Genomic DNA, 57,671 nt, shown 5'->3' with positions numbered 1-57,671 from the left:
TTCAGCGATAATTTCGATAACAAAATAATCAAGACGAACAAAATGAGTATTCCAATTCCAATCGTAAGCCACTTCATCGTACCATCCTTTCATTCCGTATCCATTATCGACACAATATGAAAAGATTAAACGAAATTGAAAATATAGATTTTTCTAAAAATAGGAGGATTTTTGATACTTTTTATCGAAATATAGTATTCAAACATATTATTTACTGCATGGAGGGATACAAAATGGCAGATCGTCGCAATTTATTTTTCTTTTACGGTGATGATAAAGCAACACTTGTCGAAAAAATGAAACCAGTATACGACATTTTAGAAGAAAATGGATTTACAATATTAGACCAACCAAAACACGCAAATGCTATCGTTAGTGTTGGCGACGACAGTACATTCTTGCAGGCTGTCAGAAAAACAGGATTTCGTGAAGATTGTTTATACGCAGGGGTTTCGACAACAGATGATATTTCCTTTTACTGTGACTTCCACATTGACCATGTCGATAGCGCCCTTCAAGAAATCACAAAAAATGAAATTGAAGTAAGAAGATATCCAACAATTCAAGTAACAGTTGATCATGATACATCTTTTTATTGTTTAAATGAATTTTCACTGCGCTCTAGCGTTATTAAAACATTTGTACTAGATGTATACGTTGATGACTTATACTTTGAAACATTCAGGGGCGATGGATTAGTCGTTTCTACTCCAACAGGAAGCACAGCATATAATAAATCACTACACGGAGCTGTTGTGGATCCATTAATTCCATGTTTCCAAGTGAGTGAAATCGCTTCTTTAAATAACAATACGTACCGTACACTTGGTTCTCCGTTTATCTTAAACAATGATCGTACATTAACACTAAAATTAGCTCCAAGTGGCAACGACTATCCTGTCATGGGCATGGATAACGAAGCATTAAGTATTAAACAAGTCGAAAAAGCAGTTGTTCGTTTAAGCGATAAGCAAATTAAAACAGTGAAACTAAAAAATAATTCGTTCTGGGAAAAAGTACAAAGAACGTTTTTATAAGAAATAAAGGCGGCCTAGGCCGCCTTTATTTCTTATATACAATTTCACCATCGACAACCGTCATCATAACGTCTATCTCTTTTATTTCCTCTTCCTGAATTTCAAATATATCTCTGTCTAGCACAGTAAAATCTGCTTCATACCCTGCAGCAATTTTCCCGCGGCTTTCTTCTTTTCCAATCGCATATGCGCTTCCTGTTGTGAATAGCGAAGCAGCTTCGAATACTGTTAACCTTTCCTCTGGTATGTAACATTTTCCATCCACAAAGCTATTCCTTGTTACAGCGCTGTATATCCCTAGAAGCGGGTTCACTTGCTCAATCGGCGCATCAGAACCACCCGCGCAGTGTAAGCCAGCATGAAGCAGCGTTTTCCATGCATATGCGTAGCGAAGGCGATGCTCCCCTAGTTTTTCAATAACAGATGGAAAGTCGGAAGAAACGAAGACAGGTTGAAGATCTAAAATTGCAGGGAGCTTCTTCATTCTCTCAATTAACTCTTTACTTACAAGCTGACAGTGAATAATGCGATCACGCTGCCCTTCTTTTGGCGGATACATTTCGAGCGCATCTATCACATATTCAAGTGATAAATCACCAATTGTATGAATCGCAACAGGCATATGGTACTCTCTCGCTTGTTTTACAAGTAGCGCAAGTTCATCACGTGAAAAGATGGCAACTCCATTCGTTTCCTTTGCGTCTTCATATGGTTCACTAAGCAGCGCTGTTCGTCCGCCAAAGGAACCATCTGAAAAGATTTTCATTGCTCCAAACTCAATATAATGTGTACTCTCATAGCGCTCCCGTTCATGTGCCACCTCATGATGAACTAGAAGGTGTGCTTTAAACGGCATATCTCGAATCACTTCTGCAAAGGCCTTATATGTTTTTTGAAAACCACCGTAATAGTTTAAGTCTTCTGTATGTCCACCAACTAATCCGTATTTCCAACAATCTTGAATGGCTGTTTTCAATGCGTTGGTTAAATACGCTGCATCAATTTCTGGTTGAATATGAGTAATTAAATCCTGTGCTTGTTCGTACAATAAACCGGTGAATTCACCAGTTTTATCACGCCCAATTTTCCCGCCTTTCGGATCTTCTACCCCTTGCAAAATCTCTGCTTTCTCAAGAACATAGGAATTTACCCAAGTCACATGACGACAGACGCGTTTCAATAAAATAGGATGATGAAGTGACAAAATATCTAAATCACGTTTATGTATGTCTTTTCGATCTGTAAAATTATTTTCATTCCAGCCCTCTCCAATAATCCATTCTCCTTGTTTAGCTGTTTTTATTCGCTCAGCAACAAGATGTAACACTTCTTGATAGGATGTACATGTCGATAAATCTAAGCGAAGCAATCGTTCTCCATGTCCAATAAGATGCATATGACTATCGACAAGACCAGGGAGCATTGTTTTTCCTTCTACATTAAATAACTGCTTCGGATGATAACGAGCTTCTAACTCTTCTCTTGTTCCAACGGCAATAATCTTACCATTTTCTACATAAACAGCTTCTACAGTTATCCCTTCTTCTTCCATCGTATAAATCTTCCCGCCATACCAAAGTTCTCCCATTTTTTCTCCCCCTTTGCTTCTTACTTTTTAGTGTACGAAATTGTAAGCAAGAAAAAAAGCAGACAGATTTCTCTGCCTACAATTCTTTCGTACTTACAATTCTTCTTTACTCCGCTATTAGCGGGCAGTAAGACCCCACCTTAAGATTCGGAAAAAACTGTGGAAGATAGGTAAGGGGGAACTGCCCGTAAAAGGCCGAGCGGGCAGGCTTTCCATCAGTAGACCCACTGATGGAAGTTTCGCCTTACTTCGAAGCTAATTCCATTTCACGTTTTCGCAATTCTACGCGGCGAATTTTACCGGAAATTGTTTTTGGAAGTTCTTTCACAAATTCAATCTTTCTCGGATATTTGTAAGGTGCTGTTAATTCTTTCACATGCTCTTGAAGAAGCGGAATTAACATGTCATCTTGTTTTTCTACCCCCTCTTGTAAAACAATGAAGGCTTTTACGACATTCCCTCTTATTTCATCTGGACTTGCCACAACAGCACACTCTCTTACGTATGGATGCTTCACAAGTGCATCTTCCACTTCAAACGGTCCAATTGTATAACCAGAACTAATAATAATATCGTCGCCTCGCCCTTCAAACCAGAAGTAGCCATCTTCATCCTTTTTCGCCTGATCACCTGTAATATAATAATCACCGCGAAATTGCATAGTTGTACGTTCTGGATCTTTATAATACTGCCTAAATAATGCGGGTGTTTTAATGTGTACCGCAATATCTCCTACTTCTCCCGGAAGAACTGGTTTACCATCTTCATCAACAATATCAACATGATTACCTGGCGTTGGTTTTCCCATCGAACCAGGCTTTGTCTCCATTCCTTTTAATACACCAACAAGTAATGTATTTTCTGTTTGACCATAACCATCGCGAACCGTTACATGAAAGTAATTTCGGAATGTATCAATAACCTCTCTGTTCAATGGCTCTCCTGCTGAAACAGCACTATGCAAGGAAGACAAGTCATATTGCTGCAAGTTTTCTATTTTTGCCATTAAACGATATTCAGTCGGCGTACAGCACAATACATTTACTTTATTATCGCTTAATAATTGTAAATATGTTGCCGGGTCAAATTTCCCGTGATACACAAATCCCGTTGCGCCTGAACCAAGCGTTGCAAGAAAAGGACTCCAAACCCACTTTTGCCATCCTGGACTTGCTGTTGCCCATACAACATCATTTTCTTCAATTGCTAACCAATTTGCAGCGCTCGTACGAAGGTGAGCATACGCCCAAGCATGTGTATGTACAACACCTTTTGGATTGCCTGTCGTGCCAGATGTATAGGATAAAAAGACCATATCATCACAGTTTGTCTTTGCCACTTCTAGTATGTCACTCTCTGTTTCAAGCGCTTCCTTTATATTGTTCCAACCGTCTAGCGGTTCTTCACTTAATACAAATTTACAAAGTGAATTCATCGCTTCGATTCCGTCGAATTGTTTAACATACGGCTCATAACTCACAATCGCTTTTACTTCTCCATGGGCAATGCGGTATTCAATATCTTTTTTACGCAGCATTTCTGAACTTGGAATGACAACAAATCCCGCTTTAATTGCGGCAATATACGTCATATATGCTTCAATAAGACGAGGCATCATAATTAGAAGCTTGTCCCCTTTTTGCAAACCACTGTTTATAAAAGCGTTTCCAATTTTATTCGCCCCTTGTAACAATTCCCCATATGTCACTTTCTTTTTATTGCCTTGATCATCTTGCCAAATAAGCGCAAGCTTATTTGGTTGCTTTGCATGACGCTCCATCTCTTCTACTAAGTTATACGTCGGCGGTGCTAATAATTCTTCGCGGCTCACACGTCTCATACGCTTCCCCCTTTACAATATACGACTTCCTTTTAATAATAAAGAATTTTCTGTCAATAATAAAGAGTTTTCTGTCGATAGTAAAGAATTTTCTGTTAATTTAAATCTATCTTCTTTTGAAAAATCGGTTTATATTTTGACTAGTTGGCTACAATAGTAGATGTTTTCTCTAATTTTTTGACAGAAAACAACAAAAAGAAAGAGCGGGGAATCCCGCTCTCTCTAAGCCATTATATATGGTTGTTATCGTTGAAAACCGCCTAATTGTTGTTCAGCCATTGCAACTAAACGTTTTGTAATTTCGCCACCAACAGATCCGTTAGCACGAGATGTTGAATCTGGCCCAAGTTGTACACCAAACTCTTGAGCGATTTCGTATTTCATTTGATCTAAAGCAGTTTCTGCACCAGGAACTGCTAATTTATTTGTGTTTGCCATATGGTATCACCTCCTTGTGAGTATAGAGTGTGATAAACCATATGACTTCATACATATCTTTTAATGGTAATTTATGGTTTTAAAATAAATCTTCAAATTGTTCTTCTTCGGCTACTACTTCCACTGTTTGTAATACCATTTTTTCTGTATTTGCAACTGCCTCTTCAATAAGCGGCGTAAAATCATAGTATGATTCAAATTTATTTGCTTTTTCACGCTTCGGTTTTGTTGTTGGACTAGCTGGAGTAAATACTGTACAACAATCTTCATATGGACGAATCGAAATGTCATACGTGCCGATTTCATTTGCAATTTTAATAATTTCTAGCTTATCCATTGCAATAAGAGGACGGATAATTGGATAATTCGTCACTTCGTTAATCGTATGCATACTATCCAATGTTTGACTCGCCACTTGTCCAAGGCTTTCCCCTGTCGTAAGAGCAAGTGCGTTACGCTCTTCTGCAATACGTTCTGCAATGCGCATCATCATACGGCGCATAATTGTCATTGAATAGCTAGATGGAATTTCTTTATTAATTGTTTTTTGCACTTCTGTAAACGGTACAAGATGAAGTGTCACACGTTTACAATACTTCGTTAACTGCTGTGCTAAGTCGATAACTTTCTGCTTTGCACGTTCGCTTGTAAATGGCGGACTATGAAAATGAACAGCTTCCACTGATACGCCGCGCTTCATTGTTAAGTAGGCTGCAACTGGGCTATCAATACCACCAGAGAGAAGAAGCATGACTTTTCCGCCAACACCAACGGGAAGACCGCCAGCTCCCATGCGCTCATCACACATAATATAGCTATAACCGCTTCGAATTTCAATACGGATATTTACATCTGGATTATGAACATCTACTGTAATATCCTCTGTATTTTGTAAAACATACCCACCGATTTCTGGAAGCAATTCCATCGTTTGCATCGGGAAATGCTTATAAGAACGATGAACTGTAATTTTAAATGTTTTTACATCACGCTTTACTTGCAGAAAAGCAGCAAGTGCACCTTTTTTAATTTCTTCTAAATCTGTTGGTACTTTCATTGCTAAATTAAATTTATGAATACCAAACACATCTTTTAATTTCTCCGCAACCGCTTCATGATCTTCACCATTTAACTGAATATACATGCGGTCATGCGTCGCATCAATTTTTAAGTTTGTAAATTTCTTTAATTTATGTTTCACATTATCTTTTAATGTGCTCACAAACTTAGAACGGTTCTTTCCTTTTGTTGTCATTTCGCCGTAACGAACTAAAATATATTCGTATGTCATCATCTTTCCTTACCTCATCACTTCATATAATTTTGGCAATGTTTCTTTTATAATTCCTTCGAATTGTTTTACTTCTTCCATCGTATTTTCCGCAGCTAAACTTATACGAATCGCACTTGCTGCTACTGCATGCGGCAAGCCCATCGCCAGTAAAACATGGCTGACTTCGTTTGCTTTTGAAGAACAAGCAGACTTTGTTGATACATACACATCACGTTCTTCTAAGGCATGTACAACAACTTCTGGCTTAAGTCCTACAAATGATACGTTTAAAATATGTGGTGCCGTATGTTCATTTGGCGTATTAATTGTGACATCTTTCATATCTTTAAAAACATGAATGAGTTCTTCTTTTAATGTTTGAAGATGCATGATATTCTCTGACTGCTTTTCTAATGTCATTCGCAAAGCTTTTATCATTGCAACAATTCCCGGCAAGTTTTCTGTACCAGAACGGTAACGCAACTCTTGTCCACCACCTGATAAAACCGGATCAAGCCTTACACCATCACGAACATATAAAAGTCCTGTCCCTTTTACACTATGGAACTTATGTCCCGAAATCGTGCAAAGATCAATATGATTTTCATACAAATCAAGCGGTACTTTTCCAATTCCTTGCACGTGATCTACATGGAATCGTACTTTCGGATAGTCCGCTAACAACTTCCCAATTTCACCAACAGGCTGAATCGCTCCTGTTTCATTATTAACATGAATCATAGAAACAAGAATTGTATCCTCTCGAAGAGCACGTTTTACATCTTCTACCGATACAACACCGTTTTCATTTACAGGTAAATATGTAACGTCAAAACCAAGATTTTCTAGCTGTTTATATGCTTCAGACACAGAAGCGTGTTCAATATTTGTTGTAATCATATGCTTGCCGCGGGAGCGATTTCTCATCGCAATCCCCTTAATTGCAAGGTTATTCCCTTCTGTTCCTCCAGACGTAAAGATAATTTCTGAAGGTTTTACGCGAAGAAGCTGCGCTGCAATCGCACGTGATTGCGTTAATAAGCGCTCTGATTCTCCTCCAAGGGAATGGATAGAAGAAGGATTCCCAAAATATTTTCCTGCAACTGTTACATAAGATTGCAAGGCTTCCGGGTATGGTTTTGTCGTCGCACTATTATCAAAATAGATCATCGTTCTTCCCCTTTCAGCGATATCGCATCACACAATCATATCATAAGTTCATGCGTTTACGCTAAGCACGAGTATAGTTTCCATCATTAGAGCAGAAGTATGCTTTTCTACTATAGCTAAAAAAACGATCCATATTCCGCTATTTATTATAGCAATATTACATCCTCATGCATACAAAAGTTGTGCAAACAAAAAACAAACTCCTTAATATGTATTAAGGAGTTTGTTCTAAATCAACAAATTCAGCAATCTTTTGAACAACACCTGGCTCAATTTGTTCTAATACCGAAGCTGCTTGTTCTAGGGCTGCATCATATTCATACTCACGGAATAACCGCTCAGCATTATCTAAACTTTGTGCCAACATATCATCATGACTGCGATAACGGTTACCATACTGAATTAACTTCTCTACTAAATGTGCTTGTTCAATTAATTCTTGCGTTGCTTCATATACACCATTTACAATCGCTACCGCTTCTTCTAACGTATTATTTACCGCGCTCATATTCAGCGGTTTTAGTTCTAGCTGCTCATACACACTTTGCATCGCTTGTTGACCATTTTGCAAATCAACCATGATGCTATCTGGTAAACCTGGTAAATTTGATTTTTGCATCATACGTTTTGCTTCTATCATTGTATGGCGCATTTCCCGTAATGCTTCACGTGCTTCAAATTCATCTTTACGCATTGTTTGCAACATATCTTTGTACTCATCATGAAGTACCTTTAATGTTTCACATTGCTCGTAAATCTCCTCTAACTCTTCTCGAATCACAGAGAATGCAATATCTTGCTCCGCAATACGAAGTTGTAATACTTCAAAACGCTTCATCAAAATATGCATTTGTTTTTCAACCACTTTTTGTGATTCAATATCTTTATCTTGCAGCTGATAACTTTGCTTTACAAATTGTGTTTCCGCTTTTGTTTCCAGTGCTTGCTCTCGAATTGTTTCTAGATCTTCATATACAGTTTCTGTATGCTGTTCAACATAGTATTTCGCTCTCACTTCTAATTCCAATTGTTCGTATAACGTATCGAGCTGTGCTTTTAAAACATCGATTTTTTCCTTTGCTTCCAACACATGTAGATATTCTAAGTCCGCAAGACATGTTTGCAGTTGTTTGTTCATCTCTCTTACTTCTTTTGGGATTTCTAAATGATTTAATACATAACCTTGCTTTTTCATATCGTCATGACCTTGCGTTAGATCTTCTAATTGTACCGGTAAGGTCGCTTGACATTCTACCAATAGATCAGGCACTTCATGCACAATCAGTTCTAAATTTGAAAGTCCTTCTTCTAAACTCACAACAATCTCACGCGCTTTTAAATAATCTCCATTTTGAGTAGCTTCTTCAAACGTTTGAAATTTCTTCGACTCTACATCAAGTAACTCTTCTATTTTATTTTCTGCCGAGCCAAACATATGTCGATGAGCAAGTACGCTCTTTTTCATATTCCGATATGTATCACGTAACTGTTCAATTTCTGAGTTGTTTTTCTCATAGCTTTCCAACAACTCTTGCAATTCATTTAAAATATCAGTAATCTGATGATCTGCTTCATCTAAACCGCTAATGGATTCATTCATTATATGCTTTGCTTTTCGGAAGGAAAATTGCCCAGCAAGTTTTTGAGCGCTCGCTAATTCTTTTTCCGCTTTCGGAAGAATATTAGCAACAATTTCATCCCATTCATTTCGCCATTTCCCAAACAGTTCTTCTGTTTGCCCGGTCATATTTAACTCTTTTACTCTCTTCAATTCATCTGCAACAGGCTTATCCTTAATTTCTTGTAGCCATTGCTTTAATGCCTCGATATCTTTATATAAACGATTTCTCATCACAAGCTCTACTATGAGAAAGAGCAAAATAGCGCTTACTATGATGATAACGATCGTTAAAATTGAATCCATTCAAAAGCCTCCTATTTATCTTGTTTTTTGTCCGTTCCGTTTTTGAAATGGAAGGCGTTATGTAAGAAAAGGAAAATCCCCTATATTTAACAACTGGCAATGTACTAATCATACCATGTAATTATATGTTTTTGGCCTAGTTTTTAGAAAAATTTCATGAAAGAATTTACTACTTCTAACTCCATTATAGATACACCTCTAACTAAAGTTTATCATTGCTAAAAACAATATTTCTTTTCTACTATAAAGTGAGATGTCTTACCGCCCGTTAATGCGGGATAAAGTAAGTACTATTTTCTCTTTATTGATATACTACTATATAGGAATACAAAAAAGAAGATACTATTTCATTAGGAAATATAGTGAAACTTCCATTATTCCGTATTTTCTTTATCCTTCACTGATGGTTAGCTGAGCCAATCCAAGGCTTACTGCCCGCTAATGCGGGATAAATAAAAAACAGCTCGTTCCCATATATACTGGTAACAAGCTGTTTTTATGTTTTTCGATTTTCTTTATACATAAGCCGCTCTCGGCAGGGGAAAATGTGAACGCTCTATACAAAGAGTTTGCTCCATCCACTGCTCTACTTCCTTCATATACATTTCAATAAAAAATACTTCTGACGGAAATGAATGCAGCACTTCTGATATATATTGCGGATATAAATACGGCATACTAATCATTCCCTTCAGCTGTGTCATAAACATCGTGAAGGATATTTTTTGAAACTCTTTATTTTCCTGACCTTGTCTAATAAGTTGTTCCACATAATATCTCTCTTTTGAAAAGTAAATCGTCATTACTTCTCGAATTAATGTGCTATCTAATGAAAGTTCTCTGTAAAAGAAACGAGTAAGCTCTCTTCGCTCAAATTGATATTGTAAAATATTGCGTACTATCTGAAATAATACTTCTTTTGAAGATAAAAAATTCCGCCGTTCAAATGTTATTTCAATTACACGTAAGTACCCCTCTAAAAAATCTGACACCAACTGTTCCAACAATCCTTGTTTTCCAGCAAAATAATATGAAATATTCGCTGCATTGACATTTGCTTGTTTTGCTATATCACGCACCGATGTACCATCATATCCTTTCGCATAAAATAGCGAAATTGCCGCATCGATAATCTTCTGTCTCACCTGTGTCACGCACTCACTCCCTTTCATCGAACAGCTTTTATCCTTTAACAAGCAGTAAGAGCCCGGTTAGTTCAACTAACCATCAACCAAGGATGCCCCCTCTGCTGATGGAAGTTTCACTGTTTATGTAAATTTCTTGACTTTTGAGACAAATTCCTTTAATTTTCTATCGACAAAGTCGTGCGAATTATAGCTTATTTTGCCACGATTTTACATTTTTTTAGGGAAAGGGCGGCGTTTTTATGTTTACATCAGAAGGATATACAGGTACACGCGAGGAGCAATACGAAACAGTAATCAAACAGCTCGATGCATTATTAACAGGTGAGTCAAATGTAGTAGCTAACTTAGCAAATGCATCTGCTTTACTCAACGTGTTTTTACAAGATATTAACTGGGTGGGCTTTTATGTAACAGAAGGGAATCAGCTTGTACTTGGACCATTTCAAGGATTACCAGCTTGCGTTCGTATCCCATTTGGCCGTGGTGTATGCGGCGTAGCAGCAGAAACAAAAACGACGCAACTTGTCGCTGATGTTCATCAGTTCCCCGGGCATATCGCCTGTGATGCAGCTTCTAATTCAGAAATTGTTGTACCACTTATTAAAAACGATGAAGTCATCGGCGTACTAGACATCGATAGCCCAAATAAGAGTCGTTTTGATGAAATTGATCAAACATATTTAGAGAAATTTGTAGAAACTTTGTTAAAACATATATAAAAAAAACGGCTCTTAAGATAGAGCCGTTTTTTCTTTTTGCAGCGCCTCTGCTAAGTCCACTACAATATCTTCCCACGCCTCAAGTCCTGCGGATAAGCGTAGTAAATTATCATAAATGCCCATCTGCTCACGAATATGCTTTGGAATAACCGCATGTGTCATCGTTGCTGGATGCTGAATTAACGTTTCTGTATCACCAAGGCTCACAGCAATCGCAATTAATTTTAAGTTATCCATTAAAGCCTGTGCCTCTTCTTTTCCACCTTTTACTGTAAACGACAGCACACCGCCCCCGCGCTTCATTTGTCTATTTGCAAGCATTCCTTCTGGATACCAAACATCTTCTATTAATTCATGATTTCGAAGAAAAGCAACAATCTTTTCTGCATTTTCAGAGTGACGATCCATTCGCACTGCTAATGTTTTTAGCCCTCGCAAAAGCAGCCATGCATCAAATGGTGACATAATTCCTCCAACATCTTTACGAATCGGACGAATTTTTTCAGCAAGTTCTTTCGTTTTACAAATCGTAACACCCGCGACAACATCACCATGACCGCCAATATATTTTGTCGCACTATGCAAAACAACATCGCAACCTATTGTAAGCGGTCTTTGTAAATACGGTGAACAAAACGTATTATCAACAATAACAAGCAGCCCATGCTTCTTTGCTACTTTTACAACAAGTTCTAAATCAATGAGTTTCATCGTTGGATTAATCGGTGTTTCTACGAAAATAATCTTCGTATTCGGTTGAATACTATTTGTAATCTCTGTTTCTGTATCCATCTCACATAACGTATGCGTAATTGCAAACTTCTCCTCTAGCACTTCTAAAAATCCATACGTACAACCGTATAATCCGTTAGAACAAACAATATGATCTCCCGCTTTTAAAAAGGCTAAAAGAGTCCCTGAAATAGCTGCCATTCCGGAGCCAAACGCAAGCGCAGCTGCCCCGCCTTCTAGCGCTGCCATTCTTTCTTCAAATAATTCGACTGTTGGATTGCCAAGTCTAGAATAAATGTGAGCTGAATCATATCCAGCAAAGCTTGCTTCCCCTTGCTCAGCTGTTTCAAATGTATACGTAGATGTTTGAAATAACGGCGGTGTTAAACTCCCTTTATGCTGCTTAGCATCATACCCGTGATGAACTAACGTCGTTTCGATATGTTTCTTTTTCATACAAACATCCCCCTTATACTCCATGTTATGTAAGCGTTTTCTATCTGTTGCTATCCTTTCCATGAGCATGCACAAAATTCCTTCTTGCACTTTTCCAAAATTTAAATGTATAAAATGAAATTTGATGTTCTTGACGCCCTCCTAATAAACAGATATAATAGCCTTTGTGTAAAATAAAAAGGCAGCCTTGTAATGTGAGTTTATTGTTTGTATTTTGTTCCTCATGAAGAGGTGTATCGTGTAACTCCCTGCTGCTGGAGCGAGGATACATGAAAATGAAATGCGCATAAATGTCAATTACGTCTGTTTTTATTTTACAAAAATAAAAACATTTAAAGGAGGAGTCATTCATGGCTCGTTATACAGGTCCATCTTGGAAACTTTCTCGTCGTCTTGGAATCTCTCTAAGCGGCACAGGTAAAGAATTAGAAAAACGCCCTTACGCACCAGGTCCACACGGTCCTAACCAACGTAAGAAACTTTCAGAATACGGTTTACAATTACAAGAGAAACAAAAACTTCGTCACATGTACGGCATGACTGAGCGTCAATTCCGTCGCACATTTGACCAAGCTGGTAAAATGAAAGGTAAACACGGTGAAAACTTCATGATCCTTCTTGAAGCTCGCCTTGATAACCTAGTTTACCGCATGGGCTTAACTCGCACTCGTCGCGCTGCTCGTCAATTAGTAAACCACGGCCACATCATGGTAGATGGCGCTCGTGTTGATATCCCATCTTACCGCGTTAAACCAGGCCAAACAATCAGCCTTCGCGAAAAGTCTCAAAACCTAGCTGTTGTTAAAGAAGCAGTTGAAGTTAACAACTTCGTACCTGAGTACTTAACTTTCGATGCTGACAAATTAGTAGCTACTTTCACTCGCTTACCAGAGCGCGCTGAGCTAGCTGCTGAAATCAACGAAGCGTTAATCGTAGAGTTCTACTCTCGTTAATGATGAAAAGCCAATCCTTTTGGATTGGCTTTTTTCGTTTTATAAAAATTCTTATTTAAGCTTTATATTCATGGTTTCATTACGTTCCGGTTTCTCTACATAAACATGTTGTTCACTTTGAGTCTTTTGTAAGTGAGTTTTTTCATTCTCTGCTAATTGTCCTGCGTTCAGCAACGAGAAGATAATTAATGCTTCTAGTGACATATAGTTAAGCTCCTTTTTTCTATCACTTATGATATATATGTATCATACACATTTGTTATGAACTTGAAGTGAACATACTGAAAATTTTCGAACAAAAAAAGACTCCGGTATCACATACCGAAGTCTTATATATATTCTCTTACGCTATCTCTTTACGCTTTTCCCCTAAAGAGTAGTTCGCAACTTTTGTAATTGAGCTGTTTGCAATGAAGTAAATCTCTCCGTTTTCTGCAATTAGCTGCGTCGTACGAAGCCCTACTTCTTCAATGATACCATCGATATCATTAATTTTCACTTTATCGCCAACTGAAAATTGATCTTCAAAAATAATGAAGAATCCTGTTACAACGTCTTTTACTAAGTTTTGTGCACCAAAACCAATTGCTAAACCAGCAACACTCACCCCAGCAAGGAGTGCTTTAATATCGATTCCTACTGTATCTAAAATCGTCATAGCTACCATAAAATACACAACATAATGAACAATATTTTGACAAAGCTTCGTTAATGTCGCCTCACGTCTTTCATTCGTACGCACAGGCGCTTTGCTGCTCATCTTAAAAATTTGTTCAATTCCTACACAAGCTACGCGAATAATCACTTTTGCTACAATAAAAATAATAATTATTCTTAGGATAGTTCCCCCAAAGCTCATTAATTTTTCTGGGTTTAAAACATAATCTTCTAAAATTTTCTGAATATCCATAAGATTAACTCCTCTCCTTCAAAATGCAAAAAGCGTAAGAATTCTTACGCTTTTTCGCACATTAGTAACGAATTAAGAAATATTTTTTCTTACCGCGGCGAATAATTGTAAACTTATCTTCAATGCGGTCTTTTTCTGTTACAGTGTAGTCTAACTCTTGTGTACGTTCACCATTCACATAAACCGCGCCATTTGTAATGTCTTCACGCGCTTGACGTTTTGATGGTGAAATTTTACTTTCTACCAGTACATCCACTAGTAATGCATCTTCTGTGTTACGCTCCACAGATGGTACATCCTTAAAGCCTTGTTCGATTTCCGCTGCTGTTAATTCTGCAACAGAACCGCTAAATAGCGCTGCTGAAATTTTAATTGCTTGCTCTAATGCTGCTTCACCGTGAACAAGTTTTGTCATTTCAGAAGCTAATGCTTTTTGTGCTTCACGTTTTTCTGGTGCTTCTGCTACTTGTTTTTCTAACTCAAGAATCTCTTCATGAGATAAGAATGTAAAGTATTTTAAGTATTTAACAACATCGCGGTCATCTGTATTAATCCAGAATTGGTAGAACTCGTAAGGTGTCGTTTTTTCTGGGTCTAACCAAACTGCTCCGCCTTCTGTTTTACCAAACTTCGTACCGTCAGATTTCGTTACAAGTGGTACTGTTAATCCAAATGCCTTCGCATCTTCTTCTGATTTACGGATTAATTCCAGACCAGCTGTAATGTTACCCCATTGGTCACTACCACCGATTTGTAATTTACAATTGTACGTTTGGTATAAATTCAAGAAATCGTATGATTGTAAAATCATGTAGCTAAACTCTGTAAACGAGATACCTGTTTCTAAGCGAGATGCAACTGTATCTTTCGCTAACATGTAGTTTAAGCCAAAGTTTTTACCGATATCACGTAAGAACGTGATTAAGTCTAAAGAACCGATCCAATCGTAGTTGTTTGCGATAATCGCTGGATTTCCTGCTTTTTCAAAGTCTAAGAAGCTAGAAAGCTGCTCTTTAATGCGCTCACTGAAAAAGGCAACTGTTTCTTTTTCATTTAATGTACGCTCTGCTTTTTTACCACTCGGGTCACCGATTAAACCTGTACCTCCGCCAACAAGTGCGATTGGTTGATGTCCCGCTTGTTGGAAGCGGCGTAGTATTAAAATTGGAAGCATATGACCAATATGTAAACTGTCAGCTGTTGGGTCAAAACCACAGTATAATTTCACACTTTCTTTCTCTAACAACTCTTGTAAACCTTCTGCATCCGTTTGTTGGTTAATTAGACCACGGAACTCAAGATCTTGTAAAATGTTCATCAAATTCACTCCTTTAGAAATAGTTTCTGCGCGGAATTTAAAACCATAAAAAAATCGCCCCCTTCAATAAGGGACGATTTTACTCATCGCGTTACCACCCTAGTTACAGGAAAAAACCTGCCACTTCATTCACATAACGGCTCATCACCGTCTTTCCCCTTTCGGATGAAATCCAATCGAAGAAAGATGCTCCAGAGGTGTAATTCGCGATCATTTATGTGCTGATTTTCACCGACCATCAGCTCTCTAAAACAGGGAAATGATCACTACTGTTCCCTTTCCACGCTCAATTATTTATATACTTTTCTTTATACCATCATTTATATAGACATGTCAAATAGAGCTGGAAGTTTCTCTGCGTTCAATCACCTTACAAACTCGCAATGAATATCGTAATCAAAGAAAGAATCTGAAGACCCGCTAATAATGATACATGAAGCACAATTGAGAGGGCTTTCCCTCAATAGGGGATGAAGCTCCCCACTGAGGGAAGTTTTACTTTATTTCTTTAATTACTCTTGCAGGGTTGCCTCCTACTACCACATTATCTCGTATATCCTTCGTTACAACTGCACCAGATGCAATCACTACATTATCTCCAATTGTGACACCCGGATTAATGACAGCTCTTCCACCAATCCATACGTTATTGCCAATTGTAACAGGTTTACCAAATTCTACGCCGCTTGCTCGTTCAATTGGATTAAGAGGATGCGTCGCTGTGTAAATATGGACACCTGGAGCCATTAAGCAATTATCCCCTATTACTACTGGGCACACATCTAAAATCACACAATCAAAATTTGCATAAAAATTTTCTCCAACATGAATGTTATAGCCATAATCACATTTAAAGGAAGACTCAATATGAATGCTATCACCAGTTGAGCCAAATAACTCTTTTACGATTGCTCGCCGCTCCTCATGTTTTGTTTCTGGTATTTCATTCAACTTTCTTGTTAATGTTCGGGCACACTCTCGCTCTTGTGCTAGTACTGGATCAGCGGCTGCATACATTTCACCACATATCATCTTTTCTTTTTCCGTTCTCACAATCTCCCTCCTTAAACACATATATATAAGTTCTTTCATTTTTATATTAACATACCAAAAATAAGAAAGGTCTGAACCACAATTGGTTCAGACCTTTCTTATTTAATCCTCCATCGTAGACAAGTCGCCTGTTGGCAAGTTTAACTCCCAAGCCTCTAAGTTCCACAGTTTCACTTTATCCCACACTAACGTACAGCAGGGGTTTGATTAGCTTGGCTAACCATAAGTGAGAAATGAGCTTTACTTGTGAAAATGACTACGGTCTTTTTTCCAGCGCTAATTTAATACCAAATGCCAAAAGTACAAAACCGCTTATCCCTTGAATAGCCCGCTCTGTAGACGGCTTTTTCATCCATGTCCGAATTGCATTGATTAAATAAATATAGAGTATAAACCATAGAAAAGTTAAAACCGTATATGTCATTCCCATAATAAAAAGTTGAAAAAACATATTTCCATCATGTTGTATAAATTGTGGTAAAAATGTTAAAAAGAAAATAGCTACTTTTGGATTTAACAAATTAGTAAGAAAACCTTGCCGGAAGCAAGGAGCGCCCTGATACTTATTTTTAACTGTAATATCCTCCGTTTGTTTTCCTTTCTTCCGTATAGACCATAGTGATACGCATCCTAAATAAATAAGATAAATAGCACCAATATACTTAAAAATAGAAAATAAAAATGCCGATTTAACAAGAATTGCAGAAATCCCAAGTACAGCCGCTAACGTATGAATACTTAAACCACATAGAATACCAAAAACAGTTTTCATTCCGCCTTGTTTTCCCTGCAGTATTGTATTCTGAGTTACTAATCCCGTATCAGGTCCTGGCAAAATAATAAGAAAAATTGACATAGCAACAAAAAGATAATATTGCGTCACTAACATCCCTCCACAGGTTACATCTTTTCTTTATCCCACTACTTACGGGCAGTAAGACTCCCACCTCAAAATTCTGAGAGAACAAAGAAGATAGGTAGGATGAAGCCCCCACTGATGGAAGTTTCACTTTATACCATTGTATCAACCTTCTTACATCCTCTGTTGCATTTTACATATTACAATAAGTTATATGTAACGCTAAACAATTTGAACACAATTTCACTATACTCTAAACAAGAAAGGTCTGAACCAAGTGTAGTTCAGACCTTTCTTACTTAATCTTCCATCGTAGACAAGTCTCCTGTTGGTAAGTTTAACTCCCACGCCTTTAATACACGGCGCATAATTTTACCGCTTCTCGTTTTCGGTAATTTATCACGGAACTCAATTTGACGTGGTGCCGCATGAGCAGCTAATCCTTTTTTCACAAATTGACGAATATCTTCTTTTAATTCATCGGACGCTTCATATCCTGCGCGCAGTGCGATAAACGCTTTAATAATTTCTCCGCGTACTGGATCCGGAATACCAATTACACCAGCTTCAGCTACAGCAGCGTGCTCGATTAATTTACTTTCTACTTCAAATGGACCAACGCGCTCACCTGACGTCATAATAACATCATCAATACGCCCTTGGAACCAGAAGTAACCATCTTCATCCATGTACGCAGAGTCACCTGATACATACCAGTCTCCTGGCATAAAATAAGACTCATATTTTTGCGGGTTATTCCAAACCGCACGCATCATCGATGGCCAACCTTTCGCAATCGCTAAGTTCCCCATTGTATATGGCGGCACTTCATTTCCTTCATTATCAACGATTGCTGCCTTCACGCCTGGAATTGGTTTTCCCATTGACCCCGGGCGAATTTCCATACAAGGATAGTTACAAATAACTTGTCCTCCTGTTTCAGTCATCCACCATGTATCATGAATGCGAAGACCAAATACGTTCATTCCCCAACGAATTACTTCTGGATTTAACGGCTCACCAACACTTAACACATGGCGTAGCTGTGATAAGTCATACTTTTTAAGCGTATCGTTACCAGCACCCATTAGCATGCGGAATGCTGTCGGAGCACTATACCAAACCGTTACACCATAATCTTGCAACGCTTCATACCATGCCTCTGGACTAAAGCGTCCTCCTACAATAACGTTTGACGCCCCGACTAACCACGGTGCAAATATACCGTAGGCAGTTCCCGTTACCCAGCCTGGATCAGCTGTGCACCAGTATACGTCGTCTTCTTTTAAATCTAACACCCATTTTGCTGTTTGATAATGCTGAACCATTGCATTTTGAACGTGCAACACGCCTTTTGGTTTCCCTGTAGAACCAGACGTATAATGTAAAATAAGTCCATCTTCTCTTCCAAGCCATTCAATATTCAATTTATTAGAAGCTTTTTCAAAAAGTGGGTTAAACGCTGTAATTTTACCGCCTTCTTCTACATTTTCACCAACGACAAATACCGTTTTTAATGCTGGTAAATCATTAAGAGGTATGCGCTCTAACAATTCTGGTGTTGTCACAAGCACTTTTGCTTCACTATCCACTAAGCGGTCGCAAACAGCCGCTTCCATGAAAGCTTCAAATAATGGTCCGACGATTGCTCCTAGCTTTACAGCACCAAGTAAAGTAAAATACAATTCCGGTGAACGAGGCATAAAAATAAAGACGCGATCGCCTTTTTCGACGTCCCCAAAATTCTTTAAGACATTCCCTGCTTTATTCGAAAACTCCATCATTTCTTTAAATGTATATTTCTCTTTTCTCTCGCCATCTTGATAATACAATGCTACTTTATTTTTTCGGTGGGATTTAGCATGTCGATCAATTGCCTCGTAAGCCATATTTACTCGCCCAGTTTCATGCCAAGAAAAGTTTTGATTTACTTCTTCCCAATTAAAATTTTGATATGCTTCATCATAATTTAACAAATTATTTTCACCTTTAATTACTGGAAGCGTTTCTACTTTCATTCTTTACATCCCCCTTCTATGTACTCTATGTATTTATTATAAATATATTTTTTATAATTTTCAGTATTTTTTACAAATTTCGCACAAATTTTTACTGACAAATTTCGATTCACATCGCATACTGAGTACAGTAGTATGAAAATAGATAGTAGATTCACAAAGCTCTGAAGGTGGTGAGCCTAAAATTGATTCATAGTAAAGTATACAACGCAAGAAACTTGAAAACGCCAAAAGGAACTTTAGTTATTGAAGGCCCTGTCAAAACACATAATTTAGAAATGTATGAGTTTCATCCTGATCTAGTTGCCTTTCGACCTGCCGATCAGCAATATAAAGCAATTGTCGAAATTTCCAAGTTACCCGAAGCTCGCATCATTATCGCTCGTCATGAACAAATAATTATTGGCTATGTAACCTATTTATATCCTGATCCGCTTGAGAGATGGTCTGAAGGGAAAATGGACGATTTAATCGAACTTGGTGCCATTGAAGTCGCATCAGATTTTCGCGGATGTGCTGTTGGAAAGAACTTATTAGAAGTTTCTATGATGGATGATCATATGGAAGATTATATTATTTTAACAACTGAGTATTATTGGCACTGGGATTTAAAACAAACCGGCTTAAATGTTTGGGAATATCGAAAAGTAATGGAAAAAATGATGAATGCTGGCGGGCTTGAATGGATGGCAACAGATGATCCTGAAATTTGTTCGCATCCAGCAAACTGCTTAATGGTTCGCATCGGAAAACGCGTTGACACGCAATCCATTCAAAAGTTTGACCGCTTACGCTTCCAGAATCGCTTCATGTACTAAAAGGGAGGATTACATCATGATTGTTGAAGAAATTATGAATCAAAATGTAACAGCGCTGCGCCCAACTGACACGATTGAAACAGCCTTACGAACATTAGCAGCAAAAAGTATCCGTCACATTCCAGTTATAAATGAAAAATACGAAGTCGTTGGAATTATTTCCGACCGTGACGTTCGAGATGCAAGTCCATCTATTCTTGATGAACACGTTTCAAAGGATGCTCTTAAAGAACCGATTGAACGTATTATGAAGCATCCCGTTATGACATGTCACCCTCTTGACTTCGTTGAAGAAATCGCCACGTTATTTTTTGAAAATAAAATTGGCTGTCTTCCTGTTACAAAAAGCGGTAAGCTTGTCGGTATTATTTCAGAATCGACTGTACTCCATACGCTCGTCAAATTAACAGGTGCTCATCAACCAAGTTCACAAATTGAAATTCAAATAAAAAATGAACCTGGTATTCTCGGAAAAGTTGTTGCTGTTTTTAGTGAACTGAAAATTAACATTGTGAGTGTTCTCGTCTATCCAGCAAAAGAAGAGAGCGACAAAGTTCTTGTTTTCCGCATTCAAACAATGAATCCTCTTAAAGCAATTGAAGAACTAGAACAAAAAGGCTACCGTGTGTTATGGCCGAATATCGCGGGGATGGGAACATGAAAAATGTATTCATTTACTCAGAAGATTATCAGGGCTATTCCTTTAGTCCTGATCATCCTTTTAATCAGCTTCGTGTAAAGCTGACATATGATTTGCTCCAAAAAGGAGGATTCATACACCCTTCACAAGTTATTCCACCTCGAATCGCAACAGATGAAGAAATTGCTTTAATTCATACAGAGGAATACATAAATGCGGTAAAACGTGCTGGAGAAGGAACGCTAGAAAAATCAATCGCAATGTCTTATGGTCTTGGAACAGAGGATACGCCAATGTTTACTAATATGCATGAAGCAAGCGCCCTTCTTGTTGGGGGGACATTAACTGCGGTCGATGCAATCCTCGAAGGAAAAGCAGAACATGCTCTAAATTTAGGAGGCGGCCTACATCACGGCTTTCGCGGCAAAGCATCTGGCTTTTGTATTTATAATGACAGCTCCATTGCCATTAAGTATATGCAAAAAAAATATGGTCTTCGTGTTTTATACATTGATACAGATGCTCATCACGGTGATGGTGTGCAGTGGTCTTTTTATGATGATCCTAACGTATGCACAATTTCCTTACATGAAACAGGGCGTTACTTATTTCCAGGAACAGGTGCTGTAAACGAACGTGGTCAAGGGAATGGATATAGCTATTCTTTTAACGTTCCTCTTGATGCTTTTACAGAAGATGAATCATTTATACATGCATATCGCACTGTTATTCGTGAAGTCGCTGATTATTTCAAACCAGATATTATCTTAACGCAAAACGGAGCTGACGCTCATTATTATGACCCTCTAACACATCTTTGTTCAACGATACAAATTTACCGTGAAATCCCGAAACTTGCTCATGAAATTGCTCATGAATATTGCAATGGTCGCTGGATTGCAGTCGGTGGTGGCGGTTACGATATGTGGCGCGTCGTCCCAAGAGCGTGGGCACTCATTTGGCTCGAAATGAACAACATCCAAAACATCTCAGGTTATCTCCCTCCAGAATGGATCGAAGCTTGGAAAGGACAAGCTCAAACAACTCTCCCACTTACCTGGGAAGACCCAGACAACATGTATAAACCGATTCCACGCAAACAAGAAATCGAAGAAAAAAATGAATTAACTGTAGCGAAATCCCTTGAAATTATTCGGAATAATACGAAAAAGGCATTATATTAAATAAAAGAATAGGAGATTTGCTCCTATTCTTTTTTATGAAAGGTGATCTTTTCATGTGGAAACGACAACTTATATATACAGAGCGAGGATCATTTGAACTATTTACAAAAGGAAACGGAGAACCTCTCTGTGTGACACACCTATATTCACAGTTTAACGAAACAGGAGACTACTTTGCCGATAGCTTTACATCATCACATCAAGTTATGGTAATTAACTTAAAAGATGCAGGTAATTCCGTAACTGCTTGTAAAGAAGAAGAGTTAAGTATGGAAGAAACCCTTGAAGATTTAGAAGCAATTCGAGAAGCCCTCCACATTTCATCATGGCATTTTGCAGGGCACTCTACTGGTGGCATGCTTGGACTGATGTACGCTATAAACTATCCGCAGTCATTACAATCTTTAGTAGTAGTTGGCGCTGCTGCCAGTGATTACACAAAAACAAAAGACTGCATTTATCATCCGGATCATCCGCAGTTTGTATATATGCAACAGCTCATTGAAGATCTGAAACTGCCGCATCTTACGAAAGAAGAAAGAAATGTCTTATCAACTAAACGCACAAAGTTATCTTTATATCATCCAGAGCAATATGAAACATACTTTTCAAAACCGATTCATAAGACAATGGCTACAAGCCGTATGAACTACTTTTCAAAAGAATTTCGTAGTTTTGATTTAAAAGAACAACTTCCTAGCATAACAACAAAAACGTTAATACTTTGTGGACGACATGATGTTCAATGTCCAATTGCATATTCATTACAAATACATGAAGAGATACAAAATTCCTCCTTCGTCTCTTTTGAACATAGCAATCATTATCCATTTTTAGAAGAGGAAGAGAAGTTTTCATCTGCTATTACAGACTTCTATCATTCTTTGAAGAAAGGAAGTAAACAAATATAACGCTCCCTCCCTTTTTCTTGTCGGAAAGCATGATCGTAATACAGGAATTGAAATGACGAAAGAGCTTGCTGTTCATATAAATAATGCTACTTTCACACTCTTTGAACATAGCGTCCATTTTCCAGACATTGAAGAAACAAAAACTTATGCGATGACCGTTAAGCAGTTTCTTCTGTAGATTTATGAAAAGGTTTGATCAAAAATACGGCCTATCCTATCGATTTTCTAAATATAAAGAGCCTGCTTTTAAAAAATTAATCCCAAAAGGCTCTTCAAATATTTCACTATGTCGCTTTTTATAAAGTAAAACTAATCATCAGGCTTTTACTGACAGTTGTCCCCCTACCTATCTGCTTCGCTTTTCTCTGAATCTTGAGGGGGGCTTACTATCCGTTAATGCAGGATAAAATAAAACTTCCGTAATTCACGCCACTATTTTTTCTACTAAATATGTATCCTCTTAATATTCCATATAAGCGAATCAATTCCTTTTGAAAAATGAGAAATCGGTTTTTCTTTAGAAAGCCCACTATGAAAAGGAGAAAAAAGTGTATTCATCCCGATTTCTGTCTCTATTTTTTGTAACGGCCAAGGACTGTGGTGAATTTCCCCGCAATAAATGTTACCTCTTTTATCAGCACTATATAAGCAATATCGCTCTGTGAGCCAATGATCTATCGTTCCTGTATTGGCAAAATTCACTTCTGGTGAAGGTATGAACGATCCATTAAATGCTATTTGAGTATTTATTTTACCTTTTCTGATACTTTGACAATGAATAGTTTTATCTTCATTTTGAAAAGAAATCTGTGCGGGATAATATGGCAAACGATACCATCTCTTCGCAATTGTGTAAGAAGCCCAGTTTTGGACGTCTAGAGACAAGAAATAGACACCCGGTTTACCATCATATTGAACGTATGTTCTTACATTGACTTCTGAAAATCTAGGGGTTATTGAAATAAATGGAAAATTACGAGGATAAATTCCCCCCATAACAAATGCAACAATTCCTAACCAAGCATAATGATCAAAGGTGTCCATTTGTAAGGGAGCAGGTATATGTGGACGGAGTGCTTCAGGTCGAATAGGCCAATGAAGAAAAAATACATTTCGCCATGTTTGTCGCATAATCCACTTTTTCGAAGATATTGGAAAGGGACGGTGAATGATATCATTTAATAAGTTCATGAAAATGACCTCCTTCTTACTAGCTGGTAGCACCTAAAGCCGTAGAAAATATATACCAAATAAAGTAGACGGATCTACGTTAAAAAATCAATATTGGCTATTGTACAATTTTGAAGATCTTTTTGTAGTCTTTCCGTTAAAGAAAACTTCAATCCGACTCCTCTTGTATTTCTTTTTCTTAATGTAGCTAAGGGTAATTTCATATCAAATGATAATTATTTCTTATTAGGTAATAATGGTAATAATGACTGTTTAATTTATACAATAGTGGAGAAGTGAATATGTCGAACATTCTTATTTATGTAGCGTTTGCAATGTTATCCATTGTATTTTTTCTATTATTATTCATACTTATTGGTTGGCGTTGGATTATAAAACTAATCGTCAAGAAGTTTGGAAAAATCATCTTAACCGATAGTTATCAAGAAAATATTATAGAATTGATGCCCGGTCTAAGACATATGGGTATCCAAAATATGCTAGAAAATAGTTTACGTGCAGAAACAGGTAGCGTCCTTCAGCGACCACTTGCTGGGTCTTCAAAAAAGTGGCCGCATTTGGATCCAATAACTTTTATTCCTGCTCAAACGACACCATTTCCAATTGATGGTGAAGAAGAAGTCGATGTAAAAATAACGATTGGGCCAAAAGCAAAAAAACCAATGGAAATTCAAATTCCCCTATTGATTAGCGGGATGGGCTATGGGGTAGGACTTAGTGAACAAGCAAGGCTTTCACTAGCAGAAGCAGCTAAAAATGCAGGAACAGCGATTAATTCTGGTGAAGGAGGAATCTTACCTGAAGAGTTAAGCGCAGCCGGGAAGTATATTTTACAGTTTTCGAGAACAGCATGGGCAAAGGAAAAAGAATTAATTAAGCGTGCTGACATGATTGAAATTAAACTCGGCCAAGGTGCATTAGCCGGGATGGGGCAGAAAATCCCACCTAAAGATTTAACAGGTCGCGCTCGCGAAGTGATGGGGCTTAAGGAAAATGAGGATGCCGTGATTTTTGAACATTTTTTTGAAAATCAAACATTAAAGGACATAAAAGAACTGGTTGGGGAACTAAGAAATTTATCTGGCGGTGTCCCCATTGGTGTGAAAATAGGAGCTGGTGGCAAGATTGAAGAAGATATTGATCATTTAATTGACCAAGGTGTTGATTTTATCGCAATTGACGGAGGACAAGCAGCGATGAAAGAGGCTCCACCTATTTTATGCGATGATTTTGGTATTCCAACATTACATGCGGTCGTTCGTGCTGTGAATCATTTAGAAAAAAGAAATAAGAAAGGAGAAATAAGTTTAATTGTTTCCGGAGGACTTTTAGTTCCTGGACACTTTTTAAAGGTGCTCGCACTCGGCGCTGATGCCGTATATCTTGGCTCTGCAATGTTATTTTCTCTCTCTCATACTCAATCCTTCAATGCACTTCCTTTTGAGCCGCCGACACAAACTGTTTGGTATAACGGAAAATTTAAGGATCAATTTAATGTCGAAGATGGAGTAAAATCTGCTGAAAAGTTTTTAACCGCAAGTATAGAAGAAATAAAAATGGCATTAAGAGCAATGGGAAAACGCTCCTTAAAAGAATTGTCCAAAAAAGATTTAGTATCATATGATGAGTTAACTGCGAAAATGGTTGGGATCCCGTTTTCATTTGAACCTTGGGAAGAAAAGCAAACACAGAAATGAGACAACAATAAAGAAATACTTTCATTGGTGGAGAGGTTCTTCCTCCCTCTCACTGATGGAAGTTTTCTTTTTTTCACACTTAAATCGAATCAGTTATCTTTGTATATTTTCATGAGAAATGAAAAAACTTAATAAAAAACGCTATCATTACACCATGTACGGCACTATATAAAGAAGGTGAACGCTACGAAAAGATTTCTAATTTTATATGCCCTATTTGCATTTATAACAGGCTATTCTACTAAACAGGCTTCCACTGAAAAACATGAAGAAGCTGAATTAACGAAAAACGTGAAATATTCATCGCCCCAAACCGAACCACCGCAGCCTTCAACTCCTCCAAAACAAGAAAAGGTTATTTTAGATGTACCGCTCATACCTCAAAAGCCCGAGCTGAAATTCGGCTGTGAAGTGACAAGCTTAGCGATGGTACTACAGCACGCCGGAGTAAAAATCGATAAAATGCAGTTAGCAAATCATATAAAAAAAGACAATGATCCGCCGTCTGTCAGCAAAGACGGGGATATTCTTCAATGGGGAAACCCTAAAGAAGGGTTCGTTGGAGATATAACAGGGAAAACGATGGGATTTGCTGTTTACGTTGAACCACTGCAACAATTAATGGAACATTATCTTCCAAATCGCACAGTAAATTTAACAGGAAAATCTTTCGATGATGTACTAGCTCAAGTCAATATGGGTAAACCTGTAGTAGTTTGGACAACAGGAGATTACAAACTTCCTGACAAATGGGCGTCTTGGAAACATGGAAACGAAAACATTACAGCTCCTCTAGATTTACACGCTGTTGTACTCGTAGGTTTTGAAAGTGGATACGTTTATGTTAATGATCCTTTAACTGAGAAAAAAGCACTGAAGGTAAACAAAGAAACATTTATTCAATCTTGGGATGCGTTAGGAAAGCAAGCTTTGTCGTATCGTTAACAAATACAAAAGGGATGTGCTCTTTAAAAGCACATTCCTTTTTTGTAACCTTTCCAGAAGCTCACAAAAAAGGAAAACGTATTCAATTTTCCGAATTCACTTTCATTCCCTTTCACTCTTTATTTCTACCTTAAATCTATATACAATGTATGGGATAGGACTCATAATTTTATATATAATCGTGGAAAGGATGAGAATTATAAATGTGGAACGAGTTTAAAAAGTTCGCTTTAAAAGGGAATGTTATCGATTTAGCTGTCGGGGTTATTATCGGTGCTGCGTTTGGAAAGATTGTTGATTCTTTAGTAAAGTACATTATGACACCTTTACTCGGAGTACTTCTTGGCGGCATTAACGTTAAAGACTTACACCAAAAAATAGGTAGCGTCAATTTGGAATATGGATTGTTCCTTCAAGCAGTAATAGACTTCTTCATCGTTTCATTCTCCATCTTCTTATTCATTAAACTATTCAATAAACTATCATTCAAAAAAGAAGAAGAGAAGAAAGAGGAAGTACCAACACCAACAAAAGAAGAAGTGCTTCTTACAGAAATTCGTGATTTATTAAAACAACAAAGTGCATCAAGAGACAATGCATAATGAAATAGACAAAGAGAGCAGATATAGATCTGCTCTCTTTTTTATCCCGCTACTTTTAGGCAGTAAGAGCCCGATTGGTGAGAGCTTACCAAAAGTAACGGGATGAAAAAAACCCCCACTGATGGAAGTTTCATTTTATAACGTTTCTGAGTTTGTATGAATAAACAAAATAATACCCGCGACAAGTAAAATAATAATGGCGCCTACAAATAATGTAATGGAAAAAAACACAAAGCTCTCATGTATTTGTTGTCCAGCGCTTTCCAAAAAAATCGAAGTAACGTATGTGATTAGGGCTATCCCTGCCAAAACACTACCGGGAATAAAGCGTTTCATGCCACTTTGCTTTAACGTCATATAAGCGAATATAGCCGTCACACAAAGCGTAATTCCCCAAAGAACTATCATTTCATCTCCCCCTCACATAGTTTTATCCCTCACTAATGGAAGTTTCACTTTATACTCATTATACATTAGAAATAGTAGTAAAGCGAAACTTCCCTCTAAAAACAAATGTTACAGTGACGATTGAACTCTTTCCAAAATAAAAAAAACTCGTGGTTATACTTCCACGAGTTTTCTTCTTATTACTTTGTTGAGTCTCTAAACTGAATACGGTGCGGTAAGATTACAGTATGATCTTCCACTGTTTCTTTGTTCATGTATTTTGTTAATAAACGCATTGCAACCGCTCCAATGTCATACATTGGCTGTACAACTGTTGATAGCTGCGGACGTACCATAATTGCAAGACGTGTATTGTCAAAACCAAGTACTTCTAAATCATTTGGCACATTTAAACCTTTATCTTGAGCTGCATGAATTACGCCTAATGCCATTTCATCAGAGGATACAAATACCGCTGTTGGCTTTTCAGCAAGTTCCCATAGCTTATCTAATGCTTCCATACCTGAATCGTATGTGTAATCACCGTCAACAACAAGCTCTTCGTCGTAAGCAATACCTGCTTCTTCTAATGCTTGTTTATATCCTTGTAATTTTTTTGCACTGCCTGCTTTATCAATATAAGGGCCTGATACGAAACCAATACGTGTATGACCTTGCTCTAAGAAATGCTTCATTGCATCATATGCTGCTTGTGTGTAATCAATATTTACCGATGGTGTAATGTTTTGCTCATCAAACGATGCCGCAAGTACGATTGGAACAGGAGATTTTTTAAATTCTTCTACATGAATATCTGTAATATCTTCTCCCATAAATACGATGCCGTCTACTTGCTTACCAAGCATTGTATTCAATAAATGAAACTCTTTCTCTTTGTTTTGGTCAGAGTTACTTAAAATAATATTATATTTGTACATTGTTGCGATATCCTCAATACCACGTGCAAGTTCTGCATAAAACGTGTTAGAGATATCTGGAATAATAACCCCGACTGTTGTTGTTTTCTTACTTGCTAGTCCGCGTGCTACTGCATTAGGACGGTAGCCAAGTTGCTCAATTGCTTCTAGTACTTTCTTTCTTGTTGTCGGTTTTACATTTGGATTGCCGTTCACAACACGTGACACTGTTGCCATTGAGACATTTGCTTCACGCGCTACATCATATATTGTTACGTTCATCTTTTCACACACTCCTTTATAAAATTTATCTATATATTATGTATCGGTTAACTTGAATGAAAAAAAGACATCCACTCTATACTTGAAGATGCCACTCCCGAGCCCTTTTACTAATGATACGATACAAATAAGGATTGAGACAATATTTTCCCGAAAAAGTTTCGAAAAAATTCGTTCCTTTTCTTATATTTTCATATTTTAAATAGAAAAATACTCATTTTCCAGAAAAAAATCTATGGAGCATTCAGCTACATAGATTTTGAAGCCATTCTCTCGCTATTTATATGCAATTATCCCCCACCATCTCAAAGAAGATTGGTGAAGGATAACTGCTGGTATGCACCCAATTAGTAAAAGTTCCCTCTCAGCGAGGGATAAAGCCCCCCACTAATGGAAGTTTCACTTTATTATCTCATACGAAATGCTTTTAATTCGTTCATAAATGCATTAAATTCCGGGATATCCATTTGCTGCGCTGAATCAGAAAGTGCTACAGCCGGGTCCGGATGCACTTCTGCCATAACTGCATCTGCACCGATTGCCATCGCTGCTTTTGCAGTTGGCAACAATAAATCACGGCGTCCTGTTGAATGAGTTACATCAACAACAACCGGTAAGTGCGTTTCTTTCTTTAAAATTGGTACAGCAGAAATATCTAATGTATTTCGCGTTGCCTTCTCGTACGTACGAATGCCGCGCTCACATAAAATAATATCGCCGTTCCCTTGTGCAATAATATATTCTGCCGCATACATAAACTCTTCAATCGTTGCGGATAATCCTCGTTTCAATAATACCGGCTTCTTAACAGAACCAGCTGCTTTTAACAGCTCAAAGTTTTGCATATTGCGCGCACCAATTTGAATTACATCTACGTAATCAAGCGCCATTTCAATGTCATTTGGATTTAAAATTTCACTAATTACAGCTAAATCATACTCATCTGCTACTTGGCGTAAAATTTTCAGCCCTTCAATACCAAGACCTTGGAAATCATATGGTGATGTACGCGGCTTAAATGCACCACCGCGCATAAGCTTTAATCCTTGTTCTTTCATTGCTTCCGCTACTTGACGAACTTGCTCGTAGCTCTCAACTGCACATGGTCCCATAATAAAATGAGCATTGCCATCACCGATTTTTTCACCTTTAATATCGACAATTGTATCATCCGACTTTTTCTTACGAGATACGAGAAGTGCTTTACGATGATCATCTTCTTGCAGTTCTAAACCTGTTTTAAAAATTTGTTTAAACAAATGTTGAAGCGTTGATGTTTCAAATGGCCCATCATTATTTTCTGCAATTAAATCAAGCATTTTGCGCTCGCGTACTGGATCAAAACGTTTCACGCCTTGTACTTCTTTTAATTTACCAACTTCTTGTACAAGACGACCGCGCTCATTTAACAATTTTAAAATTTGTAAATTCTTTTCATCAATTTGAGAACGTAAACGATCTAACTCTTGTGATGCCATAGTAACGCCACCTCTTTCAAAATTTATATGTATACTAATCAAAAGTATAATTATTGTTAATAAGATAACTTATTATATATGATACATATGCGGATGTCACTTCATACACTTTGCATTAGACTGCGTATGGAATCGTTATTTTTTCTTAATTTAATCGTAAAACGCACAGCGCGTCAATAATATTTTCAAAAAATTAAAAAAGCAAGCGTATTTGCTTGCTTTTCCTTATTTAATATTCTCTTGTAAAGCCTGCTTTGTAATGTTCCAATGTGATGCATGCCATATCACTTTACCATCTTTTATGTATAATACTTGCGGTGATTCATGTCTAATTTCAAAATACTGGGCAATCCTATTTGAAACAGGACGCGCATCTTGTACGTATAAATAATATGCTGGCACAGCTTGCTCTTCAATGCGATACTCTTGAAATGCTGTAAAAGCACCGTGGCTAATTGGACATGTTGTACTATGTTTAAACAAGATATACGGCTCTTTACTTGTTGTTAATTCTTCAAATTGCTCCATTGTTTCAATCTTCGTCATGCTCATATTATTCGCCTCTCATTCGAACCGGAAGTCGTGGTAATTTCTTTTCCTTCTTCGTTTTTTTCTCTGACTTTTCAAGCTGCTCTACTGTATCCTCTTTCTTTTTTGCACGGAAGCGGTTGTACACATCAATGACCGCATTACTCCATTGCACCACTTGTGCTACTTTATCAGCATTGTTCTCTACTTGATCTGCAACAGAATCAGAAACGCCGCGTAATCTTGTGTTTAAAGAATGAATCGTCGTTCCGATTCCCTCTACACCTTCCACAACTTTATTTAACGACTGGGATTTCTGTTGAATATCTTCTGCTAATGCATTTGTTTTATGAAGAAGCTGCTCTGTCTCCACTGTAATCCCCTGCATTTGTTTTTCAAGACCTTCCATCGTACTTGCTACATTTTCTAATGTTTTTTGTACAGATACTAATGTTTTACATACATACACAACTAAGACTGCAAACGCAATTGCGATAATGGCTACACTGACGTATAAAAGAATTTGCATACAAATCACTCCTTTATCTTTTTATGCTTTTTTTCTATTATACAATCATTTTCCGTTTCATTCTAATTGTTCCATATTTAGTGTTAATTTTCATATTTGTTTGGCAACTGCAACATAAATTATTAAACAAATTCGGACAAGTAGGTTACAATAAGAAAGGATACATATATAAGGGAGGCTTTACATATGAAAGACCCACGTATTGAAACATTAGCAAAAAATTTAATTAATTACTCTATTCGTTTACAAAAAGGCGAAAAAGTATTAATCGAAAACTTCGGCTTACAAAAAGAGCTTGTAACAGCACTTGTAAAAGCTGCATATGAAGCTGGTGGTTATCCATTCGTACTATTAAAAGATCATCAAGTGGACCGCTCTTTAATGATGGGCGCAACTGAAGAACACTTCGAGCAAATCGCTGCGTATGAAGCAAGTGTAATGAAAGATATGGATGCTTATATCGGCCTTCGCTCTGGAGATAACGTAAATGAACAAGCTGACGTTCCAAGTGAGCGTATGAGAGTTTATGGCAATACAGTAGGTAAAAAAGTACATAGAGATATTCGTGTTCCAAAAACAAGATGGGTTGTACTTCGCTATCCAAACGCTTCTATGGCACAGCTTGCTAAAATGAGCACAGAAGGATTTGAAGACTTCTACTTTGATGTATGTAACTTAGACTACGCTAAAATGGATAAAGCGATGGACAAACTTGTTGAGTTAATGAACAAAACAGACAAAGTACGTCTTGTTGGTCCTGGAACTGACTTAACATTCTCAATTAAAGATATTCCAGCTGTTAAATGTGCTGGTCACTTAAATATTCCAGACGGCGAAGTATACTCTGCGCCTGTTCGCGATTCTGTTAACGGTACAGTTTCTTACAACACACCATCTCCGTACAACGGTTACATGTTCGAAAATGTAAAACTTACATTTAAAGACGGTAAAATCGTTGAAGCAACTGCAAACGATACAGAACGCATTAACAAAATTTTTGATACAGATGAAGGCGCACGCTACGTTGGTGAATTCGCAATTGGCGTAAACCCATACATTTTACACCCAATGGGCGATATTCTATTCGATGAGAAAATCGACGGCAGCTTCCACTTCACACCTGGACAAGCATACGACGATGCATGGAATGGCAACAACTCTAACATTCACTGGGATTTAGTATGCATCCAACGCCCTGAATACGGCGGCGGAGAAATTTATTTCGACGATGTATTAATCCGTCAAGATGGCCGCTTCGTTGTACCTGAATTAGAAGCGTTAAATCCAGAGAACTTAAAATAAAAACAAAAGTGAGTACAGATTGTTTGTGCTCACTTTTGTTTTTATTTTTTCACATAAGGTTCGTTAGCGGAAATTATGTGTATTATAAAGGTACTCATTTTCCCTAATAGAGGATTACTTCTTATACAAATAAAGACCATAATCTTGCATAACGGAAGCGTGACCTTGTTGTCGTAACATAGCTGCGATATTACCGCGGTGATAAGATCCATGAGTAACAACGTGTAGTATAGATTCAGAAATAGAAGTTGTAAGTAAACCAGCATATGGATTATCAACTACAATCACTTTTTCCATATCTTCCTGAGCACTCAGAAAGGCTTTATACCTCTTCGATAAATCGAAAAAGCTGCTCTCCATTTCCTCGATACTCTTTGACTCTGTTTGCTCTATTAATTGATTTACTAATTCAAATGCTTCATTCATACTTTTACCAGAAATCACATCTAACCATAAGTGATCGGTGAGATAGATATGAGATAACGCTTTTGATATAGAAGGAAAAATACTTTGCATTTCCTTGGTGTAAATATCCTGAGACAGTTCTTTTAATCGGCCAATCATTTTTTGGTTCGCCCATACATGGTAGTCATACATTTCTAATGTGGGATTTATCATATTTCACATCTCCCTTTTCCCTACATTCCACCAAAACACAAAATATATAGGAAATGATTATAGTAACCGTACTTATCCATATTATACCACTAATTATCGGTAAATTCAGAAAAAGGAAGAAGCGTCTCTCTATACGCTTCTTCCTTTTTTCTATGTTTCTATCATACCTTTCGAGAGGACTCCCACCTCTAAACATATGTGAAGGTGGTGAGGTGAATCGAAAAAAATATTTTATGTTCAAAAAATAACAGAAACATACGTTCTTGTTTTGGTATAATATCCTTAACAAGGAGGTGAAAAATGACAATGGAAAATCAAACAAATTATAAAACTCTTCAGATTTGGATTAAAAAAGGGCATCGTATGTATTCTTATTTTCAAGAATCTTGCCAAAATGCTAAGAATATGTACAACACGACAAATTTTTATATACGACAAGTGTATACAGGTTTGACACAAGATAAGGAGTTGCAACCTTTACAAAAAGAAGTTTTGGATATAATTTCTAAAAATATTGAGAAGATGAATGATACACAACTTCTTGCCTATCAAAAGAAATTGGAAAAAGAGAAAACAAAACCAAAAGAAAAACAAAAAGAAGTGAAATGTAATTTGTTTTCAGAACCAACTACAGAAAAAACTTATGTAGATTATAATTTTCTGGATGCATTATTTAAAGCCATGATTCAGAATGATTATCGTGCTTTACCTACACAATCTAGTCAATCAATCATGAAAAATGTATTCCAAAATTGGAAGTCTTTTTTTGCTAGTTTAAAAGATTATAAAAAGAATCCAAATAAATATACTGGAAGACCTAGAATTCCAAAATATATTCGTTCTTCTGAAAAAGAGATTCTGTATACAAATCAAGATTGTGTCATTAAAAATGATAAATTTTTAAAGTTTCCAAAGACAAAATTGCAATTAAACATTGGGAAATTAGGGTTTACTGAAGGTAAGCTGAAACAAGTTCGTGTCATTCCCAAATACAATGAATATGTAGTGGAATTGGTGATAGATGTTCCTTCAGAACAACAATCCGTTGAAGAGAATGGTCGTTATATGAGTATTGATTTAGGTATTGATAACCTTGCAACCATCGTAACAAACACAGGTATAAAGCCTGTACTTGTTAAGGGCAAACATGTCAAAAGCATAAATCAATATTACAACAAAATGAAGAGTCACTTTACAAGTGTTCTAAGGCAAGGTAAACAAACAAATGAAGGACCTTTTACTTCAAAAAGAATAGAAAAACTTCATCAAAAACGTTATCTGAAAATAAAAGACATCTTCCATAAAGCTAGTCATCATATTGTAAAACTAGCTCAAGAAGAGGAAGTTTGCAAAATCGTTATTGGTCAAAACAAAAGTTGGAAGCAAGAAACGAATATGGGAAAGAAAAATAACCAAACGTTTTGCCATATCTCGTATAGTGTATTGATTCAAATGATTACATACAAAGCAAATGCAGTAGGCATTCAAGTTATTGTAACCGAGGAATCTTACACATCAAAAGCAAGTTTTCTAGATCATGACTTTATTCCAACGTATGGAACAAATGACCAAAATGCAACGTTTTCAGGAAAACGAATGAAGCGTGGTATGTATCGTTCTGCAAAAGGAATCGAAATCAACGCAGACGTAAATGCTGCGGCTAATATTTTACGAAAAGTAGTCCCGAATGCATGGACAAACGGGATAGAGGGGTTAAGCGTGAAGCAGCTCGCTAGTGTGTTAACTCCACTGACGTTAATCGTCCGTTAGGTCGAAACGTTAGAAACCCCCACTTCAAGCTTTGCTAAGTGGGGGAGTATTCATTTTTTGCAAAAGCTAGATGTCATTTACTAATCGTAGCATTCTCTATCTGTAAATAATCAGTACTTTCCACTTCGTCTTCGTCATTCAAATCGACAACAGGTAAAGCAGTATGAACCGCCCAGTAATAGCTAATCAAGGAAACAATACTAACCGCTATCAAGTCTGTTGAATAGGTTAAATACCCCTTTCCTTCCCCAAACATACCGAAGTACGACACAACCATTATGGCAATGTAGTAAAAAACGAGCCATAATGATGATTTGATTTGCTGCGCAAAAGATACTTGTGAAGTTGGTGCCCATTTTTTGCAACATAGATAGATTACAAACATAATAACTTGTGAAGATAATAACCAAGAAAGTGTTTGCCAACCAGACCAATAGACAATTAATGATGCAATGACAAATGAAAGTGGTCCAATGATTGACATTCCTTTTACTAAAAATGGACGATTTAGCTCTGGAGTCCGTTTTCTAAGTGCCGCCGCTGTAATTGGTGCAAGGGCATAACTTAACACAAGCGCTGCAGAAACAACATTAATTAACGCTTCCCATGAAGGAAATGGCAATGTCCAGAAAACAGAAAGGACAAATGTAAGCCAAAGTGCAGGTCTTGGTATGCCTGATTTTGCATCAACTTTAGAAAATACTTTAAATAAGGTTCCGCTTTGAGCCCAGCCATATACAACACGAGGGGTAGCGGACATATAAATATTCCCTGTTCCACTCGGTGATATAATTGCATCGGAAACAATAAAATAAACCATCCACCCCAGTCCTAACAGAACGGAAATATCTTTAAATGGTAAACTAAATTCATGACTAATTCCCGCCCATCCTTGGCTAAGCATTTCAGTTGGAATACTTCCAATAAAAGCAACTTGTAAAAGAACATAAACAATCAATGAAGAGATTACAGACAAAATAAGAGCAATTGGTATCGTTCTTTGTGGATTTTTCACTTCGCTTGCTACCGATACAATAGGTGTAAGTCCTAAATAAGCAAAAATAACACCGCCGGCAGAGATGGCTGCTTGTACACCAGAGAATCCAAACGGCGCGAAACCAGCACTTGAAAAATTATCACCATGTAAATGCATTAACAATACAATAATTGTTAATGCCGGTACAAAAAATTTAAAAATAGTTATGATTAAATTCGATTTAGCAAATGTTTTTACACTCCAATAATTTAACAAAAAGAAAATGACGAGCAGCCCAAATTGCATAAGCCATCCACTTACAGTCGGCAAAGTAGAATTTTCTTTCGTCAGACTCGGCCACCAAGCAGCTGCATATTGCCTAGCTGCTTCTACTTCAATTGCTATTAAACTTGAAAATGCAATAAGGGTAATAAACCCTAATAAATATCCAAGTATAGGACCATGTGAATAAGCAGGATAGCGTACAATTCCTCCAGCCCTTGGAAGTGATGCCCCAAGTTCACAGTATACAAGTCCTAATAAAAAAATAGCGATTCCACCAATTACCCATGAAATAATTCCCGCTGGACCTGCTATTCCTGAAACATGGCTAGCAGCAAACAGCCATCCTGATCCAAACATAGATCCAAAACCGATAAAAGCTAAATCTACTAAGGATATTTCTCTTTTAAACTTGCCTTTGTTTGCCATACTTTAATCTCTCCCCTTTCGATCTTTTTCTTAATATTCAGTTTTTTCACAAAGAGACTATTGCTATTTTTCTAGAAGAACACTATAAATAGAGAAAAACCTCCCCCTGAAATCCTACTACTATAAGGAACGCTAAAGATAGAACATTCCGTTGTTCTTATACATCAAGCCTTCAAGCAATAACGAATTTCAAAAATTACTACTAGTTGAAGGCTTATCTGATGTAAACGCTTTAATTTTTAGGGATTCCAATAACCTTTCAAAATTAATTGAAAAAACGAACAGCCCGATTGGTGAGAGCTTTCCGTCAGTGGGGAATGAGGCCCCCCCACTGACGGAAGTTTCACTTTATTTCAAATTTACCCAAATACTCTTCACTTCTGTGTAGTTGTCGAGTGCATAAGAGCCCATTTCGCGCCCATTTCCTGATTGTTTATAACCACCAAATGGAGCTGCTGCGTCTTCTAAGTTATAATCGTTAATCCAGACTGTTCCGGCCTTTAAGCGATTCGCCACTTTGTGTGCCGTTTTAATGTTTTCTGTCCATACGCCTGCAGCGAGTCCAAATGGCGTATTATTTGCTCTTTCGATAACTTCTTCAACTGTATCGAACGGCAGAACTGCAACTACTGGACCAAATATTTCTTCTTTTGCGATTGTCATATCATCTGTAACATCTGCGAAAATGGTTGGCTGAACGAAGTATCCTTTTTCAAATGCCTTCTCGCCGCCAGCTGCAATTCTTGCTCCTTCCGCTTTTCCTTTTTCAATATACCGTAACACACGTTCTTGTTGCTTTTTGGAAACAAGAGGTCCCATTTCAGTTCCTTTTTCCATTCCTGCACCGAGTTTTACATTGTTTGCTAGTTTCGCTAGTTCTTCTACGACTTTTTCATAGTGCTTTCTATGAACGAACACACGAGATCCTGCACTGCAGTTTTGACCATGGTTATACATGATACCATTGAAAGCACCAGTAATCGCCTCATCTATATTCGCATCTTCTAAAATAATATTTGGTGATTTGCCTCCAAGCTCTAACGTCACATGTTTAATCGTTTCAGCTGCCTGACGCATAATATACTTGCCAGTGTCTGTGGAACCTGTAAAGGCTACTTTTTCGATATCATGATGATTCACAATCGCTGCCCCTGCTGTTTGGCCAAATCCAGGAACAAAATTCACGACGCCGTCTGGGAAGCCAGCTTCTTTAAAAAGCTGTGCTGTATATAGGAGGGATAACGGCGTTTGCTCAGCAGGTTTTAATACGATTGTACATCCTGTCGCAAGTGCTGCACCCATTTTCCACGCAGCCATGACTAATGGATAGTTCCACGGAATAATTTGGCCGACAACACCAATTGGTTCATGACGTGTATAGTTTAAATAGTCCTTTGAAATCGGAGTCGTCTGACCAAGAATCTTCGTTGCCCAGCCAGCATAATAACGGTAATGTTCCACTGTTGCTGGAATATCGTCTTCTAATGCTACTTGATACGACTTTCCGTTATCTAGTGCTTCCAACTGGGCTAATTCTTCCTTATGTTCATCAATTAAATCAGCCAGCTTGTAAATTAAGTGCGCTCTTTCAGCTGCACTAAGTTCAGGCCATAATCCTTTTTCAAATGCACGGCGTGCAGCCTTCACCGCTAAATCAACATCTTCCTCCCCTGCTTCACTTACGAAAGCAAGAACTTCTTCTGTCGCTGGGTTATACGTTTCAAACTTTTTACCGCTTATAGCTGGTACAAAGTTTCCATCGATAAAAAGTTCAATCTTTCCTTCTAAAAAAGCTTTCACTCTCGGCTTTAATTCTATTTGTGCTGTTAACATGTTCCGCTCCCCTTTTCATTTTTCTATTCGGTACATAGCTATACGTTTTTACACATGTGAAACGGCAGTTAAAGTAGCTAAAATATCTTTCAGCTTTCGATCTTCCTCAGGCGTCAATCCTAAACGAGGATAACGAGAAGGACCTCCTGCCTGTCCATTTAATTCCATTGCACGTTTAACAATTTGCACATATTTTCCTGACCCTTCAAGGAATGTACAAAGCGGTAATATGCTGTCATTAATTGCCCAAGCTTCTTTTAACTCGCCTTTTTGGAAATGATTAAACATTTGCGTAACAAGTTTTGGCACAATATTCCCTGCGACAGAAATCCAGCCTGTTGCCCCGACTAAATAAGACTCCATAACTAAATCTTCTGAACCGCAGAAAATTTCAATATCCCCTTTGCCATGTCTAACAAGATCTCTTGCTTTACGAATATCCCCACTTGATTCTTTAATGTGAGTAACCCTTTCACATTCTTTTCCAATTCGCAACATCAGCTCTGTACTCATATCAACGCCAGATGTAAAAGGATTGTTGTACAACATAATAGGTACATTCACTGCATTTGACACTTCTTTAAAGTGGAAATAAATTTCTTCCTCTTTCGGTTTACAATAATAAGAATTAATGATCAGCGCACAATCTGCACCATGTGCTTCCGCCTGTTTCGTGTATTCAATTGTTTCTTTTGTCGTTTCAGCAGCTGTTCCCACAATAACAGGAATACGGCCGTTGACTTCCTTTAATACAGTTTCAACCATCTGGAATTTTTCTTCTTTTGATAAGCTCACGAACTCTCCAGTACTGCCGTTGATTACAATACCTGCAACTCCTTGATCTACGAAGTAGTTCACATTATTTTTCACACCGCCCCAATCAATCTCCTGCGCCTCATTCATTGAAGTAATTAATACTGGATAAGCTCCTCTAATTGTTGTCATTTCTATTTCCCCCTTAATATTTTTTTAGTTTTTTTGCTATCACTAGCAGGCATAATAGCTTTAGTAAACGATTTCAATTTGATTATTTTAGTAAAAATCCAGCAGACAAAGGATCTGTCGGATCTAATATAAACATCTGCATTCCTGTAATAAAACCGCGGCTTTTCAAAGTAAACTTGTATCCACTTTCTGTTTGCTTAGCTCCTTGTACTATCAAAGTGCTGCCAAAAATACTTTCATTTACAAATGGTGGTTCCATATACAAGCTTCCTTTAGAAAGTAAGCTTGTATAACAAGCCATCGTTGATTCAAAGCCTGGAGAACGAACAATATACTGGTCGGCGCGAAACGTAATTGTTTTAATTCGCCCTTCTTCTAAATGAGAGTCATCCATTAAAATGACACCTTTTACTGGCATTTTTGACTCGAGAGCTTGAAGCACCGTTTGTCCCCATCTCTTTAGCTCAGAAAGGTCCTCAACACGAATCTCTGCAGAAATATCACTTTTCTCAAACACTGCATATAATTGATCGGCTTGCACGAGGGAGAACTGCGTATTGCAATGCGAATTAGACAATGGAATGTTCGTTTCGACTATTTGACACGATTCACTTTCTATCACCACTGAAACTACTTCATCATTCTCCATAATCGCGGTAACAGAAATCACACCACTGACCGTTTCGATTTTATATTCGCTTGACGCCTTCGGCTGTAAATGACCGCATTCCAATAAAGTTGTAATCACAGCAACGATGCCCCCATAATGAAGAGGAACCGTTCCTTCATGATTGAAAAATAATACTGCAGCATCAGCTTCTTCACTAATCGTCGGAACAACAAGACAACCATTTAAACCAGCAAATCCACGCGGTTCATTCAATAAAAGGTTGATTTCTTCTGCAAACACATGCGTAAACTGCTCATTCAACTGTTCCAAGTTTTGATAATGAATAAGCGGCACATCTTTAATAACACGAAACGCTTCACCAGCTACGTGTACATCCGTTGTTGAATACGTCTTCTGAATTTTCATTTCACGTCCTCCGTTTCATGTTCCATAGGGGGAATGAGCAGAAATCCTTCTTTAAGTGGATCTTCTTCGTGATAGAAGAAGCGATGCATCCCCATTAACCAAGCTGATCCCGCAATTTTGGTCACTACAGCCTCAATACCTTCTACATCTGTTGTTTCCAATACGCGTCCTCTAAATAAGGAACCGACAATGCTTTCATGAACGAATTCTTCGCCAATTGAAATTTCTTGATTGGCATATAGGACAGCCAATTTCGCAGAAGTACCAGTTCCACATGGAGAACGGTCGATTCCTCCTGGAGGAACAATAACTGTATTTTTCACATCTGCTTCCTCGTGGGTTGGTTCCGTAAAAAACTCAACATGAGTCAACCCTTTAATAAACGGATGTTGCGGATGAACGATTTCAACTTTTTCATTAATGGTATTTCTAATGTTGATTGCTGTTTCGATTATGTTAGAAGCATTCTCTGGTAGTAACTCCAATCCAACTAATTTCGCATCAATGATTGCATAAAAATTACCACCATACGCAATATCAGCATCTATACGTCCAATCCCCTCGACATCAATGGAAACACGTTTTAAAAGAAATGCTGGGATATTGCAAAAAGACACTTCTTTTGCCTTTCCATTTTCTACTGAAATGTCCACTTCGACGAGTCCAGCAGGTGTATCCAATTTTAAGGAAGTGACCGGCTCCTGAATGGGAATCAATCCAGATTCAACTAGAGCCGTACATACACCAATTGTGTCATGTCCACACATCGGCAAATATCCGCCTGTCTCTATGTAAATCACGCCAATATCTGCTTCTGGATGACACGGAGCCGTTAACAAAGCACCAGACATGACATCATGGCCGCGCGGCTCATTCATTAACAGTTTGCGAATCCAGTCATATTCCTTTTTCATATAAAGCATTTTTTCTGACATTGTTTCCCCAACTAATTTTGGAAGTCCGCTAATCAGTGTCCTCGTTGGATTCCCGCCTGTATGCGTATCAATTGTTGTAAAGACTCTTTGTGCCCTCATCTGCTCAACACCCTTTCTGTAAATCGGTTAAAGCTAAGCGGTGCAACGGGAATCGATGTTTCTTTTTCATTAATGAGTTCTTCTACTATTTTCCCTGTTACTGCTGCGAGGCTAATTCCGTCTCCTTCATGACCCGCCGCAATATAATAATTTGGAATTTTATCTACGCGTGAAACGATTGGCAAATGATCTTCCGTCCATGGCCTTAATCCTGCATACGAACGAATCACCATCATATCTGCCATTTTCGGATAAAAGCGGATTGCCCGATTAGCAATACATTTAATGATTTCATTGTTTACTTTCGTATGAAAGCCAACAAATTCTCTACTGCTCCCAATTAAAAAATTTTGGCTTTCCGTCGGTTCAAAGACAAGAGCTACTCCATATTTTTCAGTTAGCGGATCAACACGGCGCTTTCCACCAAACTTAGAAATTAAGTAACCAAACTCCATTACTTTTCGACATCCTACATGCTGCTGCCTTGAGGCAACGATAATATGCCCTTTTCTCGGTTCAATTGGTATGGAAAGATCAAACATCTCTCCTATTCGAGGTGCCCATACTCCTGCCGCATTGACGACATGATCCGCAGTAAAAACTCCGTTTGTCGTTTCTACAGTAAATGAACCACTTTCTTCTTTTTTCATTTGTTTTACTTCGGTATGCTTGAAAGCTTTAGCCCCTAGTTTTTTTGCTTCCTCCAAAAGTGAAAAAGCTAAGAGATACGGATTAACCGTGGAATCAGTGGCGCATTCTAGCCCGCCTAATAAATCATCTGCAAAAAAGGGAGACTCCTGCCGAATATCCTGCCGGTCAAGCATTCGAAATGGTAAACCGGCAGCTTTTTGACGATCTACCCATTTCTGTGCCGCTTCCATCTCCTCGTCCGACTCACAAACAAGGATGCTTCCTGGTGCTCGATATTCAAATGGATGCTCCAACTCTTTGCTTAATTCATCCACTAAATTCTGACTAAACAACGACATCTGACTATCAAAACCTGGGTCTTTATCAATCGCCAAAATATTGCCGTCACATCGTGAAGACGTGCCACTAACAAATTCCCCTTTTTCAATTATCGTTATATCTCTTCCATACTTAGAAGCATAATAGGCAATCGAACAGCCAATAATTCCCCCGCCAATGACTAACACGTCACAATGTTTCACATGGCATTCCTCCTCTCGATGAAATGGCTTCATTACCTAAAAATGCAATTCGTGTGCCAATTCATATGAAGCTTTCACAATGGAATATCACTTCATCCCGGCTGATGGTTCAGTGCAAGTGACGGCGACTCGCATCGAACAAGAAAATTTCAGAAGGAAAAGAAATTACTTTTGTGCTTTCAAATTTCTGTTCCTATCACCAGAATTCATTCTTGATTCAGTTCCTCAATTTCTAAAAGCAGCAGTTTTACTCTCATTTAATAGGATAAAAACTTTCTGTTTAAATTTTTTAAACATTTCGTTAATTGGTGTATAATTTTTTTTACAGTGTTAATCATTTTTTACAGCGCAGGAGGAGGATCATTATATTTTCATTACCGTCAGTAAAAGAAATAAGAAAATATCTTCTAATCGATACACCGTTCGATAAACATCAAATCGAACAGAAAAACGGTGAATTTTATTATCGTTCAGCAACAGAAACGCCTGATTTCCCATGCAAAATCGTATATGAAGATGATCCATTCTTCACTTTGATTGAGGCGTTTAATCAGCATTCCACAGTTATTATTCTTGATACAACCAAAAATCCAATAGGCTATATAACAGCCGCTCAAATGATCCATTTTCTTCATAACTCTTACAATCAATTAAAAACATTTTATGAAACTGTCATTCAAACAACAGATTCTTCAGTCACAGTCATTGATGATAACGAGCTTGTTTGTACGTGGACAGAAGGCGCAGAAAAAATTTTCTCGGTCAAGCGGGAAGATATAATCGGCCAACCAATTACGGATTTTTTCGACTATAAAAATCTAGAAATCTTGCAATCTCTGCATAAAGGGAAAAGTATTGTAGGACAGCACCATCAACCTCGTTCTGATTTGTTTGTCTTAATTAACTCTAATCCCGTTTATTTTAATGGCCAGATTATCGGGGCAGTCGTTTCAGAAACGGATATCACAAATCAAGTCGTACTGAATGAGAAATTATTTAATATGTCCAACGAAGTACACCGTTTAGAACAAGAAGTAGCAAAGTATAAGGATTCATCTGATCCATTTCAGTCTATTAAAGGAAAAAGTGCCGCTCTGCAAAGAACAGTGGATTTAGCTAGAAGAGTATGTTCTGTTAAATCAACCGTTCTCATATTAGGTGAAAGCGGTGTCGGAAAAGAGGTATTTGCGAAAGCAATTCATGAGGCAAGTGAAAAGCCGAAAGCACCTTTTATTTCAATTAACTGCGGCGCGATACCAGCATCTTTATTTGAAAGTGAGCTATTCGGATATGAACGGGGTGCTTTCTCTGGTGCTGATAGTAAAGGAAAAAAAGGAAAAATAGAACTAGCAAAAGGCGGTACATTATTTCTTGATGAAGTAGGTGAAATGCCGCTCGAAATGCAAGTAAAACTCCTACGCGTACTGCAGGAGCGAAAATATTATCGTGTTGGTGGAGAAAAAGAAATCAATATCGACTTCCGTATCATCGCTGCCACAAATCGTGATTTACAAGAATTAATGAAAAAAGGACAGTTCCGTGAAGATTTATATTACCGATTAAACGTAGTCAGTTTGCACATCCCTCCTTTAAGAGAGCGGCAAGAAGATATTATCGAATTAACCCATTATTTTTTACATGATTTTTCTTTGAGCTATCAGCGGCCAATTCATGAATTTCCTCCAGAAGTCATGCATGAACTGCTTCGTTATGATTGGCCTGGCAATATTCGCGAACTTCGCAATGTCATGGAACGGCTTATCGTATTCGCAACAGATGGCGTAATAAAAAGAGAGTATTTACCCTTTCATACAAACAGTATCAGCTTTGAAAACACACCAAAGGCTGTATCTAATGTAATTCAGGACAGTGACTTCACCATCTTATCGCTGCAAGAAGAAATGGATCAACACGAAAGAAAAGTAATCGAAAGAGCGTTACAGATTTTAGATGGAAATAAATTAGAGTGCGCGAAACAACTCGGTATCACAAGAGCCACTTTATACAATCGCTTGAAGCGACTCGGCTTACATTAACCCTCTTCCTCCTCTGCATTGGCACATTTTTTGCATAGTCTCTTTATGAAAGACTGTCGAGGAGGAATTCAAATGGTTAACAAAGAGAGCATTGTGATTTGCCGCTGTGAAGAAGTTACTTACGGACAACTTCAGAAAACGGCAGATCAACATACATGCACAGCAAGAGAATTAAAATTAAGAACACGAGCAGGAATGGGCTTTTGTGGAGGCCGCACATGCAGGCCGACATTAGATAGAATCATTGAAAGTGTCATCCCTAATGTATCACCTGATGAAATTCCATTAAAATACCAGCCTCCAATTCGGCCGGTAACCTTTGGAACAGTAGGTGAAAATCAATGACTAGAATCATGAACCATCCCATTTTAGGGAATTTAGATGATAGAGAACGTATTTCCTTTCAATTTGATGGAATTCAATATGAAGCATATGAAAATGAAACGATTGCTGCTGCTCTTTTGGCAAATGGAATAAGAAAACTGCGTGTTCACGAAGATAGCGGGACGCCTAGAGGTATTTATTGCAACATCGGCCATTGCTTAGAATGCCGTGTAACTGTCAATAATCAAGCAAACGTAAGAGCCTGCTTAACAGTTGTCGAAAAAGATATGATTGTTGAAAGCGGCAAACAGCATCCGAATATTGTAAGAAGGATGGTGGAAAAGCGATGATTGATGTCATTGTAATTGGAGGAGGCCCAGCAGGATTAGCAGGAGCTATTTCCTGTGCGAGCTTTGGTCTCAAAGTGACTGTTCTTGATGAATTTATAAAACCAGGCGGCAGATTACTCGGACAACTTCATCAAGAACCTTCCGGTGAATGGTGGAATGGAATAAAAGAATCAGAGCGCCTTCATCAAGAAGCAAAAAAATTATCGGTCGATATCCGCTGCGGTGTGTCTGTTTACAATTTAGAAAAAGAAAACCACCTATGGAATGTGCATACGAGCTTAGGTACGCTAGAAGCACCATTTGTACTAGTAGCTACCGGAGCTGCTGAGTACTCTATCCCATTGCCTGGTTGGACTCTTCCTGGTGTAATGTCCATTGGCGCAGCACAAGTAATGACAAATGTTCATCGCGTCCAAGTCGGCAAAAAAGGAATTCTTATCGGAGCGAATATTTTAGCATTTGCGATTTTAAATGAATTACAACTAGCTGGCATAACGGTTGATCGAATTGTACTCCCAGAAAAAAGTGTCCTTAGTCAAAAAGCTGGTGAACCTGAAGAGGTTATGAAATCGCTCTTGAACGCAGCTCACCTAGCCCCATCACCGTTATTACGTATCGGGAGCCGTTTCATGAAAAATGACTGGATGAGGAAAGTTGCTTTAAACTTTTATCCGAAAAACGGTATGAAAGTGAACGGTACTCCCCTTCAACTTCGGAAAGCAGCACTCGAAATTATCGGTAAAGATCAAGTGGAAGGAGTACGCGTCGCCGATATTGATGCGAATGGCAATATTATTGCGGGATCTGAAACCATTTATGAAGCGGACTTTGTCTGTATAGCAGGCGGCTTATATCCGTTGGCAGAGCTTGCTGCCGTTGCCGGATGTCCATTTCAATACATCCCTGAACTTGGCGGTCATGTACCCCACCATTCAGAGACGATGGAAACTCCTCTTGATGGACTATTTGTTGCTGGTAATATCACCGGTATTGAAAGCGGCAAAATTGCCATGGCTCAAGGAACAACGGCAGGATTATCAATCGTCAAACATGCAGGAAAAGAATCGAACACAATTGACCAGAAACTACAACAATCTGTGCAGCATGTCCGTACCGTTCGCAAGCAAGCTGCAATCCAGTTTAATCCTGAGATCAATAGTGGCAGAAGTAAAATGAACGAGCTTTGGGAACGCCTCTATTCAAATAATAGCACTGGGAAAACTCCCAAAAAAATTGTGTAATGAAATAAAAACTCCCGTCAGTCTTTGTTCTGACGGGATTTCTTATTTACATAAGTTATGCTGCAGTTACTGAAGAACGTTCTGGTTTTCGCTTACTCTTTTTCTTGTGCCACCACATATACGTACCAGTAAACATTAAGATTGATGGTGTAAGACCACCAATAACATATAAGACTTTTGTAAATAAACCACCAAACGTTCCTGTATGTAGTGGTTTAAGCCATGTCTGATACGTCAGTCCATCATCCACCTTTGGATCTTGTTTAGCTAACACTTTCCCGCTATACTGGTCAACCCATATTTTCACATTCCCATTCCCTGGATCGTATGGACGACTCAAACGAATTTCCACAGCACCTTCTGCTTTTCCTTTTTTAGCTTGCGCTGGCATCCTTACTTGCGTAATAGTCCCTTGAGGAACCGCCTTTTCAGCTTCACTTAGCAAGGAATCAAGAGGGAGTTTTCCTCCTGAAAGAGGCTTAGAAATAAGTTTCTCCTTCGATGGCATGACACTAGTTTTCGCTCCGACCCACCCAAAAATTGTCTTATCGTATGTAAAAAGTGCCCCTGTTAATGAAACCACTAATAAAAGTGGCATAGCAATGATTCCAATGACTTTATGTATATCATACTGTTTTACATATGTATTCTTACTGCGCCGTATAACAAAACCCCGTGCCCACTTTTTAATTCCAGGCCACCATAAATACAATCCAGATAAACTAATAAAAAAGAAAATAAATCCAATAATACCGACAATTTCTTTACCGTTAAAATCTTTCAGAAGTAAATGATAATGAATTTCTTTGACTTGATTAAAAAACGCTGTTTCCCCTAAATCTCCATTTATGTTACCAGTCCCTGGATCAACATATACAGATTTCGTCCCTTTTCCTTCTTTCAAATTAAACAAATAAATCCCCTGAGAGTGTGGATCATCTGGCGTATACACACGTTGAATTTCTCCCTTTGGGTATGCGCTTGCTACAGTTTGCAAGGCTTTCTGATATGCAACCGGTTGACCCTTAGTTATTTTGTATAAATCAGGATAAATCATACGATTTAATTCGTTGTCAAAGACAAGCAAACTCCCAGTCAATCCAATTAGCACAATAAACATACCAGCTATCATGCTAAGGTATAAATGAACCTTTCTAACCATACTGCGAATCTTCATAAAAGTCCCCCTTAATGAAATGAAAAGTCAAATTAATATTAAAGATAATGATTATCATTGTCAATATGTAAAAATTCAAAATATAGAGTAAAAGTTCAAATATAATTGTTCCCACAACAAAAAGAGGATTATTTTTTCACACCTCTACCTTAAGTTTTTATCCCCCACTTATCTTCCTCGCTTCTCTCTGAATTTTGAGGGAGGGTCTTACTGCCCGTTAATACGGGATAAATCTCAAGATTCATGATTTTTCAGCCCTTTTTAAAGCAGTAATTTCAATATCACTTTCACATGAAATATAGCTAGCAACGTATGCCTTTTAAAGCCTATTCATGTGATAAAAACAGACATTTTTGTAAACTAAAAAAACTGTTTGAAATATATTTTCATAAAATCATAGCTTAGTGTAGGAAATGTGATGCTTTGGCGGCGATAGCACGTTGCAAAAATTTTCATTGACAAATAAAAAATGCGGGATTAAGATTAATCTAGTTTTTATTGATAAAGATTATCATTATCATTTTTTTAGATATACTAGGGGGAAGTTCATTGCTTAAAAAATTTTTAAATCTCAAAACCGTTCTTATATCGTTTTCCTTGTTGGTAGTAATTGGTGTCATCATATGGCAGGGAGTGAATTATCAAGGGAATCCTGATCCTACCGCTAAAGATATAACGCCAGGTGCTGCAATCATAAATACGGCTATCCTTATCTTTCGGGAAGGATTAGAGGCTATTTTAGTATTATCAGCAATTATCTCTGGCTTAGTGCGTAAGAAACAAGATAACTATTGGAAGCCCATTTCTGCGGGAGCAGGGGTATCCTTCTTAGCCACGATTGCTACATGGTTTATTGTAGTAGGAATTATTTCTTCTGTGAATGCATCCGAGCTTCATATTCAAGCTGCAACAGGAATTCTAGCTGTTATTGTTTTATGTATTATCATGAACTGGTTCTTTCATAAGATTTACTGGCAGGGTTGGATTAACCTACATAATCGTAAAAAGCAAAAAATAACTGGAAATAATGGTGAGAGTGTGGCAAAGAGTACATTTTGGTCTCTTTTCCTACTAGGTCTTACATCGGTTTATCGTGAGGGATTTGAAGTCGTTCTTTTCCTTCAAAATTTACGATTAAAAGTGGGGTCTGATGTTATCTTACAAGGAGCACTGATTGGGTTAGCGTTAACGATGATAGTGGGAGTTCTGACCTTTTTAGCTCATCGCCGTCTTCCTTATAAAAAAATGTTGGTATTTACAGGCGGTCTCTTAGTGGTTGTCTTGGCCGTAATGGTGGGGGAAACCGTACAAGAGATGCAACTAGCAGGATGGATTAGTACAACTACCATCAATATTCATTTCCCTGATTGGATGGGAGTTTGGTTCTGTATATTCCCAACAGTTGAGACGTTATCAGCTCAAGTTATAGCTGTAATTTATGTATTAGGTTCTTACTTCGCTGCTCGTTATTTAACAAAACGAAAAGCAATGAAACGACAAACGCAAGCAGTGTCATAGAAACAAATACTCATTTATGAAAAAGGCACTCTCATAGTGAAATGTTCCCTATAGAGTAGACACTAAAAAAGATCTACCTATTCCTATCAAGTAGACAACTATAAAAAAGACTAAACAGCCATCGAGATTCGATATTCTATCAGAGCTCGGTGGCTGTTTAGTCTTCTTTGGAATTGTTTATCCTGCATTAACGGGCAATTGGTTCAACTAATCATCAGTGTGGAATGAAAAAACCCCCACTGATGGAGGTTTCACTTTGGTAATTTTGAATGAAATATCACACTCTATTCTAAGTGAATTGTACAATTATATAGTTCTGAATCCCAGCCATTCTTTGCTTTTATAAGTTTAGTTAGAGACGTGTTTCTCGGAGATTCTACCATATTCAAATGCGGTACTAGTTCCTTTAGAAGATGTCTAATGAATGCACCATGACTAACGATTAATATATTTTTATTATCATGTTTAGATGTAATCTCTTTAATTACCGAAAGACCTCTTGTGATTACACTGTCAGCACTTTCAATTCCTAAATCTAGCTCTCTCCAATTCTTCCCCCATTTTAAAATTCGCTCTTCTTCCGTTGTCCCTTCAATCTGCCCTCCGCCTGCTTCACGAAACCTAGGTTCCAAATAAAGGGGGATATTCGGAATTTTTTCTCCTATAATTTCAGCAGTTTGCTTCGCTCTTAATAGGTCACTAGAATATATGAAATCCCAATTCTCTTTACTTAAACGCTCCGCAAGTTTATACGCATCTAATTTTCCATCTTGATCAAGGGAAATATCTGAACTCCCCTGTGCTCTTCCTTCTTTATTCCACGGTGTACTTCCGTGACGGATTATACCTATTTTAGTCATATGAAAACCTCCAAATTATCAAAAATGAACTTAGTTCGAAGTATCATTCCTCTTCCTAAGCTCATCTCGGATATCTTTTAAATATTCATTTCTTTCTCTCATTCTCTTTAATACCATTACCACAACGTATACCGTAAAGACTGGCACTGCGACATAAAAAATAAGTCCTAAAATTGAAAAAGTACTAAAAAGAAAAGGTCCTATGTTCATATCCCTTGCCCCTTTCAACCTATTGAAATATGACGTTAAAAAGAGAAATCTATTGCATATTTAATGCGCTGGCCATCTAAGGTTTTGCATTAGTAGAAAGCGTAACCCATACCTTATACATCATTTTATCCTCAAGCCAAACTGTATCCGTATGAACATGAAGTCGCGGAACACTTGCCAAGCGAAAGGCCAAAACATAGGCAACTTTCTCGTCAGGAGTTGTATACCCGCCAAATGCACCTGCATGCATATCGTTACTGATTGAACAGCCCCACTCTTCTGCTTCCCATAGCGTGTCAAAAATCATGTGATCCTCACGATAATTTGATTCGTGCCAACGAATACTCATATAGAATCCTCCTATGAAAGCTAACATGGTATGTTCTTGCCTACATTCTATTGCTTGAAAGATTTCTTCCCTTCGCTTTTTCCATATCGATAGTGAAAATAATAGAGAAGTATAACTGCTAAAATACCTACTCCAATCGAAATGTATAAAGGCCACTCCCAGCGTACATAACCTCTTACACAAACCATAAGTACCGTAAGCATTTCAAAGCAAAATAATACCTTTATATGTTTCATCGGTTTCTCCCTGAAAATATAATACTCAGTCTTCTATTCTGACGTAAGGACTTCCTTGTAAAAGTGATTCCATAAACTTTTCTTTCTCTTTTGGCATTGTAATCATATGTGTTTCAAAATTACTCCCGTACGTAATTTCTAAGTTTCTCTTATTTTTTCCAACAAACCGGATTACACGAATGCTTACAGTTGGAATTTTCTTCTTTGTTAGCCAATGCCCTGTTATTAATTCACCATCAACGACTTTATGCTGAAATACAAACATTTCAGAAATAGGCACAATATTTGCAGCTAGAAATAAGATTCCTGCTGCAAGCCCTGTCAGCCAACCTTTCTCGTTCATCATAAATGATATGATAGGAGAGATTACAACAAGCAGCAGCATAATTACAGTAAGAAATATCATAATTGGATTTTTTTTCACGTAAAATTCCATCTTTATCACTCCTTATCCATATTATACCATCAATTATTGATAAATTCAGAAAAAAAGAAGCGTCATTTCATCCCGTTATTAACGGGCAGTAAGACCCCCACCTCAAGATTCAAAAAGAGACGAGGAAGATAGGTGGGGGACAACTGCTGGCATGCGCCCGATTCGTTCAACTAACCATCAGTAGGGGGATAAAAACCCCCCCACTGATGGAAGTTTCACTTTATACGCTTCTCTCTCCATTCTCTCGCTAACATACTATACACCGCAATGTCCTGAAAATGATTATATAACCATTCTCCCTCACGCATAATTCCATCTAAGTGAAAACCTAACCGTTCTGGAATTGCACGGCTCTTTCGATTTTTTACTCCGCAATGAATTTCAACTTTATTTAATTTTAATTCTTCGAAAGCATAACGAAGTGCAGCCTTTACACTTCGCGTCATAATTCCTTTTCCACTTGCTTCTTCCACAAGATAGTATCCAAGAGTTGTCGCCTTCTTCGCCCAATCCACCGGATGAATCCCAACCATCCCAACGAGCTTTCCTTTATAGCGTATACCTGCTTCAAAACCATTCCCATCTGCGAAGTTATGCAGCCACATTGGAAAGATTTCATTGTACCCTTTAGCTGATTTCGTGCGATCCACCCATGGAAGCCATTCTCGTAAATATTCTCGGTTGCCGTCCACTAACTCGTACAGTTCATCTTTATGTTGCATTTCTAATAATTGTAATGAAATTTCATCATCAACGCGTAGTGTAAACATTTTCCTATCCCCTTATTTTTTCTTATTATTCTAACATTTGAAATTACAAGTTTTCTAGAAAAAATAACAATTCAAAAAGAAACTCTTTTTCTACTTTTTAATACAAACAGCTCTGAGGAACAAAGAACGCCTGCAATTGTATATATCATATTCCTTCTTAATTTTCACTGTTCCACCTTACTTAGAGCTAACTCTAAATCAACAAAAAAATGACGTGCCAATTGCACGTCATTTCTACCTTACTTCTTCTCCGCTACTTGTACTTCCTTCGCATAAGCAGCTTCAAATTTTTGAATATCACCAGCGCCCATAAAAATAAGTACGCCGTTTTTATGTTTCTTTAATACTTCTGTTGTCATAACCGTAATAAGCTCTGCACCATCAATGCGTTGCTGCAGGTCTTGAATTGTTAATTCTCCTTTATTTTCACGAGCAGAACCAAAAATATCACATAAATATACTTGATCTGCCTTACGTAAACTCTCTGCAAATTCATCTAAGAATTTTTGTGTTCGAGAGAATGTATGCGGCTGAAATACTGCTACAATTTCACGTTCTGGGTATTTCTGACGAGCAGCTTCAATTGTCGCATTGATTTCTGTTGGATGATGTGCATAATCATCAATAATGACCTGCTCACCCATTTTCTTTTCATTAAAACGGCGCTTTACACCACCGAATGTTGTTAACTGATGTTTCACAACTTCGACATCAATATCTTCATAATCACAAAGAGCAATAACCGCCAATGCATTTAGCACGCTATGATTGCCGTAACCTGTAATTTGGAACGTTCCATAATACGTATTACGAACAAAGACATCAAACACTGTACCATCTGTTCTTTTTTGAATGTTACGCGCTTGGAAATCATTGTCTTCCCCAAATCCATAGAAAATAACTGGTACTTTCGCATGAATCTTTTGAAGTTCCTCATCATCACCACACGCAATAATACCTTTCTTCACTTGCAGTGCCATCTCTTGGAACGCACTAAATACATCATTAATGTCTGTAAAATAATCTGGATGATCAAAATCAATATTTGTCATAATTGCATAGTCTGGATGATATGACAAGAAATGACGACGGTATTCACACGCTTCAAATACAAAATACTTACTATCCTCTACTCCAAGTCCTGTTCCATCACCAATTAAACAAGATGTAGGGCTTGCTCCTTGCATCACGTGAGATAACAAACCTGTCGTTGATGTTTTTCCGTGAGCACCAGTTACAGCGACACTCGTATACTTACTCATAAAATCGCCTAAAAAATGATGATAACGATAAATAGGTAAATTTAATTCCTTTGCAAATTCAATTTCCTCATGCGTATCTGGGAATGCATTTCCTGCGATAATCACTTGTCCTGCTTCAACATTATTCTTATCAAAAGGTAGGATAGAAATCCCACGATTCTCCAACGCTGTTTGCGTAAAAAAGCGTTTGTCTACATCAGAACCTTGAACAGTATGCTTCATATCATGTAAAATTTGCGCTAAAGCACTCATCCCTGTCCCTTTAATTCCTACAAAATGGTAAACTGTCATCTTAAAGAACCTCCAACATTTCGAACTATTCCAACGGTCTATCTATAAGACAGTATATGATTTTCTTTTTATTTTGGTAATCATCTCGAATTTCTTATAATCACGTTCATGCTTTCTTTTAAATCCACAACAAACTTATTATAGCAAAAAACAATCCGTTATACTATGATAACAGAAAAACTGATAGGGTCAATTCCCTATCAGTTTTTCCTCTTATTCCTCATTGTCTCTTGCTTGCAATTGAACACGCTCTAAACGTGGATTTGGACGGTATTTACGTCCTGCTTTCGCTTCCGGTTTTTCGTTCAATTCTACATTATCACCTGTGAAGCCGATATTCATTTTTAATAAACTGCTGCCGACGCCATAAATATCAACAGGAACATTTTGTGCTTCAAATTCACGAATTCGCTTTTCATCAAATCCGCCGCTCACTACGATATTCACATGTTGGAATCCTTCATCATCTAATGCTTTGCGAAGTGCAAAGATCAGAGAAGGATTCACGCCGCGCGGATCAAATGTACCAAGCACTTCAGGATGACGAATGAAGTATTGATCAATCATCGTACGAGATGTATCTACACGTACTCCTTTTAACTCTGATCCAAATTCACGTGCTACGCGAAGCGCATCTGTAATTACATCGTTATTGTAATCAATTAGCACGACTAGCTCATCTTCTGGGAATTTTTTATGGTATGCTTTTGCCGCTTCGACAACATCACCATTAAACATTTGAATTAAAGCGTGAGGCATTGTTCCCATGCCGCTTTTGCCCCACCATTCATTCATCGCATGCGTTGCTTGCGCGCTCATACCACCGATATAAGCCGCATAACCATCACCAGCTTGTTGCGTATAATGATCATCACGGTCACCCATGAAAATAACAGGTTTCTCTTTCTCACCACTGCGCGCAGCTTGCACAACGTTATACACATTTGTCGCAACAGAAGTGCGGCGTGCTAAAATACCATCTATCACACCTTCTAAATAGCCGAAATACTCATATGGTCCGCGAATCGTTAATAATGTTTCAAACGGATTAACTTTATCCCCATCTTTTAAAGAATGAATTTCAAGCTCTTCAGGATGCTCTGCAAATGTTTGTAATAAAGCAAGTACTTCATCTGTTCCGCATAATACAGCATGTTCCTTTTGGAAAAATTGCATTGTCACAACGCTTCCTGGTCGAAATTCTTTAATAATATCACGAGTTTTTAAGAAATAAACCGCAGAAAACCATCCTTCGCCGACGCGCTCATCAAACTTGAATGTCTTATTTGTTAGTCGATTTATTTCACCTTGTAATTTTAATTCGATTTCTTTCATGTCGCTATACTCCCTACTTTACTATCCAACGTTTTCTCTTAGTATACAGCAAAACCTTTTCTTATACATGTATATCCTGCATCGCAGCAAATTCATCTTCTGTAATAAGGACATCTCTTGGTTTTGTTCCGCGTGCTTCTGAAATAATCCCTTGCGCTTCCATGTCTTCGATAAGACGAGCTGCACGGTTATATCCAATGCGGAATCTTCTCTGCACAGAAGACGTGGACGCTCCCCCTTGTTCTACAACAAATTGACATGCCTCAAAGAACAGCTCATCTTCTGATTCTGCCTGTTCTGTTTTTGCCAATAAGTCTTCTTGATGGAATAAATAATTTGGTTTCATTTGACGTTTCGCATGTGCAACAGACTTTTCGATTTCTTCATCTGAAACGTATACCCCTTGCACACGAACCGGTTTTGACGTTCCATTATCTAAAAATAGCATATCACCACGGCCGAGCAATTTCTCAGCTCCGCCAATATCAATAATTGTACGTGAGTCTACTTGCGATGAAACTGTAAAAGCAATTCGCGTCGGAATGTTCGATTTAATCAATCCTGTAATAACATCTACAGATGGACGCTGCGTTGCTACTAATAAATGAATTCCGCACGCTCTTGCTTTTTGGGCAATCCGACAAATTGCTTCCTCTACATCACCCGGTGCAACCATCATTAAATCCGCTAGCTCATCAATGACAATAACGATGTACGGTAACGTCTCACCTGGAATTTCTTGTTCATTCATAATTGTATTGTAACGTGTTAAATCGCGCGCACCTGCATGCGCAAACAATTCATAACGACGTTCCATTTCCTCTACTGCCCATTTCAAGGCCGCCGTCGCTGCTTTTACATCCGTAATAACCGGCGCAACAAGGTGCGGTACAGAATTATACGGTGCAAGTTCAACCATCTTCGGATCAATGAGCATCAGCTTTACTTCGTGTGGCTTCGCTTTATATAAAATACTTGTTAAAATCGCATTAATACATACGCTTTTTCCTGATCCTGTTGCCCCCGCAATTAAACCGTGCGGCATTTTTCGAATATCCGTCACAATTGGTGTTCCTGAAATATCAAGACCAAGTGCAACTGTAAGCGGCGATTCACTTTTCGTAAACACTGGGCTTCTTAAAATTTCACGAAGAAATACTGCTTTGCTTTCTTTATTCGGCACTTCAATTCCAACTGCACTTTTCCCTGGAATTGGCGCCTCAATTCGAATATCACGAGCAGCCAAGTTTAGTTTAATATCGTCACTTAAATTTGTAATTTTGTTTACTTTCACACCAGGCTCTGGCTGCACTTCAAAACGAGTTACAGCTGGACCTTGCGTAACATTCACTACTTTTGCACCAACATGAAAATTATGGAATGTTGTATTTAATAACTCTTTTTGTTCCTCTAACCACTCACTATCATTTGTCGCTGAGTGACTTGGAATGTTTAAAAGCGTTAATGGCGGAAACTCGTACGTTGGCGGTGCCTGCAAAACATTACGAACATCTTGTTTTGTTTCTACAACAACTCGGTGCGTCATCTCTTCCTGCACTGGTTGTTTCACTGCTGGCGGTTCAATATTCTGTTTTTGCTCAGTCACATTATGTGAAGGAGCCGGTTGTGACGGCATTGCTACACGACGCTTTTCTTCTAACAGCTGTTTATCTTGCTTCAACATCACTACATTAAACGGAACAAAACGTTTCTTCTCACGTTTTGGTTCTTGCGTTGAATCTACTTTGCGCTGCTCTGTTTGTACTTTATTCTGCTCAGCAATTGCATTTGATTTTTCCTCTGTTTCTTCTATTAATACATTTGCAAAGTCTTGTACAGCTTGCTTTGTTTGTTCATCAGCTTGAATAGATTCTTCACTTTGTTCTTGAACGAAACTTTCAGTTACTAATGCTTCAGCTTCCTTAGCTTCAAGCACTTCTTCTTGTATATTGGACTCTTCCATTTCTGAAGATACTTCCACTACTTCTGCTTCCTGAGACGCTTCTGCTTCTTCTGTTTCTTCTTGTACATCCAATTCTTCTGTCTCTGAAGATAACTCGATTTCTTCTATTTCCTGAGATTCTTCCACTGCTTCTGTTTCTTCTTGTACATCCAATTCTTCTGTCTCTGAAGATAACTCGATTTCTTCTATTTCCTGAGATTCTTCCACTTCTTCTGTTTCTTCTTGTACATCCAATTCTTCTGTCTCTGAAAATAACTCGATTTCTTCTATTTCCTGAGACACTTCTGCTTCTTCTGTTTCTTCTTGTACATTCGATTCTTCCGTCTCTGAAGATAACTCGATTTCTTCTATTTCCTGAGACACTTCCACTG

General features: G+C 37.9%; 54 protein-coding genes and 1 other annotated feature (1 of these 55 cut by a window edge). Of the genes, 17 read left to right on the top strand and 37 right to left on the bottom strand.

The window, feature by feature from the left end; translation table 11 throughout:
* Positions 1-77 carry the 5' portion of a DUF2953 domain-containing protein gene (locus ACFQZ1_RS17710; protein ID WP_377883513.1) on the bottom strand. It extends 553 nt beyond the left edge of the window, so 77 of the gene's 630 nt are visible here — the first part of the coding sequence; it begins with the start codon at positions 75-77; its stop codon lies off the left edge, out of view.
* A gap of 156 nt (positions 78-233) precedes the next feature.
* Between ACFQZ1_RS17710 and ACFQZ1_RS17705 the strand changes: the two genes are divergently transcribed.
* The gene (locus tag ACFQZ1_RS17705; RefSeq protein ID WP_377883512.1) at positions 234-1,037 is read left to right on the top strand and encodes an NAD kinase; all 804 of its coding nucleotides are present in this window, start codon (positions 234-236) and stop codon (positions 1,035-1,037) included.
* Between the two features lie 25 nt (positions 1,038-1,062).
* Here ACFQZ1_RS17705 and ACFQZ1_RS17700 read toward each other — a convergent pair whose 3' ends face one another.
* From ACFQZ1_RS17700 to refZ, 7 genes are all read right to left on the bottom strand, one after another.
* Positions 1,063-2,625: an amidohydrolase gene (locus ACFQZ1_RS17700; RefSeq protein WP_377883511.1), complete on the bottom strand. Its 1,563-nt coding sequence runs from the start codon at positions 2,623-2,625 to the stop codon at positions 1,063-1,065.
* Positions 2,626-2,869: 244 nt separating this feature from the next.
* A complete protein-coding gene (mbcS, locus tag ACFQZ1_RS17695; protein WP_377883542.1) occupies positions 2,870-4,456 on the bottom strand; it encodes an acyl-CoA synthetase MbcS in 1,587 nt (528 codons plus the stop codon).
* 252 nt (positions 4,457-4,708) lie between these two features.
* Complete coding sequence (locus ACFQZ1_RS17690) at positions 4,709-4,903, bottom strand: alpha/beta-type small acid-soluble spore protein (RefSeq protein ID WP_377883510.1); 195 nt, start codon at positions 4,901-4,903, stop codon at positions 4,709-4,711.
* A 79-nt stretch (positions 4,904-4,982) separates the two neighbouring features.
* Positions 4,983-6,197, bottom strand: a complete 1,215-nt coding sequence (gene thiI, locus ACFQZ1_RS17685) for a tRNA uracil 4-sulfurtransferase ThiI (protein ID WP_377883509.1) — start codon at positions 6,195-6,197, stop codon at positions 4,983-4,985.
* Positions 6,198-6,203: 6 nt separating this feature from the next.
* Complete coding sequence (locus tag ACFQZ1_RS17680; protein ID WP_377883508.1) at positions 6,204-7,346, bottom strand: cysteine desulfurase family protein; 1,143 nt, start codon at positions 7,344-7,346, stop codon at positions 6,204-6,206.
* 214 nt (positions 7,347-7,560) lie between these two features.
* Complete coding sequence (gene ezrA / locus ACFQZ1_RS17675) at positions 7,561-9,270, bottom strand: septation ring formation regulator EzrA (protein WP_377883507.1); 1,710 nt, start codon at positions 9,268-9,270, stop codon at positions 7,561-7,563.
* 515 nt (positions 9,271-9,785) lie between these two features.
* Complete coding sequence (refZ, locus tag ACFQZ1_RS17670) at positions 9,786-10,424, bottom strand: forespore capture DNA-binding protein RefZ (protein WP_377883506.1); 639 nt, start codon at positions 10,422-10,424, stop codon at positions 9,786-9,788.
* A 233-nt stretch (positions 10,425-10,657) separates the two neighbouring features.
* Between refZ and ACFQZ1_RS17665 the strand changes: the two genes are divergently transcribed.
* Positions 10,658-11,137, top strand: a complete 480-nt coding sequence (locus ACFQZ1_RS17665; RefSeq protein ID WP_377883505.1) for a GAF domain-containing protein — start codon at positions 10,658-10,660, stop codon at positions 11,135-11,137.
* 12 nt (positions 11,138-11,149) lie between these two features.
* On the opposite strand, the gene megL is transcribed toward ACFQZ1_RS17665, so the two are convergent.
* Complete coding sequence (gene megL, locus ACFQZ1_RS17660) at positions 11,150-12,325, bottom strand: methionine gamma-lyase (RefSeq protein ID WP_377883504.1); 1,176 nt, start codon at positions 12,323-12,325, stop codon at positions 11,150-11,152.
* A gap of 350 nt (positions 12,326-12,675) precedes the next feature.
* Here megL and rpsD point away from each other — a divergent pair, with 350 nt between their 5' ends.
* Entirely contained in the window at positions 12,676-13,278 is a 603-nt protein-coding gene (rpsD, locus tag ACFQZ1_RS17655; RefSeq protein ID WP_377883503.1) for a 30S ribosomal protein S4, read from the top strand.
* 51 nt (positions 13,279-13,329) lie between these two features.
* Here the strand turns inward: rpsD and ACFQZ1_RS17650 are convergent, their stop codons facing one another.
* The 6 genes from ACFQZ1_RS17650 to acsA all read right to left on the bottom strand — a co-directional run bounded on the left by ACFQZ1_RS17650 (position 13,330) and on the right by acsA (position 19,436).
* Positions 13,330-13,482: a transporter gene (locus tag ACFQZ1_RS17650; RefSeq protein WP_377883502.1), complete on the bottom strand. Its 153-nt coding sequence runs from the start codon at positions 13,480-13,482 to the stop codon at positions 13,330-13,332.
* Between the two features lie 139 nt (positions 13,483-13,621).
* Positions 13,622-14,188, bottom strand: coding sequence for a mechanosensitive ion channel family protein (locus ACFQZ1_RS17645; RefSeq protein WP_377883501.1), 567 nt, complete (start codon positions 14,186-14,188; stop codon positions 13,622-13,624).
* A gap of 61 nt (positions 14,189-14,249) precedes the next feature.
* Positions 14,250-15,506, bottom strand: a complete 1,257-nt coding sequence (gene tyrS, locus ACFQZ1_RS17640; protein WP_377883500.1) for a tyrosine--tRNA ligase — start codon at positions 15,504-15,506, stop codon at positions 14,250-14,252.
* 66 nt (positions 15,507-15,572) lie between these two features.
* Positions 15,573-15,798, bottom strand: a binding site (T-box leader).
* Between the two features lie 203 nt (positions 15,799-16,001).
* Positions 16,002-16,580, bottom strand: a complete 579-nt coding sequence (locus ACFQZ1_RS17635; protein ID WP_377883499.1) for a maltose acetyltransferase domain-containing protein — start codon at positions 16,578-16,580, stop codon at positions 16,002-16,004.
* Positions 16,581-16,815: 235 nt separating this feature from the next.
* Positions 16,816-17,448 (bottom strand): LysE family translocator, encoded by a 633-nt coding sequence (locus tag ACFQZ1_RS17630; protein ID WP_377883498.1) that lies wholly within the window; start codon positions 17,446-17,448, stop codon positions 16,816-16,818.
* A 269-nt stretch (positions 17,449-17,717) separates the two neighbouring features.
* Positions 17,718-19,436, bottom strand: a complete 1,719-nt coding sequence (acsA, locus tag ACFQZ1_RS17625) for an acetate--CoA ligase (RefSeq protein WP_377883497.1) — start codon at positions 19,434-19,436, stop codon at positions 17,718-17,720.
* A gap of 185 nt (positions 19,437-19,621) precedes the next feature.
* Here acsA and ACFQZ1_RS17620 point away from each other — a divergent pair, with 185 nt between their 5' ends.
* From ACFQZ1_RS17620 to ACFQZ1_RS17605, 4 genes are read left to right on the top strand one after another with little or no spacing between them, the layout of a single operon-like run.
* Positions 19,622-20,254, top strand: a complete 633-nt coding sequence (locus tag ACFQZ1_RS17620; RefSeq protein WP_377883496.1) for a GNAT family N-acetyltransferase — start codon at positions 19,622-19,624, stop codon at positions 20,252-20,254.
* Between the two features lie 16 nt (positions 20,255-20,270).
* Entirely contained in the window at positions 20,271-20,915 is a 645-nt protein-coding gene (locus tag ACFQZ1_RS17615; RefSeq protein WP_377883495.1) for an acetoin utilization AcuB family protein, read from the top strand.
* Positions 20,912-22,078: an acetoin utilization protein AcuC gene (locus ACFQZ1_RS17610; protein ID WP_377883494.1), complete on the top strand. Its 1,167-nt coding sequence runs from the start codon at positions 20,912-20,914 to the stop codon at positions 22,076-22,078. The genes ACFQZ1_RS17615 and ACFQZ1_RS17610 overlap by 4 nt, the downstream gene beginning before the upstream one ends.
* A gap of 53 nt (positions 22,079-22,131) precedes the next feature.
* Positions 22,132-22,989 (top strand): alpha/beta fold hydrolase, encoded by an 858-nt coding sequence (locus tag ACFQZ1_RS17605; RefSeq protein ID WP_377883493.1) that lies wholly within the window; start codon positions 22,132-22,134, stop codon positions 22,987-22,989.
* A gap of 444 nt (positions 22,990-23,433) precedes the next feature.
* Here the strand turns inward: ACFQZ1_RS17605 and ACFQZ1_RS17600 are convergent, their stop codons facing one another.
* Positions 23,434-24,180 carry a YqjF family protein gene (locus ACFQZ1_RS17600; protein WP_377883492.1) on the bottom strand — a complete coding sequence of 249 codons (747 nt, stop codon included), beginning with the start codon at positions 24,178-24,180 and terminating at the stop codon, positions 23,434-23,436.
* Between the two features lie 281 nt (positions 24,181-24,461).
* Here ACFQZ1_RS17600 and ACFQZ1_RS17595 point away from each other — a divergent pair, with 281 nt between their 5' ends.
* The 3 genes from ACFQZ1_RS17595 (at position 24,462) to mscL (ending at position 27,424) form a co-directional block, all read left to right on the top strand.
* Positions 24,462-25,877, top strand: a complete 1,416-nt coding sequence (locus ACFQZ1_RS17595; RefSeq protein WP_377883491.1) for an FMN-binding glutamate synthase family protein — start codon at positions 24,462-24,464, stop codon at positions 25,875-25,877.
* 177 nt (positions 25,878-26,054) lie between these two features.
* A complete protein-coding gene (locus ACFQZ1_RS17590; protein ID WP_377883490.1) occupies positions 26,055-26,822 on the top strand; it encodes a C39 family peptidase in 768 nt (255 codons plus the stop codon).
* 203 nt (positions 26,823-27,025) lie between these two features.
* Positions 27,026-27,424, top strand: coding sequence for a large conductance mechanosensitive channel protein MscL (gene mscL, locus ACFQZ1_RS17585; protein ID WP_377883489.1), 399 nt, complete (start codon positions 27,026-27,028; stop codon positions 27,422-27,424).
* Positions 27,425-27,559: 135 nt separating this feature from the next.
* Here mscL and ACFQZ1_RS17580 read toward each other — a convergent pair whose 3' ends face one another.
* The 5 genes from ACFQZ1_RS17580 to ACFQZ1_RS17560 all read right to left on the bottom strand — a co-directional run bounded on the left by ACFQZ1_RS17580 (position 27,560) and on the right by ACFQZ1_RS17560 (position 31,545).
* Positions 27,560-27,832 carry a DUF3917 domain-containing protein gene (locus ACFQZ1_RS17580; protein ID WP_377883488.1) on the bottom strand — a complete coding sequence of 91 codons (273 nt, stop codon included), beginning with the start codon at positions 27,830-27,832 and terminating at the stop codon, positions 27,560-27,562.
* 179 nt (positions 27,833-28,011) lie between these two features.
* Positions 28,012-29,010 carry a catabolite control protein A gene (gene ccpA / locus ACFQZ1_RS17575; protein ID WP_377883487.1) on the bottom strand — a complete coding sequence of 333 codons (999 nt, stop codon included), beginning with the start codon at positions 29,008-29,010 and terminating at the stop codon, positions 28,012-28,014.
* A gap of 407 nt (positions 29,011-29,417) precedes the next feature.
* Positions 29,418-30,488 (bottom strand): bifunctional 3-deoxy-7-phosphoheptulonate synthase/chorismate mutase, encoded by a 1,071-nt coding sequence (locus tag ACFQZ1_RS17570; RefSeq protein WP_377883486.1) that lies wholly within the window; start codon positions 30,486-30,488, stop codon positions 29,418-29,420.
* A 225-nt stretch (positions 30,489-30,713) separates the two neighbouring features.
* Complete coding sequence (gene ytxJ, locus ACFQZ1_RS17565) at positions 30,714-31,040, bottom strand: bacillithiol system redox-active protein YtxJ (protein WP_377883485.1); 327 nt, start codon at positions 31,038-31,040, stop codon at positions 30,714-30,716.
* A 1-nt stretch (position 31,041) separates the two neighbouring features.
* Positions 31,042-31,545, bottom strand: a complete 504-nt coding sequence (locus tag ACFQZ1_RS17560; protein ID WP_377883484.1) for a DUF948 domain-containing protein — start codon at positions 31,543-31,545, stop codon at positions 31,042-31,044.
* A 186-nt stretch (positions 31,546-31,731) separates the two neighbouring features.
* Here ACFQZ1_RS17560 and ACFQZ1_RS17555 point away from each other — a divergent pair, with 186 nt between their 5' ends.
* On the top strand, positions 31,732-32,847 hold the full coding sequence (locus tag ACFQZ1_RS17555; RefSeq protein WP_377883483.1) for an aminopeptidase: 1,116 nt from the start codon (positions 31,732-31,734) through the stop codon (positions 32,845-32,847).
* 114 nt (positions 32,848-32,961) lie between these two features.
* On the opposite strand, the gene ACFQZ1_RS17550 is transcribed toward ACFQZ1_RS17555, so the two are convergent.
* A complete protein-coding gene (locus tag ACFQZ1_RS17550) occupies positions 32,962-33,465 on the bottom strand; it encodes a DinB family protein (protein WP_377883482.1) in 504 nt (167 codons plus the stop codon).
* A gap of 300 nt (positions 33,466-33,765) precedes the next feature.
* On the opposite strand from ACFQZ1_RS17550, the gene ACFQZ1_RS17545 reads away from it, so the two are divergent.
* On the top strand, positions 33,766-35,235 hold the full coding sequence (locus tag ACFQZ1_RS17545) for an RNA-guided endonuclease InsQ/TnpB family protein (protein WP_377883481.1): 1,470 nt from the start codon (positions 33,766-33,768) through the stop codon (positions 35,233-35,235).
* Between the two features lie 73 nt (positions 35,236-35,308).
* Here the strand turns inward: ACFQZ1_RS17545 and ACFQZ1_RS17540 are convergent, their stop codons facing one another.
* From ACFQZ1_RS17540 to ACFQZ1_RS17515, 6 genes are all read right to left on the bottom strand, one after another.
* Positions 35,309-36,922 (bottom strand): APC family permease, encoded by a 1,614-nt coding sequence (locus tag ACFQZ1_RS17540; RefSeq protein ID WP_377883480.1) that lies wholly within the window; start codon positions 36,920-36,922, stop codon positions 35,309-35,311.
* 348 nt (positions 36,923-37,270) lie between these two features.
* Positions 37,271-38,755 carry an aldehyde dehydrogenase family protein gene (locus ACFQZ1_RS17535; RefSeq protein ID WP_377883479.1) on the bottom strand — a complete coding sequence of 495 codons (1,485 nt, stop codon included), beginning with the start codon at positions 38,753-38,755 and terminating at the stop codon, positions 37,271-37,273.
* Positions 38,756-38,803: 48 nt separating this feature from the next.
* Positions 38,804-39,700, bottom strand: a complete 897-nt coding sequence (gene dapA / locus ACFQZ1_RS17530) for a 4-hydroxy-tetrahydrodipicolinate synthase (protein ID WP_377883478.1) — start codon at positions 39,698-39,700, stop codon at positions 38,804-38,806.
* Positions 39,701-39,782: 82 nt separating this feature from the next.
* Complete coding sequence (locus ACFQZ1_RS17525) at positions 39,783-40,736, bottom strand: proline racemase family protein (RefSeq protein ID WP_377883477.1); 954 nt, start codon at positions 40,734-40,736, stop codon at positions 39,783-39,785.
* Positions 40,733-41,770, bottom strand: coding sequence for a proline racemase family protein (locus ACFQZ1_RS17520; protein ID WP_377883476.1), 1,038 nt, complete (start codon positions 41,768-41,770; stop codon positions 40,733-40,735). The genes ACFQZ1_RS17525 and ACFQZ1_RS17520 overlap by 4 nt, the downstream gene beginning before the upstream one ends.
* The gene (locus ACFQZ1_RS17515; RefSeq protein ID WP_377883475.1) at positions 41,767-42,942 is read right to left on the bottom strand and encodes an NAD(P)/FAD-dependent oxidoreductase; all 1,176 of its coding nucleotides are present in this window, start codon (positions 42,940-42,942) and stop codon (positions 41,767-41,769) included. The genes ACFQZ1_RS17520 and ACFQZ1_RS17515 overlap by 4 nt, the downstream gene beginning before the upstream one ends.
* Before the next feature lie 362 nt (positions 42,943-43,304).
* Between ACFQZ1_RS17515 and ACFQZ1_RS17510 the strand changes: the two genes are divergently transcribed.
* The 4 genes from ACFQZ1_RS17510 to ACFQZ1_RS17495 all read left to right on the top strand — a co-directional run bounded on the left by ACFQZ1_RS17510 (position 43,305) and on the right by ACFQZ1_RS17495 (position 46,893).
* A complete protein-coding gene (locus ACFQZ1_RS17510) occupies positions 43,305-44,978 on the top strand; it encodes a sigma-54 interaction domain-containing protein (RefSeq protein ID WP_377883541.1) in 1,674 nt (557 codons plus the stop codon).
* A 72-nt stretch (positions 44,979-45,050) separates the two neighbouring features.
* The gene (locus tag ACFQZ1_RS17505) at positions 45,051-45,323 is read left to right on the top strand and encodes a (2Fe-2S)-binding protein (RefSeq protein ID WP_377883474.1); all 273 of its coding nucleotides are present in this window, start codon (positions 45,051-45,053) and stop codon (positions 45,321-45,323) included.
* Positions 45,320-45,652 (top strand): (2Fe-2S)-binding protein, encoded by a 333-nt coding sequence (locus ACFQZ1_RS17500; RefSeq protein ID WP_377883473.1) that lies wholly within the window; start codon positions 45,320-45,322, stop codon positions 45,650-45,652. Before ACFQZ1_RS17505 ends, ACFQZ1_RS17500 begins: the two co-directional genes overlap by 4 nt.
* Positions 45,649-46,893 (top strand): NAD(P)/FAD-dependent oxidoreductase, encoded by a 1,245-nt coding sequence (locus ACFQZ1_RS17495; RefSeq protein ID WP_377883472.1) that lies wholly within the window; start codon positions 45,649-45,651, stop codon positions 46,891-46,893. Before ACFQZ1_RS17500 ends, ACFQZ1_RS17495 begins: the two co-directional genes overlap by 4 nt.
* 55 nt (positions 46,894-46,948) lie before the next feature.
* Here the strand turns inward: ACFQZ1_RS17495 and ACFQZ1_RS17490 are convergent, their stop codons facing one another.
* Complete coding sequence (locus ACFQZ1_RS17490) at positions 46,949-48,070, bottom strand: PepSY-associated TM helix domain-containing protein (RefSeq protein ID WP_377883471.1); 1,122 nt, start codon at positions 48,068-48,070, stop codon at positions 46,949-46,951.
* Between the two features lie 549 nt (positions 48,071-48,619).
* Between ACFQZ1_RS17490 and ACFQZ1_RS17485 the strand changes: the two genes are divergently transcribed.
* Complete coding sequence (locus ACFQZ1_RS17485) at positions 48,620-49,588, top strand: FTR1 family iron permease (RefSeq protein ID WP_377883470.1); 969 nt, start codon at positions 48,620-48,622, stop codon at positions 49,586-49,588.
* Between the two features lie 284 nt (positions 49,589-49,872).
* On the opposite strand, the gene ACFQZ1_RS17480 is transcribed toward ACFQZ1_RS17485, so the two are convergent.
* From ACFQZ1_RS17480 to ACFQZ1_RS17445, 8 genes are all read right to left on the bottom strand, one after another.
* Positions 49,873-50,448, bottom strand: coding sequence for a histidine phosphatase family protein (locus ACFQZ1_RS17480; RefSeq protein ID WP_377883469.1), 576 nt, complete (start codon positions 50,446-50,448; stop codon positions 49,873-49,875).
* Positions 50,449-50,734: 286 nt separating this feature from the next.
* The gene (locus ACFQZ1_RS17475; protein ID WP_377883468.1) at positions 50,735-51,007 is read right to left on the bottom strand and encodes a hypothetical protein; all 273 of its coding nucleotides are present in this window, start codon (positions 51,005-51,007) and stop codon (positions 50,735-50,737) included.
* Between the two features lie 47 nt (positions 51,008-51,054).
* Entirely contained in the window at positions 51,055-51,243 is a 189-nt protein-coding gene (locus ACFQZ1_RS17470; RefSeq protein ID WP_377883467.1) for a hypothetical protein, read from the bottom strand.
* Between the two features lie 25 nt (positions 51,244-51,268).
* On the bottom strand, positions 51,269-51,679 hold the full coding sequence (locus tag ACFQZ1_RS17465) for a PH domain-containing protein (protein WP_377883466.1): 411 nt from the start codon (positions 51,677-51,679) through the stop codon (positions 51,269-51,271).
* A 215-nt stretch (positions 51,680-51,894) separates the two neighbouring features.
* Positions 51,895-52,449: a GNAT family N-acetyltransferase gene (locus ACFQZ1_RS17460; protein ID WP_377883465.1), complete on the bottom strand. Its 555-nt coding sequence runs from the start codon at positions 52,447-52,449 to the stop codon at positions 51,895-51,897.
* Between the two features lie 239 nt (positions 52,450-52,688).
* Complete coding sequence (gene murC, locus ACFQZ1_RS17455; RefSeq protein ID WP_377883464.1) at positions 52,689-54,002, bottom strand: UDP-N-acetylmuramate--L-alanine ligase; 1,314 nt, start codon at positions 54,000-54,002, stop codon at positions 52,689-52,691.
* Between the two features lie 213 nt (positions 54,003-54,215).
* Positions 54,216-55,337 (bottom strand): nicotinate phosphoribosyltransferase, encoded by a 1,122-nt coding sequence (locus ACFQZ1_RS17450; RefSeq protein ID WP_377883463.1) that lies wholly within the window; start codon positions 55,335-55,337, stop codon positions 54,216-54,218.
* 61 nt (positions 55,338-55,398) lie between these two features.
* The coding region (locus ACFQZ1_RS17445) for a DNA translocase FtsK (RefSeq protein WP_377883462.1) at positions 55,399-57,671 on the bottom strand (2,273 nt) is incomplete at its 5' end.

It is taken from the genome of Bacillus sp. CGMCC 1.60114, from assembly GCF_042676365.1.
GTDB classification, from domain to species: domain Bacteria; phylum Bacillota; class Bacilli; order Bacillales; family Bacillaceae_G; genus Bacillus_A; species Bacillus_A rhizoplanae_A.
Note: the sequence above shows the minus strand (reverse complement) of the source record. Positions and strands in the feature narration are given on the sequence as shown.

Bases quoted from the DNA above. Each gene is read 5' to 3' on its own strand.
- ACFQZ1_RS17705 (WP_377883512.1), top strand. From the start codon at position 234: ATGGCAGATCGTCGCAATTTATTTTTCTTTTACGGTGATGATAAAGCA.
- ACFQZ1_RS17700 (WP_377883511.1), bottom strand. From the start codon at position 2,625: ATGGGAGAACTTTGGTATGGCGGGAAGATTTATACGATGGAAGAAGAA.
- ACFQZ1_RS17690 (WP_377883510.1), bottom strand. From the start codon at position 4,903: ATGGCAAACACAAATAAATTAGCAGTTCCTGGTGCAGAAACTGCTTTA.
- thiI (WP_377883509.1), bottom strand. From the start codon at position 6,197: ATGATGACATACGAATATATTTTAGTTCGTTACGGCGAAATGACAACA.
- ACFQZ1_RS17680 (WP_377883508.1), bottom strand. From the start codon at position 7,346: ATGATCTATTTTGATAATAGTGCGACGACAAAACCATACCCGGAAGCC.
- ezrA (WP_377883507.1), bottom strand. From the start codon at position 9,270: ATGGATTCAATTTTAACGATCGTTATCATCATAGTAAGCGCTATTTTG.
- ACFQZ1_RS17665 (WP_377883505.1), top strand. From the start codon at position 10,658: ATGTTTACATCAGAAGGATATACAGGTACACGCGAGGAGCAATACGAA.
- megL (WP_377883504.1), bottom strand. From the start codon at position 12,325: ATGAAAAAGAAACATATCGAAACGACGTTAGTTCATCACGGGTATGAT.
- rpsD (WP_377883503.1), top strand. From the start codon at position 12,676: ATGGCTCGTTATACAGGTCCATCTTGGAAACTTTCTCGTCGTCTTGGA.
- ACFQZ1_RS17650 (WP_377883502.1), bottom strand. From the start codon at position 13,482: ATGTCACTAGAAGCATTAATTATCTTCTCGTTGCTGAACGCAGGACAA.
- ACFQZ1_RS17645 (WP_377883501.1), bottom strand. From the start codon at position 14,188: ATGGATATTCAGAAAATTTTAGAAGATTATGTTTTAAACCCAGAAAAA.
- tyrS (WP_377883500.1), bottom strand. From the start codon at position 15,506: ATGAACATTTTACAAGATCTTGAGTTCCGTGGTCTAATTAACCAACAA.
- ACFQZ1_RS17635 (WP_377883499.1), bottom strand. From the start codon at position 16,580: ATGTGTTTAAGGAGGGAGATTGTGAGAACGGAAAAAGAAAAGATGATA.
- ACFQZ1_RS17630 (WP_377883498.1), bottom strand. From the start codon at position 17,448: ATGTTAGTGACGCAATATTATCTTTTTGTTGCTATGTCAATTTTTCTT.
- acsA (WP_377883497.1), bottom strand. From the start codon at position 19,436: ATGAAAGTAGAAACGCTTCCAGTAATTAAAGGTGAAAATAATTTGTTA.
- ACFQZ1_RS17615 (WP_377883495.1), top strand. From the start codon at position 20,271: ATGATTGTTGAAGAAATTATGAATCAAAATGTAACAGCGCTGCGCCCA.
- ACFQZ1_RS17610 (WP_377883494.1), top strand. From the start codon at position 20,912: ATGAAAAATGTATTCATTTACTCAGAAGATTATCAGGGCTATTCCTTT.
- ACFQZ1_RS17605 (WP_377883493.1), top strand. From the start codon at position 22,132: ATGTGGAAACGACAACTTATATATACAGAGCGAGGATCATTTGAACTA.
- ACFQZ1_RS17600 (WP_377883492.1), bottom strand. From the start codon at position 24,180: ATGAACTTATTAAATGATATCATTCACCGTCCCTTTCCAATATCTTCG.
- ACFQZ1_RS17595 (WP_377883491.1), top strand. From the start codon at position 24,462: ATGTCGAACATTCTTATTTATGTAGCGTTTGCAATGTTATCCATTGTA.
- mscL (WP_377883489.1), top strand. From the start codon at position 27,026: ATGTGGAACGAGTTTAAAAAGTTCGCTTTAAAAGGGAATGTTATCGAT.
- ACFQZ1_RS17580 (WP_377883488.1), bottom strand. From the start codon at position 27,832: ATGATAGTTCTTTGGGGAATTACGCTTTGTGTGACGGCTATATTCGCT.
- ccpA (WP_377883487.1), bottom strand. From the start codon at position 29,010: ATGAACGTAACAATATATGATGTAGCGCGTGAAGCAAATGTCTCAATG.
- ACFQZ1_RS17570 (WP_377883486.1), bottom strand. From the start codon at position 30,488: ATGGCATCACAAGAGTTAGATCGTTTACGTTCTCAAATTGATGAAAAG.
- ytxJ (WP_377883485.1), bottom strand. From the start codon at position 31,040: ATGAGCATGACGAAGATTGAAACAATGGAGCAATTTGAAGAATTAACA.
- ACFQZ1_RS17560 (WP_377883484.1), bottom strand. From the start codon at position 31,545: ATGCAAATTCTTTTATACGTCAGTGTAGCCATTATCGCAATTGCGTTT.
- ACFQZ1_RS17555 (WP_377883483.1), top strand. From the start codon at position 31,732: ATGAAAGACCCACGTATTGAAACATTAGCAAAAAATTTAATTAATTAC.
- ACFQZ1_RS17550 (WP_377883482.1), bottom strand. From the start codon at position 33,465: ATGATAAATCCCACATTAGAAATGTATGACTACCATGTATGGGCGAAC.
- ACFQZ1_RS17545 (WP_377883481.1), top strand. From the start codon at position 33,766: ATGACAATGGAAAATCAAACAAATTATAAAACTCTTCAGATTTGGATT.
- ACFQZ1_RS17540 (WP_377883480.1), bottom strand. From the start codon at position 36,922: ATGGCAAACAAAGGCAAGTTTAAAAGAGAAATATCCTTAGTAGATTTA.
- ACFQZ1_RS17535 (WP_377883479.1), bottom strand. From the start codon at position 38,755: ATGTTAACAGCACAAATAGAATTAAAGCCGAGAGTGAAAGCTTTTTTA.
- dapA (WP_377883478.1), bottom strand. From the start codon at position 39,700: ATGACAACAATTAGAGGAGCTTATCCAGTATTAATTACTTCAATGAAT.
- ACFQZ1_RS17525 (WP_377883477.1), bottom strand. From the start codon at position 40,736: ATGAAAATTCAGAAGACGTATTCAACAACGGATGTACACGTAGCTGGT.
- ACFQZ1_RS17520 (WP_377883476.1), bottom strand. From the start codon at position 41,770: ATGAGGGCACAAAGAGTCTTTACAACAATTGATACGCATACAGGCGGG.
- ACFQZ1_RS17505 (WP_377883474.1), top strand. From the start codon at position 45,051: ATGGTTAACAAAGAGAGCATTGTGATTTGCCGCTGTGAAGAAGTTACT.
- ACFQZ1_RS17500 (WP_377883473.1), top strand. From the start codon at position 45,320: ATGACTAGAATCATGAACCATCCCATTTTAGGGAATTTAGATGATAGA.
- ACFQZ1_RS17495 (WP_377883472.1), top strand. From the start codon at position 45,649: ATGATTGATGTCATTGTAATTGGAGGAGGCCCAGCAGGATTAGCAGGA.
- ACFQZ1_RS17490 (WP_377883471.1), bottom strand. From the start codon at position 48,070: ATGAAGATTCGCAGTATGGTTAGAAAGGTTCATTTATACCTTAGCATG.
- ACFQZ1_RS17480 (WP_377883469.1), bottom strand. From the start codon at position 50,448: ATGACTAAAATAGGTATAATCCGTCACGGAAGTACACCGTGGAATAAA.
- ACFQZ1_RS17475 (WP_377883468.1), bottom strand. From the start codon at position 51,007: ATGAGTATTCGTTGGCACGAATCAAATTATCGTGAGGATCACATGATT.
- ACFQZ1_RS17470 (WP_377883467.1), bottom strand. From the start codon at position 51,243: ATGAAACATATAAAGGTATTATTTTGCTTTGAAATGCTTACGGTACTT.
- ACFQZ1_RS17465 (WP_377883466.1), bottom strand. From the start codon at position 51,679: ATGGAATTTTACGTGAAAAAAAATCCAATTATGATATTTCTTACTGTA.
- ACFQZ1_RS17460 (WP_377883465.1), bottom strand. From the start codon at position 52,449: ATGTTTACACTACGCGTTGATGATGAAATTTCATTACAATTATTAGAA.
- murC (WP_377883464.1), bottom strand. From the start codon at position 54,002: ATGACAGTTTACCATTTTGTAGGAATTAAAGGGACAGGGATGAGTGCT.
- ACFQZ1_RS17450 (WP_377883463.1), bottom strand. From the start codon at position 55,337: ATGAAAGAAATCGAATTAAAATTACAAGGTGAAATAAATCGACTAACA.